We start from the raw sequence: 53824 nt of genomic DNA, 5'->3' as shown, positions 1-53824 counted from the left end.
TAAGTATTCTACAATTTATGAACTGTGAACAACGCCTCAATATCGAGACATGCTTCCAGTTCTTCGGCCAGCTCATCCAGCGCGGCTTCTACTCCAGCGCGATAATTGGTCAGCCCCCCATCCACACCCAGCGCGCGCAAGAAGCGCTGGCGAAAACGATCCGCACCGAAAACACCGTGAAGATAGGTTCCCATGATGCGGCCATTTGGCGAAACAGCCCCATCGTCATGATCGCCGATCTGCGCGAAAGGCCGCGCCATATCCGGCCCGACGGTGCGCCCGATATGGATTTCATAGCCTTCCAGCGGGGCATCGTGCAGCAGCGACACCGCCTGCACATTGCGAACCACCTTTTCCGGCTCCATCAGCGTCTCGATATCGAGAAGGCCAAGCCCCTCGATATCGCGCACATGGCCTTCGATGCCCGCCGGATCACTGATCCGCCGCCCAAGCATCTGGAATCCGCCGCAAATACCAAGCACATGGCCGCCCCGCTTCACATGGGCGGACAATTCGCGGTCCCAACCGTTGTCACGCAGCGCCAGCAGATCGGCAATCGTGGATTTCGTGCCGGGCAGCACGACCAGCCCCGCATCCGCAGGCAGGCTGGAACCGGGCGGCACCATCACCACCTCGACCGCGGGCTCTGCCTTCAGCGGATCGAGATCATCAAAATTGGCGATACGCGGCAGCATGGGCACGGCCACCACAAGCGCCCTTTTGTCCCCGCGCACCGCGCGCTCCAGAACGACGGAATCCTCCGCTGGCAGGCGCGACACGGCCTTCAGCCACGGCACCACACCGAAAGACCGCCAGCCGGTAAAGCGCGTGATTACCTCCAGGCCGTCATCGAAAAGGGCAATATCGCCGCGAAACTTGTTGATGAGAAAGCCCTGCACCATGGCGCGGTCTTCCTGCGGCAAAATCGTGTGGGTGCCGACCAGCGAGGCAATCACCCCGCCCCGGTCGATATCGCCGACCAGGACCACCGGCACCTCGGCGCGGGTGGCAAAGCCCATATTGGCTATATCGCCCGCGCGAAGATTGATTTCAGCCGGCGACCCGGCGCCTTCCACCAGCACCAGATCAGCGCCTTCACCGACCCTGGCAAAGGACTCCATCACCGCCGCCATGAGCTGCGGCTTCAATTGCTGATAATAACGCCCGCGCGCCTCGCCCCGCACCCGTCCCTGCACGATAAGCTGGCTGCCCATATCCGTCTGGGGTTTGAGCAGAACCGGGTTCATATGCACCGAGGACGGCACGCCGCAGGCAAGCGCCTGAAGCCATTGCGCGCGGCCGATCTCGCCGCCATCATCGCTGACGGCGGCATTGTTCGACATATTCTGCGGCTTGAACGGGCGCACTTTCAGGCCGCGATTGCGCGCAACACGGCAAAGCCCGGCGACAAGAACACTCTTGCCGACATCCGAGCCGGTTCCCTGAAACATGATCGCGCGAGCCATGGGAGCCTGCCTAGAGCATTTCCAGCAAAGTGCGAAGCGGTTTTGCGTGAGGCAAATGCGACGAAACAAATAGCTGGAGCGGTTAGAGCGATTTCGTTTTAACCGGAACCGCTCTAACCGAAGTTGACACCGCTGGCAATGCGCAGCCGAACCGCCACCTTCTATGCAAAAATGCGCATCGGTTTATTGCAAATGTGCGCAACATTATTCCAATGGAGCGTTGGCAGCATCCCGCTCTTATGCTCTAGTCGGAACATGAAAGCGGTGCTCATAGGGAGGAAACCATGGATACTGCCGATCAGAACCAGTTTGAACTGAACGAAGAGCAATGCGCCATTCAGGAGATGGCGCAGGCTTTCGCCGCCGACCGGATCGCGCCGCAAGCGCTGCAATGGGACCGCGACAAGCATTTCCCCGTCGACATCCTGCGCGAGACGGGGCCGCTCGGCATGGGCGGCATCTATGTGCGTGACGATGTGGGCGGATCAGGCCTGAAACGGCTCGATGCGGTGCTTATTTTTGAGGCGCTTGCCGCCGCTTGCCCGACATTTTCGGCCTTTCTGTCGATCCATAACATGGCCGCATGGATGATCGACAGTTTCGGCAATGAGGACCAGCGCCAGCGCTTCCTGCCGCAGCTGACCTCCATGGAATGGCTGGCGAGCTATTGCCTCACGGAGCCGGGTTCAGGTTCCGACGCAGCCGCGCTCAAGACCCGCGCCGTGCGCGACGGCGATCATTATATCGTCAACGGCGCAAAGCAGTTCATCTCGGGCGCAGGCTCCACCGATCTCTATGTCGCCATGGTGCGTACCGGCGAGGACGGTCCCAAAGGCATTTCCACGCTTGTTGTGCCTAAAGATGCACCGGGCCTGTCTTTCGGCGCCAATGAATTCAAAATGGGCTGGAACGCCCAGCCGACCCGGACCGTCATTTTTGACAATTGCCGCGTGCCGGTGGAGAACCGGCTCGGCGATGAAGGCGCAGGCTTCAGGATCGCCATGGCGGGGCTCGACGGCGGGCGTCTCAATATCGCCGCCTGCTCGCTTGGCGGCGCGCAAGCCGCCACAACCAAGGCGCTGGACTATTGCGCCGAGCGCAAGGCATTCGGACAAACGATCGATCGTTTTCAGGCCTTGCAGTTCCGCCTCGCCGACATGGAAACGGAACTGGCCGCCTCGCGCATGCTTCTTTATACGGCAGCGAGCAAGCTAGACCGCAAGACCCACGACGCCGGCAAATGGTCGGCCATGGCGAAACGCTTCGTGACCGATACGGGCTTCAACATCGCCAACGATGCCCTCCAGCTTCTGGGCGGCTATGGTTATCTTCACGATTATGGCGTGGAGAAACTGGTGCGCGATCTGCGCGTCCATCAAATTCTTGAAGGCACCAACGAAATCATGCGCGTCATCATCGCCCGTCACATGATCGGCCGTTGAAGCGCAAACTATCAGCAAGGGAGGTTTTGTCATGGCCACAATCGCATTTATCGGCCTGGGCAATATGGGAGGCCCGATGGCCGCCAATCTGGTCAAGGCCGGCCATCGGGTGCTGGGCTTCGACCTGCTGCCGCAGCATCTTGAAGAAGCACGGGCCAACGGCCTCGAAATCGCGGCAAGCGCTGCGGAGGCCGTTTCCGATGTGGATGCGGTGATAACCATGCTGCCCGCTGGCAAGCATGTTATCTCGGTTTATGAAGACATTGCGCCCAAGGCCCGCAAGGGCACGCTTTTTATCGATTGCTCGACAATCGACGTCGATTCGGCCCGCAAGGCGCATGAACTGGCGGCGGCGCACGGGCATCTCTCCATTGATGCGCCGGTTTCCGGCGGCACCGGCGGCGCGGCGGCGGGCACACTGACCTTCATGGCAGGCGGCGGCGACGACGCTTTCAAGCGCGGCGAACCTATTCTTCAGCCCATGGCCGGCAAGATCGTCCATTGCGGCGGCGATGGCGCCGGGCAGGCGGCAAAGATCTGCAACAACATGATCCTCGGCATTTCGATGATCGGCGTCAGCGAAGCATTCGTTCTGGCGGAAAAGCTGGGCCTTTCCCATCAGGCCCTGTTCGACGTGGCTTCCACCTCCTCCGGCCAGTGCTGGTCGCTCACCACCTATTGCCCGGTTCCCGGTCCCGTTCCGACCTCACCCGCAAATCGCGGCTACAAGCCGGGCTTTGCCGCGGCACTCATGCTGAAAGACCTGAAACTGTCGCAGGAAGCGGCCAAAAGTGCGGGCGCGGATACGCCGCTTGGCGCCCATGCGCAGGAACTTTACAGCCTTTTCGACAATGAGGGCCATGGCGGCGAAGATTTTTCAGCCATCATCAATTACCTGCGCTCGAAATCCGGCAGCAGGTAAAGAATTGCCAACGCAAAAAACTTGCATTGTTTAGATTTGCTTAAGTCTCTGATAACCGTACGGTAACGATGTTGGGCTAGAAAGGAGCACGAGACGGGTTGCACCGCTCTCGGCTCCGGATCTGGTACTGCGTACCGGAGCACAGTATATCCCGCCAGTGTATCGTTCGGCGGAGATGCCATGCGTAACTGGCAAAACCGTGCACCTTCGGCAGCGCGGTTTTTGCCATTTTCAGCCGGCAAAGAGTGCCTATACTGGGTACATTGTCCCTTGATCCCACCGAATTGCACGATTACACGCCTTTGTTACAAAGCTTTTTGTGCTGTCCGATTGAAATCCGGACATAATCCTGTGAAATGCACGTTGCTTTAATGGAGCCTGCACAGGCGAATTTTATTCAGGGCAAGGCATTTGACTGCACAACGACCAGCCACTGCTGTTTCCACTGCCGACGGCAAGCTTTTCGGCCTGCCTTTGGCCGTCATTTTCGTACTGTGCTATTTTGCCTTCCAGGCTGTCCTCGTCGCCATGGTTTCCAATGGCGCGGGCCTCGACGATGCCGAGCAGCTGGCCAATATCGGCTATCTGGATTGGGGCTATGGCGGCTCCCAGCCGCCGCTTTATACATGGATCACCAATCTGGCGGCATCCGTGCTGGGCACATCGATGCTCACACTCCAGATCGTAAAATTCAGCATGCTTGCGAGCCTGTTCCTGAGTGTTTACGGCGCCATGAGACTGCTCGGCTTTTCGCGGATCGTCGCCTCGGCCGGCATGCTCGGCCTGTTTCTCATTCCGCAAATCGGATGGGAATCGCAGCGCGCCCTGACGCATTCGGTCGCCGGCACAGCCGGTTGCGGCTGGGCATTTCTGGCGTTCGCCTGGCATATGCGCAAGCGCAGCCCCGTTTCCGCCGCCGCACTCGGCATGGCAATGGCTGCCGCCATCCTCGGCAAGTTCAATGCCTCGTTCTTCCTCATCATGCTGATCGTGACGGGTCTTCTTATTCCCGAATACCGCCGGATACTGCTCTCAAAACTGAGCCTCGTCACGATCCTGGCATTTGGCATCTGCTTTGGACCGACAGCGCTTTGGATGTTCGCGCATAAATCAAGTGTGCTGGCGCGCGCGAACAAGTTTGAAATCGGGGCTTCCGGCAATATTTTCTTCGACCGGCTGATGGGCGTCGAAAGCCTGATAGAAGCCGCATTTCTGTTTTCCATCCTCGCGCTTGCAATAGCGGGCATCATCGCGTTCATTCACTGGAAAAAGCGAACCACACCCTCCACCCCGCTGACCGATGGCGAAAAATTCCTGAGCCTCCTGATTCTGGTCGGTCTGGGGATTGTGTTCGTCGGCGTCACCGCCACCGGCGCCAATAATGTGAAGGATCGATGGCTCCAGCCTGTCCTGTTTCTCACTCCGGCGCTTATGGCCAGCCTTATGGCCCGTTATCGGGCGGGAAACCGGGCCCTGACAGACTATGCCGTCATAAGCGCTGTTGTCGCGCTCATCGTGCCACCGGTGCTCAGCTATTACCTGATTTATGGGTCCAGCTCTCCGCCCTTCGGCCAGCTCGACTATCGGCATTTTTACGAGGAAGTGCAGGCCAAAGGCCCGTTCAAGACGATCCTGACCGACAATGCTCAGATACCCGGCAATTTCCGATTGTTCGATTCGTCACTGCACGTGATCCATCCCGAGACGCCGGATGCCAAGGCACATCTCACGCCGCCCGTGCTTGTCATGTGGTTCGGCGGCGCCGAACCCAATGACCGCATCGCTGCCATGCTGCGCGATGCGAATATCACCGTGCCTCACGATGGCATCACCACGACCGACATCGAATACAAAACCTGGCCAGACAGGCACATGACCGTCAGCTATTTTCTGGTGCCATAAGGAAAGGCCCGGAAAAACCGGGCCGCCTGCGCTCTTATGCCAAGGCGCCAAGATGCTCACGCTATCCACGCCCTGAAAATGCTCAATCGCCGCACGGGCTTATACCCAAGTATCGATGAGCAAGCTTATCGATACCTGGTATTATTCCACCGTATCCTGAATCGCATGAGCGGTGCTCTTCACATCGCGGCCCACGCCGCGAACGGTGTTCGCGCAGGACGCAAGCGTGAATGCGCAGAGCACGATAGCAACAGGGACAAGTCGGGTCAGCTTCATGACAGTCTCTCCAATGGGATGCGCGAATCTGTCCTTTCGAAGGAACAGGCGCAAAAGCACTTCCAGCAAAACTGCGAAGCGGTTTTGCGTTGAAAAATGCGACAATGAATTAAGGCGGTTCCCGCGCTTCTCATAAAGCAGGCACCATTCCAGAATTCCGGGTTTGTTCAAACCAGTTATGCCTCCCGCCCCATGCGAAGCCCCTGCCCGGCATCTGGCGGTGAAGCCGATTCACTCGGCTGTCACGAAAGAAATTTAGCGCAGTCTTTTTCACTGGCAAGAGAATGCGCCAGTTAAGACCCCAATAAACTGTGGGCTATTATTGATATATGCCACCCAAAAGTGGAAGCCGCTTTCACGGGGAAATCAGTTCGCCGGGCTGTTTTCCGATCCCGCTGCGATGGGAGGAAGACATGCATGAAAACAAAACTCAAAGCATGTCGTATGAATAGGGTAATTTAGCAGGAGCGGAACGTCTCAAAGCGACCGGAACGGCGATAGGCTTCGAAAACACTGCGCAGGTGGTCGGCGACGACCTGAATGTGCGGTCCGGCTTCCGGCTTGACAACCATGCCAAGCTGATAGCGGCCCAGGGCGGGCAGGCCATGCTCCGGCCCCAGAGCAACAATCCCATCGCTCAAAAGCGTCTTGCCGAATGGCGCTATCGCAAGATCGGCCATGATCGCCGCCCGCTGGCCGGTGGAATGCGAACTCATATAGGCGATGCGATAAGCTCGGCCGCTGCTTTCCAATGCTTCCAGCGCGCTGCCGCGCCAGGCACAGCCCTCTTCCCAGATGGAAAGCGGCAGAGGGTCCCGGCGATAGGCCGTACCGCACTTGGCCCCGGCCCAGACAAGCTCCTCATCCAGCAGAACCTCCACGTCGCCCTTGTTCAATATCGCATGGGACATGTTGATCAGCGTCACGTCCAGCCGACGCTCATCGAGCCGCTTGCGCAGGTTGCTGCTCTGATCGATCACCACATCGACCGTCACGCCCGGATGACTTTCAGCAAAACGCTTCAATACGAGCGGCAGCACACATTCGCCGATATCGTCGGGGGATCCCAAGCGGACGACGCCCGTGACTGTCGGGGCAACGAATTTCGATACCGCCTCCCGATTGAGCGCCAGAAGACGCCGCGCATATCCGAGCAATATCTCGCCGTCGCTGGTCAGCGTGACCGAGCGCGCATCCCGGTCGAAAACCGCAACACCAAGCTGTTCTTCCAGTTTCTTGATCTGCATCGACACAGCCGACGGCGTGCGGAAGACCGCATTCGCCGCCGACGAAAAGCTTCCCGTATCGGCAATCGCCACAAATGTGCGCAGCACATCAATATCGAGCATGGGAAGGGGATGGTGAACGGGCGCTGTCATGACGGACTCCGTTTTCGTGCAGAATGTTCAAATTTTCTGATCTTAAGGCTTTCTATATTTCGTTTGATTGAACGTCAAGCGGAATGCACAGTGACGACACCAACAAGCTGCAACGAGCGCAGCAACCGAACCTTCTGATCGAGGAAAAGAAAATGACTGTTCAATGCCAATCCGCCCCCAATGGCCGGACGACAGTTCTTCGCTTTGCGTCGACGTCTTCCGTTGCAAACCTGTCGTCATGGCTTCCGGAGCTTTATTCCAAAGTGCAAAGGCAGGTTGAAAACTGGTCTTATGAGCGGCGCGTGAGGCGCAGCCGCCGCGTGCTGGAATCGCTGCCGGAACACATCTTGCACGACATCGGTTGGCCCAATGTCGATGATCGGCTGCCGAGCCTGAAGAACGCCGCGGAATTCAACCGGAGAAACTGAAACCGGATTGAGGGCGATCATGCGATCCGCCCTCAATTTTCCGACATGGAAATACCTTTTCGCGGCAGGCATTTAGCCGCACTTTGCAACCTACCCGTTCTGTGTCTCAATAGAACACTGTCTTGTTTGCGCCATCGCCCTCCCCCTGTGAAACCGGGCCGGCGCAACAGGATCGCCGGTCTGAAAGCGACCGGAAAAACCGGGCCCAGAATAACCCGGTGTCATGACGGAGACACAAGGCTTCAGCTGCGTCGGGAACCGCAGCCGGAGCTTTCGAGAATGGGAACGGTCGGGCTATGATCCAGGCTTCATCGGTTAAGCGGTCTATTGTCTTTTTTCTTGTTCCAAACTTTTCGATGATTGCGTTTGCAACGGCCATCGAGCCATTGCGCATCGCAAATCGGATGCTGGGCTATGACGCCTATCAGTGGCGCCTGACATCGGTTGACGGCAAGCCGGTAACGGCCTCCAACGGCGTGGAATGCGCGGTCAATGCTTCATTGGAAGATGAGCGCCGCTTTCTCCAGCGCGAACAGCGGCCTTCCATGGTTTTCGTCTGTTCGGGCGTCTATGTCGAAGAGTTCCGCAACAAATCCGTCTTCGCCTGGCTGCGCGAGGAATATAATCGCGGCGTGGCGGTGGGCGGGCTCTGCACCGGCGCGCATATTCTGGCCGCCGCCGGGCTTCTGTCCGGCCGGCGCTGCGCCATCCATTGGGAAAACCTGCCGGGCTTTGCGGAAGCATTTCCAAAGGCTGAGGTCTATGCCGACCTGTTCGAGGTCGACAGCAATCTCTACACCTGTGCGGGCGGCACGGCTTCTCTCGACATGATGCTGAAACTCATCGGCGATGATTTCGACGCCAATCTGGTCAACAAGATCTGCGAGCAGGCCCTGACGGATCGCGTGCGCAGCCCGCAGGATCGCCAGCGCCTGCCGCTGCGCGCGCGCCTCGGCATACAGAATTCGAAAGTGCTCACCATCATCGAGATGATGGAAGCCAATCTGTCAGAGCCGCAGGCGCTCATCAATGTGGCGCATACGATCGGCCTTTCGCGCCGTCAGGTGGAGCGTCTTTTCCGCCAGGAAATGGGCCGGTCTCCCGCCCGTTACTATCTGGAAATCCGGCTCGACCGGGCGCGCCATCTCCTGCTGCAATCATCCATGCCGGTTGTGGAAGTGGCTGTTGCCTGCGGCTTCGTCTCGGCATCGCATTTTTCCAAATGCTATCGCGAGCTTTACGGACGTTCGCCGCAACAGGAGCGCGCCGAGCGCAAAATGCTCATCGCCGCTTAAGGGTAAATCGGGAAAGGATGGAATTACGCCTCCAACGGTGCAATCTCACCCGCCCCACTTTCAAAAGAAAATCAAAACCATACTGGCTTTTCCGGAATCAGTTTCACAGGCCAGGCCATCTGCCGGGACCGGATCGATGGCCATGTCGCGAACAGGACAGCCCACATTCAGCCCGCGCAGGTTTTAAGAAGCTGCGATGCAGTCGTCCGGCGCTGCGAATATGTCGTATAGAGGCAAATGTCGCGACCGGCCAACGATTATGGTTTTGGAAAATACCAATCAGGATCGCATAAAATGGCAGAGTTTCCCAAGAAGGCGAAAGTTGTGATTGTCGGGCTTGGCGGTATCGTCGGCGCCTCTGTCGCACATCATCTGATCGAGCGCGGCTGGGACGATATTGTCGGCATCGACAAGTCCGGCATCCCGACCGATATCGGCTCCACCGCCCATGCTTCCGATTTCTGCTATGCGACGAGCCACGATTTTCTATCGTGCTGGACAACGCTCTATTCCATCGATTTCTATGAAAAGATGGGGCATTACGCCCGCGTCGGCGGTATCGAGGTAGCCCGCATCGGTGACGATGCCCGCATGGACGAGATCAAGCGCAAGGTCGCCTCGGGCAAGGCTTTCGGCACCCGCGCGCGCCTGATGGAACCGGCGGAGATCAAGGAAAAATTCCCGCTCATCGAAGAAGGCATGGTTCAGGGCGGACTGTGGGACCCGGATGCCGGTCTCGTCATCCCGCGCTCGCAGACTGTCGCGGGCAAGCTGATCGACCAGGCGGAAGCCGCGGGCAAGCTCCAGAGCTTCGCCAACACACCGGCCCAGTCGCTGATTGTCGAAAATGGCCGCATCAAGGGCGTCGTCACCCATCGCGGCACAATCGAAGCCGATTATGTCATCATCTGCGCCGGGCTTTGGGGCCGTCTGATCGCCGAAATGGTCGGCGAAGACCTGCCCGTGATGCCGATCGACCATCCGCTGACCTTCTTTGGCCCCTATAATGAGTTTGAGGGAACGGGCAAGGAAATCGGCTGGCCGCTCCTGCGCGACCAGGGCAATTCCGCCTATATGCGCGATACCGGCGACCCGAAGACCGCGGAAGGCGGCCAGATCGAATGGGGCTATTACGAGGAAACCAATCCTCGCCTCTGTCACCCGCGCGATCTTCTGGAAAAGCATGAAGCACGCCTTTCGCCCTCACAGCGCGACCTCGAAATGGAGCAGATTCTGGAACCGCTCGAACGCGCCATCGAGCTGACGCCCATTCTCGGCGAGCTTGGCTATAATGAAAGCCACTCCTTCAACGGTTTCCTGCAAGTGACAACCGATGGCGGCCCGTCGATGGGCGAAAGCCAGAAGGTGCGCGGCCTCTGGTATGCGGTGGCCATATGGGTGAAGGACGGCCCCGGCATGGGCAAGCTCATCGCCGACTGGATGACCGACGGGCGCACATCCATCGATCACCACGCCATCGATTATTCCCGTTTCTACCCGCACCAGATGACCGAGCAGTTCATCTGGGATCGCTGCACGGAAACGGCGATGAAGGTCTATAATCCGGCGGTCCACCCGCGCGAACCCTTCTCCAAGGGGCGCAATATTCGCCGCTCGCCCTTCTATGAGCGCGAAGTGGAACTGGGCGGCTATTTCATGGAGCTTGGCGGCTGGGAACGCGCCCATGGCTATGCCGCCAACGAGCATCTTCTGGAAAAATACGGCGACCGCGTTCCGGTGCGTGAAAACGAATGGGACAACCGCCATTTCTGGCGCGTCTCGAACGCCGAACATCTCGAACTGACCGAAAATTGCGGCATCATCAATCTCTCGCACTTTGCGATGTATGACATCGAAGGCCCGGACCATGTCGCGCTGATGGAATGGCTGTGTGCAGCCAGGATTGGCGGCGACGCCAATATCGGCAAGGGCATCTATACGCACTTCCTCGACGACGAAGGCATGGTGCGCGCCGATTTCACGGCCATCCGCATGGCCGACCGCATTCGGATGATTAACGGCGCCGATGCCGGCCCGCGCGATTTCCATTACATGCGCCGCGTGGCCGAGGATAAGGGCTTTGACGTCACCATCACCGATGTGACGGAAAAATATGTCACCATCGGCATCTGGGGGCCGAACGCCCGCGAAAACCTCAAGAAAGTGGTCGAGAACCCGGAGAGCCTCGATCCGGAAAACTTCCCCTTCGCAGCCATCAAGCCGATCAAAATCGCGGGCAAGGGTGTCACCGCTTTCCGCATTTCCTATGTCGGCGAACAGGGCTGGGAACTGCATATGCGCTATGAGGACGGGCTCGCCGTGTGGGATGCCTTGCGTTCGACCGGGGTAATTGCCGTCGGCGTCGAGACTTATGCCAATACCCGCCGCCTGGAAAAGAGCCTGCGCCTTCAAAATGCCGATCTGCTGACGGAGTACAACCTTCTCGAAGCCGATCTGGCCCGCCCGAAAGTGAAGGAAGCGGATTTCCGCGGCAAGGCCAGGCATCTGGAATACAAGGCCCGCGAACACCAGCCGGCCATGCTGTGCACGCTCGTCATGACCGACAATGTCGATAAGAGCGGCGTGGCGCGCTATCCGGTCGGCATCATGCCAGTACTGGACCCTGAAACCGGCGAAACGCTTGTGGATGAACTCGGTCGCCGCTCCTTCACCACTTCGGTCGCCTATGGCCCGACCATCGGCAGGAACATTGCGCTCGCTTATCTGCCATGGGTCTATTGCCAGGAAGGCCGCAAGCTGAATGTCGAATATTTCGGAGAAACCTATCCGGTCGAAGTGCTCTCAATCGGCTACAAGCCGCTCTACGACCCGGAGAACCTGAAGCCTCGAAGCTAAAACCGCACACCTTCTCAACAAAAGCCGAGACAATGCCTCGGCTTTTTCATCAGGAAACGGAAAGGCTATTTCAACGTAGCCTTGCCGCCGCTGATCGTGACCGTCTCATCGCCGGTCAATGCTTCACGATCACCATTGGGAAAGGTCACGAAACAGCCTGAGGCGCAGAAATCGACCGTTTCACCCGGCGCAATAATCATTTCGCGCCTGGAGGCGCCTTCCGTCACCACGATCGTCTGGGGGCCGCTATCATTGTTGGAAATCTGGGCCGCATAAGCACCACCAGCCGAGGCTGCAAAACCCATTACAGCGCCGAGTACAAGCCTGCCCAGGCTGTTGACCTGATTTCTGTTCATACCGTCTCGACCTTTCCATCGCTCCCGCCGCGACATGTCTAATGCCGCATGGGCCCTATTGCCCTCTGTCAGCCTTTTATAAGCGGGCAAAACTGAACTGCAACTGAACGAAATGTCATCAGGCCTGCTCGTCTGCATCCTTGTCCGCATCCGGCTTTTCCGCGCCCCGCTTTTTCTTGCCGCCGGCGGATGAAAGCTCTTTCCCCTTCTGCATCAGATCGGAAAGCTTTTCGATTTCGGGCACGCTCAGCACCAGATCCGTCGTCGACGACGACAGGTGCAAACCTTCTTCATGGAAGCGCTCGACGATCTGGAATCGCAGTTCATTCTTGATGCCGCCCGTCGATGTGATGTCGGCCACATGGGCATAGACATCAAAAACCATCAGTGAATCATTCATGCTCTGGAATGCGACGAACGGCTCGGGATTCTTCAGGATCGACGGATGACCGCGAACGATGTCGAGCAGCAATGCATGGACCCGGCGCGGGTCTTCCGTATAGGAGGCCTGCACATTGATATCGATGCGTCCGAGCTTATTGCGATGGGTCCAGTTGCCGACATTGCCGTTGATGAGCGTCGAGTTCGGCACGATGATCGACTGTTTCTGGAAGGTTTCCACTTCCGTTGCACGAACGCTGATCTTCTTGACGATGCCGCTGACCGTGCCCGCTTCCACCCAGTCACCGACCTTGAACGGGCGTTCGGCAAGCAGAATAAGGCCGGAAACAAAATTCTGGACGATGTTCTGGAGGCCAAAACCGATACCGAGAGACAGACCGCCGGCGATGAGGGCAAGGTTCGACATATTGAACCCGGCTGCCGATATGCCCACCAGAGCGGCGAGGCAAAGCCCCACATAGCCTATGACCGTGCGGATCGAATTGCGCACCCCGGAATCGACGCGTCCGCGCGCCATGACGCTATTGTCGAGCCAGTTCTGGAACCAGCGCGTCAAAAGATAGCCGATCACGAACAGCAGCACACCGGTCAAAAGCCCCATGAGCGAGATCGAAATATTGCCGATCTGGAACCCGGTCATCAGCTGATAGAATGTGCTTTTCAGTTCAGCCCACTGGAAGCCGAGCTGCATCAGCACAAGCGGAATGCCGATCAGGGCCACCACGAGATTGATGAGAATCCCGGCCACAAGTCCAAGCTGGTCGAGTGTCGCCTCATCGAAATGAAACCGCTCCCGCATTGCCTTGCCGATCTTGCTGGACGCGAAAGCCTGCTCTTCCGAAATCGCGCGCCCCGTCAGGAAGCCCATATACATGGTGACGAGAAAAGCACCCGTCACCACGATCTGCTGCGAGATGAAACGCGCCATGCCGATATAGCCGGAAAGCGCGATCAGAACGGGAAAAAGCCCCAGCACGATCAGGAATATCCTGAACGCGCGCGGCCAGGATCGGACAGCGCCATTCCTTTCGCGCTCGACGGGCCTCAGGAATGCAATCGCCAGGATGAGAATACCGACCATCACCGTGGCCAGCAGGCTTTTCGCCATCGTCAGCGACAAGGGCGACGAGAGTATCCGGTTGACCGTTCCGAAGAAGGAATCGAGACCGCTCGTCAGCGCCGTTCCCGTTATCAGCCAGCCCAGCACCCGCCCCGGACGCGGCGCAACCGGCATCAGGCGCCATTGCGGCATATCCGAGCTGATACAGGCGGACGCCAGCCTGTGAATGAAGAAAACAAGCCCCAGAACGATGAAGAGCGACTGGAGAAGATCTGCGATATCCGTTCTTAAAACATTGAAATAGTTCAGAAAAAAGTAAGTCGTGGCCAGAAAGACGCCAACAGCCGCAGAGGGTATCACCGTCGACCAGAACGCCACCGAAAGGCGGCTTAGATAGGAGGGGGCTTCAACGGTCGGATCACGTTGATAAAGGGTTCCAAGAATACGCCTTGCACCCAGCTGGATGACCAGCGCGGCCACAAACGCAAAGAAGGCGGCAGCGAGAAACGAATTGAGCTTGAAGGTGATGACGAAGCGCCACCATGACTGGACAATGCGCCAGAGCGAAACCATCTGGTTGCTGGCGGCGGAAGCGACCTCCGAGCCGAGTGTCGTGTCGAGGTTCACGCGCTGGGAAAGCGTGCGCGCAAAGAGGTCGCGGCGCATATCGCCGATTTTCGCCGACATCTGGTTGACGGAAAGCGAGGTGTCTTCCGTCTCGCCGACGATGGCGTTGATTTCCGCCTTTTCGGCGGTCAGCCGCGCCCGTTCCTCGCTGACGATTGCCGGTTCCGGCGGCTGATCGCTGGCGGGCGCAGGCCCCAGTTGCTCCAGGCGCGTGTTGATTTCGCCAAGACGCGGGCGAAATGCAACGCCTGCCTCCAGAAGCTTCTTCGACAGGGCATCCAGCTGGAGCTTGAGATTGGCCAGGGATTCATCGCTCGATGCGGCCTTCGGGAGCTGATCGCTGATCCGTTTGGTCTGCTGCTTCAGATCGTTGATGACCGGCTTTTGCTGTTGAACGACCCCTGAGACGAGTGCAGGCGCCTCCTGCTGGTCGGTTGCGGCAGGCGGCGGGTTCTGGGCGGGCTGGGACTGTGCGGCAGGCGGCTGCGATGGCTTGTTGTCCTGCGCAAAGGCGTGCGCAATGCCGCCCGCCGTCAGGGCGCCGATGAGAAAAGAAAATGCAAGAACACGAAGCGTTGGTGAATATGCCAATTCAATTCTGCCGTTCAACAAGACATGGTTTCAACATAAAGCGCCCTAAAACGGTTGCAAGGCATAGGCGCTTACAAGATTTCACAAGGCGCGGAAAGCGGATCAATAACGTATATGACGTGCCTTGATGCCAGTATTTCCTTGTTCGTGCGAACACAAATGATTAATGAGGATTCGCAGTGAGTGTGAAAAGCTGGCTCAACTCCACGGATAGACTCTAGAGAAAGTCTCGGCGATTTGATGAAGGGCATGAAAAACACGGAACAGCACAAGCAGCATGGGTTCATGCTGCTCCTTGCGTGCGTTCTGTCGTTTACGGCTTTTCTGTTTGCCGTGGATTTTTCGATGCTCGACGACGATGCGGTTCGCGGTCAGTCCGGCGGCATCGTGGCAAGGCAGGCCGAGGGCAGTCCCGCGACGCCTGTTCGCCAGCAGTCCGCTCCGTCGCCCCAGCCCATGCGGGCGATCCTGATCGAAGCCATGGCGGCCAAGATCAAGGCCGCTTATCCCGACGGCTCCGGCGCGGCATTCCCCGCAGCAGCGGCGACTGTTCTTCTTCCGGAGGCAGGTCCGGCTGCAACAGCGCAGGAACTCCGGCGCCTCGCAGTTTTGCAGGGACATTCTGGCTCTGCCCGTGCGCCGCCGAAAAGCGCATAATAAGCCATTCTTGAAGATTGGCCCCTACCAATCTCGACGCCATTAAAACAATGCCCGCACCGCCACCCGATGAGTGGCAATTGGGGCGCACCAACCGGAACCTTGATCCATGCGTACTTCGAAATGGGTGGTCGTGCTGTATAGCCTGATCGTTGCGATCGGCGTTATCATCGCCTTGCCCAACTTCTTCACCCAAAAACAACTCGACGCGATGCCGTCCTGGTTCCCCAAGCGCCAGGTCACGCTCGGCCTCGACCTGCGCGGCGGCTCCTATCTCGTGCTTGAGGTCGATGCAGCCAGCCTGAAGAAGGATCGCCTGCGGAGCCTGCTTGACGATGCCCGCAGCAAGCTGCGCACTGAGCGCATCCAGCCGCAGTCGATCCGGGCCGTGGGCGACGCCGTTGTCGTCACCATCCCTGATGCCGACCAGCGCGCCAAGGCCGAAACGGCCCTTCGCACCCTGATTTCGCAGGTCAACACCAGCGGTTTCGGCACGGCGATCAACGACATCGACGTCACATCGAACGACAACCAGATACGCCTGACCTTGACCGAGGCCGGCTTCAAATATCGTCTCGATGCGGCTCTCCAGCAGAGCCTTGAAATCATCCGCCAGCGTGTCGACCAGGTCGGCGTCGCCGAACCCTCCATCCAGCGCGTGGGTTCCGACCGCATCGTGGTTCAGCTTCCCGGCCTCCAGGACCCGGCGCAGCTTCGCCAGCTTCTCGGAAGCACGGCGAAAATGAGCTTCCATATGGTCGCGGACGCCAATCCGAACGATCCGCCGCCGCCCGGCGTCACCATCATGCCGGATTCCAAGGACCCGAACATCAAATACCCGATCGAGGATCAGGTCGCCCTGTCCGGCGAGCGCCTCACCGATGCGCGTGCAGGTTTCGACCAGCGCACCAATGAGCCGATCGTGTCCTTCCGTTTCGATAGTCTCGGCGCACGCCAGTTCGCCGATATCACGACCAAGAATGTCAACCGGCCCTTTGCAATCGTACTCGACGGCAAGGTGCTGAGCGCCCCGGTCATCCGTGAACCGATCACCGGCGGCTCGGGCCAGATTTCCGGCAGTTTCACGGTGCAGGACACGGTCGTCCTCTCGGCACTCCTGCGCGCGGGCGCCCTGCCCGCTCCGCTGACCGTCATCGAGGAACGCACCGTCGGCCCGGATCTCGGCGGCGACGCCATCAAGATGGGCCTGATAACCGGCATTGTCGGCTTCGTGCTCGTCGCGGTCTTCATCCAGCTCCTTTATGGCGTCTGGGGTACGATTGCCAATGTGGCGCTGCTGCTCCACACGCTGCTCACCTTCTCGGCCCTCAGCCTTATCGGCGCAACGCTGACATTGCCCGGCATCGCCGGCATCATTCTGGGCATCGGCATCGCGGTTGATGCCAATATTCTCATCAACGAACGTATCCGCGAAGAAACGCGGCGCGGCCTCGGAGCCATGGCCGCGCTGGACAAGGGCTTCCACAGCGCCTTCTCCACCATTGTGGATGCGAATGTCACATCGCTGATCTCGACCCTGCTGCTGTTCACCTTCGGCACGGGCCCGGTTCGCGGCTTTGCGATCACCATGATGCTCGGCATCGCGATCTCCATGTTCACGGACGTCACGCTCGTTCGCATGGCCATGGCCTGGTACGTTCGCAAGCGTAAGCTGAAAGTGCTCGTCATCGAGCCGTTCCTGAAATTCGTTCCCGAAAAGACGAATATCAGCTTCATGAACGCCCGCTTTGTCGGCATTGGCGTCTCGATCGTGCTGTCGATCCTGTCGATTGGCCTGTTCTTCAAGCCGGGGCTGAATTACGGCATCGACTTCAAGGGCGGCATTCAGGCCGAGATCGTGACGTCACAACCGGCCAATCTGGCGCAATTGCGCGAAAAGCTCGGTGCGCTCGGCCTCGGTGAAGTCGCGCTTCAGTCTGCCGGCAGCCCGAACGATGTCCTGATCCGCATTCAGCGGCAGGAAGGGGGCGAGGAAGCGCAGACGGTTGCCGTCAACAAGATGCGCGAAGCCGTGACCGAACTCGACCCCGGCGTGAAGATCGAGCGTACGGAAGTCGTCGGCCCGAAAGTCTCCGGTGAACTGGCGCGCTCCGGCTTCATCGCCGTCATCCTGTCGGCGCTGGGCATGCTCATCTATCTGTGGTGGCGTTTCGAATGGTTCTTTGCGATGGGCGCGATCATCACGCTCGTCCTCGATACCACGAAGATGGTCGGCTTCTTCGCGCTGTTCCAGCTCGATTTCAACCTGACGGCCATTGCAGCGCTTCTGACCGCCATCGGCTACTCGGTCAACGACAAGGTCGTGGTTTATGACCGCATGCGTGAAAACATGCGTCTTTATAAATCGAAGCCGCTGCGCGAAATCGTCGACATGAGCATCAATCAGGTGCTTGTGCGCTGTGTTTATACATCGATGACAACTTTCCTGTGTATGCTTCCGATGGCCGTCTGGGGCGGCAGCGCGGTTCATAATTTTGCCGTGCCGATGCTGTTCGGTATCGTCATCGCAACATCGTCGTCGATCTTCATCGCCGCACCTATCCTGCTTCTGCTGGGCAACTGGTGGCAGCACCGCAAGGAAGCGCATCAGGCGATCGAAGACAGCGCCGCAGCGCAGAAATAACCCGCTCGCCGGGCACGGCTCAGGCCTTGCCCGGCTCCCACATACACAATCGAGAAACCAGAGGGGGAACGCACCTGATGCCCCATGACACGCCTTTGATAGCGACGATCGTTATCGGGTTATGCCTGGCCTTCATCTTCGGTGCGATAGCCACCCGTCTGAAAATTTCTCCCCTCGTCGGCTATCTTCTCGCCGGTGTCATTGCCGGCCCTCACACGCCGGGCTTCGTGGCCGACCAGGATCTTATTCTCCAGCTTGCCGAAATTGGCGTCATCCTGCTGATGTTCGGCGTGGGCCTGCATTTTTCCCTGAAGGATCTTCTTTCCGTCAAGGCCATCGCGGTTCCCGGCGCGCTTGCACAGATCGCAGCCGCCGCAGCCCTTGGCACCGGCCTTGGCCTCGCCCTTGGCTGGGATGTGCAGGCGGGCCTCGTTTTCGGCCTTGCTCTTTCGACGGCCAGTACGGTCGTGCTTCTGCGCGCCATGCAGGAGCGCCGCCTGATCGATACAGAGCGCGGGCGCATCGCCGTCGGCTGGCTGATCGTCGAGGACCTTGCAATGGTCATGGCGCTGGTGCTGCTTCCGGCAGTCGCCAGCGTTACAGGCCGCGCAGAAGGGTCGGCGGCGAGCGATCCCATCGTTTCATGGCTTGGCCTGGGAATTGGCGGCATCATCCTTCTCACCATTGCCAAGGTTGTCCTGTTCGTCGCGCTGATGCTGATCGTCGGCCGCAAGGTCATACCGTGGCTTCTCAATGTCGTGGCCCAGACCGGGTCGCGTGAATTGTTTCGTCTGGGCGTGCTGGCCATCGCGCTGGGCGTGGCTTTCGGTGCGGCGCATCTGTTTGGCGTTTCCTTCGCGCTGGGGGCATTCTTCGCCGGCATGGTGATGAGCGAATCCGAACTCAGCCATCGGGCCGCGGAAGAATCCCTTCCGCTGCGCGATGCTTTCGCGGTTCTGTTCTTCATCTCCGTCGGCATGCTGTTCGACCCGATGAGCCTGCTTCGCGATCCGCTGCCGCTACTTGGAACACTTGCCATCATCCTGATCGGCAAATCGGTCGCCGCGTTCTTCATCGTCCGCGCTTTCCGCCGCCCGGTCAGCACGGCACTCACCATTTCGGCAAGCCTTGCGCAAATCGGTGAATTCTCGTTCATTCTCGCGGGGCTGGGCGTCAGCCTCAACCTTCTGCCACCAGCGGGGCGCGACCTCATTCTCGCCGGCGCAATCCTCTCGATCTTCCTGAACCCGGTCATGTTTCTTGCCGCCGAACGCATGCGGCCATGGATCGAAAGGAAAAGCAAAGGCGAGACGGCAATCGGTGAAAGCGCCGGGACAGAACCCAGCATTGCCGATCCCGAGCCATTGCCGCAGACTTTGCTGACCGGACATACGATCCTCGTTGGCTACGGCCAGATCGGGGCCCGGATCGCCGCGGGATTGCAGGCTGAAACCACGCCTTTTCTGGTCATTGAAGATTCGCCGAAAATCAGCGCATCGCTCAAGGAAAAAGGCATCGAAGCCATTGCAGGCAACGGATCGGATGCCGACATATTACAGGCGGCCAATCCGGCGGCGGCAAGAAATCTGGTCATCGCCATACCCAATGCCTTCGAGGCCGGACGGGTCACTGCATTGGCCAGGGCCGCCAATCCGGAAATCAGCATTATCGTACGGGCCTGTTCGAAGGCAGAAGCACACTATCTGCACGATCTCGGTGCAGATTTCGTCGTCCTGGGAGAAGAAGAAATCGCCGCCGCCATGGCGAAGGCGATCGGAACCGGGATCAAAACAAAAAACGTGGAAACCCAATCTCCGACCGATACAACGGAGACGATGTCGCAAGACGGTTCGACCGATATCGAGGGCAAAAAGGGGGATGATATGAAGCATGAAGGCATGGTGGCCGGTTGATGAAAACGAAGGATTACATCTGGCCGGTCATAGGCATTTGCGCAGTCGGTGTTTCAGCCTGGCTCCTCTATCGCGAACTGCGCAGCATTTCGCTCGATGACGTTCTGGACAGTCTTTATGCCATCCGCGCCCATCATTGGGTGCTGGCGACAGCATCGGCGCTTCTGGCCTACAGTTCGCTTGCGGGCTATGACCGCATCGCGCTCCTGCACCTCAAGCGCAAGATTTCCTGGCTCTTCATCGCGCTGTGTTCCTTCACCACCTACGCCCTATCGCACAATATCGGCGCCTCCGTCGTCTCAGGCGCCGTGGTGCGCTACCGGGCTTATTCCTCGCAAGGCATGCCGGGCAGCGAAATCGCCGTTCTCATCGCCTTTTGTTCTTTCACATTCATTCTCGGCGTCATCATAACATCCAGCATCGTGCTCCTGCTGGAGCCGCATATTCTCATGCGCTTCAACGAGGAACTGACACCGACCGTCTCTATTGTCATCGCGCTTTTGATGCTGGCGTTCGTGCTGCTTTATGTCTTCGGGAGCTGGCTGCATTTGCGTCCGCTTCAGATCGGCAAATTCCGGCTTGAATATCCTCGCCTGTCGGTCGTCGCGCAGCAATTGATCGTCGCGCCGCTGGAACTGATCGGTGCTGCGGGCATCATCTATTTTGCCTTGCCGGAGGCCGGCAATCCCGGCTTCCTCATCATTCTCGGCATTTTCCTGGTCTCATTCTCGGCAGCCCTCATCTCGCATGCTCCCGGCGGTCTTGGCGTTCTGGAACTGGTTTTCCTGACCGGCTTGCCGGATATGGATCAGGCTGACGTGCTGGCTGCGCTGATCGTCTTCCGGCTGCTCTATCTCCTCATCCCCTTCGCGATGTCGCTCGTGGTGGTGCTCGTGTTCGAGAAATCGCAGTTTCTTCTGCGCTGGAACGAAAAACAGCAGAAATGACCAGCCATGCAGGACGGAGTATAATTTTCATTTAATCGCCCGAAATTGAATTGTTTTTCCTTAAAATGACGGCTTTTGCCGCCTATCTTGGAACCAGTTTCGCAAGAGCGGTTCCGGTTTAAACGGAATCGTCGGAACCGCTCTATCTATTTGTTTTCACGCATTATCCGACGCAAAACCGCTTCGCACTTTTGCTGGAAATGCTCTAGGAATGCAAATCGCGAAACGAAGTGCCCTCCCAAGGCTTTAATCCAAGAGGAAAAACACATGCCTGCGACATTGATCATCCCCGGCTACAAGGGATCGGAAGCAGGCCACTGGCAGCGCCAATGGTTGCATGACGATCCGTCAGCATTGCTCGTCGAACAGGACGACTGGCACTTTCCGGTGCTATCCGACTGGATGCACGCGCTGGAAGCCAAACTCGCCGAAAATCCGGGCGCGGTACTGGTCGCCCACAGCCTCGGCTGTGTGCTCGTCGCACATCTGGCCAGCCGCCCATCGGCCGCCCATGTGGCAGGCGCTCTTCTCGTGGCGCCGGCCGACGCCGAAACCATGGCCCGCAGGGACAGCCGGTTCAAGAGCTTTGCTCCGCTGCCCCGCCATGAATTGGGTTTTCCCTCCATCGTCGTGGCAAGCCGCAACGATGAATATATGAGCTTCGCCAAGGCGGAAGCACTTTCCCATGTGTGGGGATCGGGTTTCGTCGATCTCGGCCATGCCGGGCACATCAACGTGGCAAGCGGGTTCAACCGCTGGCCGGAGGGGATAATCCTGGCATCCTCCCTCCACAGGGAACCGGTAAACAACATGCTATCCCAGGCAGCGTGACCGCAAGCCGTCCATTCCTCGAATGGGCGGCTTCTTTTTCAAGCCCCCTGCCTGCGCTCGAGCAGAACCTTCAAAACCAGTGTCAGAAGCGCGATCAGCGCCAGTGTAGATGCGGCTGCGAAAGCACCGGCGACATTATAGTCGTTGAACAGCAGTTCCACCTGAAGCGGCAGCGTATTGGTCTTGCCGCGAATTGCGCCCGAAACGACCGACGTGGCCCCAAACTCCCCCATGACGCGCGCATTGCAAAGCACGGCGCCATAGAGCAGTGCCCATTTGATATTGGGCAGGGTGACATAGAAAAAGGTCTGCCAGGCATTGGCGCCAAGCGTCAGGGCCGCCTCCTCCTCATCGCTCCCCTGCACTTCCATCAGCGGGATCAGTTCACGCGCCACGAAGGGTGAGGTCACGAAAAGGCTGACAAGAAAAATGGCCGGAACCGTGAACATGATCTTGATGTCATAGCTTTCCAGCAATGGTCCCAGCAGGCCTTGCGATCCGTAGAGAAAGAGATAGGTCACGCCCGCCACGATGGGCGAAACGGAAAAAGGTATTTCCACGAAGGTGATAAGAAGCCTGCGGCCCGGAAAGCGGAATTTCGTCACCAGCCACGCCACACAGACACCGAAAGCCATGTTGATCGGCACAACGACGATCGCGGTCAGCACAGTCAGCCGCACCGCATGAAGCGTGTCCGGCTTCACTATCTCGCTGAAGAAGACATCGATCCCCTTGCTGAACGCATAGGAGAAAATGACGGCCAGGGGCGCGCCGATGCAGATCAACGACAATCCGGCGGCAAGCCCGATCAACAGATTGCGCAGCGGGCCGGAATTTCGCGCCTGCACGCCTGCGCTAACGTTCTGCATAACGAAGCTGCCTTGCCTGAATGATATTGGTCAAGAGAAGCATGACGAAAGCCGTAACCAGCATCACGAATGCAAGTGCGGCCGCGGCCGGATAGTCATATTCATCGAGCCGGATGAAGACCAGCAGCGACGTCACTTCGGTTTCAAAGGGAAGATTGCCCGATATAAAGACAATCGAGCCAAATTCGCCAAGGCTGCGCGCGAAGGAAAGCGATGCACCGGCAAGGAACGCCGGAAAAATGGTCGGCCAGATGATATGCGCGAATATCTGCCAGGAACTGGCTCCAAGGCTGCGGGCGGCTTCTTCCACATCGGCGCTCATATCTTCCAGCACCGGCTGAACCGTGCGAATGACGAACGGGATGCTGGTGAAGAACATCGCGATCATGATGCCGAGCGGTGCATAGGCAACCTTTATCCCGATCGGTTCCAAAAACCGCCCGAACCAGCCATTCTGGGCAAAGAGCGTGACGAGCGCCAGGCCCGCAATGGCGGTCGGCAGCGCAAAGGGAAGATCGACGGCAGCATCGATCAGTCGTTTGCCGGGAAACGCATATCGGGTCAGGACCCAGGCCAGCAGAAGGCCGAACAAGCCGTTGAACACGGTTGCAACCGCGGCAGCGCTCAAGGTGATTCGATAGGTCGCCAGCGCCCGGTCTGACGTCACAATGCTCCAGAAATCGGCCCAGCCGAGGCTTGCCGTCTTCAGGATCATGGCCAGAAGCGGAAGGGCGACGATGACTGTGAGATAAAGCAAGGTGCAGCCGAGGGTCAGCCCAAACCCCGGCAGCACCGAATTCCGTTTCATGCTGAGAAGCGCCACTGGATTTTTCCAAAAAGCAGGCGATCCCGTCAAGGATCGCCAGTTGCCCCCGTTTATTTGCCGGTGAAGATCTGGTCGAGCACTCCGCCTTCGGCGAAATGTTCCTTCTGGACCTTCGCCCAGCCGCCGAAAGCGTCTTCAACCGTCACAAGACGCACATCCGGATAGATATCCTTGTGCTTTGCGATAACGTCCTTGTCATGCACGCGGTTGAAGTTCTGGGCCAGGATTTCCTGGCCTTCCGGCGAATAGAGATAATCGAGATAGGCTTCGGCAATCTTGCGCGATCCGCGCTTGTCGACCACCTTGTCCACGACCGTGACCGGAAATTCCGCCAGCAGGCTGACTTCCGGCACGACGACATCATATTTGTCGGGTCCGAGAACTTTTTCGGTGCCGCGTGTTTCAGCCTCGAATGTCACCAGAACATCGCCAATGCCGCGCTCGGCAAAAGTCGTCGTTGCGCCACGGCCGCCCGTATCGAAAACGGGAACATTCTTGAAAATCTTGCCGATGAATTCATGCACCTTTGCCTGATCACCCTTGAACGCTTCATTCGCATAAGCTGTCGCGGCCAGGTAGGTATAGCGCGCATTGCCCGAGGTCTTCGGATTCGGGAAGATCACCTTCACGTCGTCACGCGCCAGATCGTCCCAATTCTGGATGTTCTTCGGATTGCCCTCGCGAACGAGGAAGGCCGGAAAAGAGTAATAGGGCGATGAGTTGTTCGGCAGCCGCTTCTGCCAGTCGGCCGGGATCAGATTGCCCTTGTCGTGCAGGACCTGCACGTCAACCACCTGATTGAAGGTGACCACATCCGCTTCAAGACCTTCCAGAATCGAACGCGCCTGCTTAGACGAGCCTGCGTGGGATTGATTGACCGTCAGATCCTCCCCCGTCTTCGTCTTCCAGTCGGCAATGAAGGCCTTGTTGATCTGCTCGTAGAGTTCCCGCGCGATATCATAGGAAACATTGAGGATTTCCTTCGGCTCCTGCGCCTGAACCGGTGCGGCGCCAAGACCGAGAGCCACCGCCGCATATAGAATAATTTTTCTCATTAGACCCATCCCCACCACGCCATTTGCGAAAAGCGCGCTAATCTGGATTGATTTCGGAAAACAAATCTAACGGGAGTAGAAACAAAATCAATCTAAATCATTGATTTAAATATATAAACTACTTTTTGTGGCGATAGTGGAACCTGCGCCCAACCCAAACGGAAGCATGAGAATATAATTCTCATGTGCAGCCCAACCATGAAAAGAAATACAAAAGGCAGGAGACTGCCGCCTCCTGCCTTCAAACCTTTTTGCCTGTCCGGATTTACCAGAAACCGCGATGCTGCCAGCACCAGAGAAAATTATGCTCGCCACGCTCCAGCCGATTGCGGCGGCGGGCGGCAATCTCTTCCGCATTCAACTTCATCTCGCGCCAAGGCTGCTCCAGAAAGGCCGGAATACGCAAAAACCCAGCTTTCATTCTCGCTGCGAGCAGTTGAACGGTTCGCTTCATGCCAAGCCTCCTCATGCCTTACGCTCAAATATTGTCGCGCTTTCGCCGCAACAATGAACGACAGGTTAATTTTGAAGGCTTCGGCGCTTTTGTCAATAACCTACTTATTTTATCGGAGTTAACGGTATGAAATAATTTGCGAGCCTATCAGCCCGACCCGCAAATTCATTCCGGTTAAACCTCGTAATCGGCTGAGGGCGCGATACGCACCTTTCCGACGTGACGGCCATTCATCGTTTCGATCTTGAACTCCAGACCATCGGCGATGAAGCATTCCCCGCCCAGCGGCAAATGCCCCAGATGCCAGAGAACATAGCCTGCAAGGGTCGTATAGCGATCACCGTCATCCACCAGATCGCGCTCCAGAAGGCCGCTCAACCGGCGGATATCGGTAAAGCCATCCACAAGATAACCACCCTGCCCGTCCGACTGCGCAACAGCCGCCTCCTCGTCCTCATCCGGGAATTCGCCGGCAATGGCTTCCAGAACATCGGTCGGCGTCACAACCCCTTCGAAGGAACCGTGTTCGTCCACCACCACGGCAATCTGAACCGGTGAATTGCGCAACTGCTCCATGACACGCAACACATTTGCATTTTCATGCACGACAAGCGGCGGCTTTACGGTCTTGTCCCAGTCGATTGATTTTTTATCGGCGATATCGAGCAGCAGATCCCTGACAAGCGCCACACCGACGAATTCATCCACCTGACGGCGTGCAACGATGACGCGCGAATGCGACAGTTCGCGAATGGCCGCATGGAGCTCCGCTTCGTCCTCATCGAGGTCAAGCCACTCGATCTCGTTGCGCGGAGACATGATGGAACGCACAGGTCGATCGGCCAGATCGAGAACGCCGCGGATCATCTCTTTTTCTTCCGGCAGGAAGACGTCACTCGCCGCCGTCTGCTGGGCAATCACGTCAACCGTATCGGAAAGCGGGTTTTCGCCACGGCCACCGCCAAGCAGGCGCAGAACGGCGCCGGCCGTGCGCTCCCGCAAATCGTTGGTCGTGACCAATTTTTCGCGATTGTGTCGCGACGTCTGGTTGGCCGCTTCGATCAACACCGAGAAGCCGATCGCCGCATAGAGATAACCCTTCGGAATATGAAAACCGAACCCCTCTACGACAAGACTGAAGCCGATCATCATCAGGAAACCGAGACAGAGGATGACGACGGTGGGATGCTTGTTGACAAAATCCATCAGCGGCTTCGAAGCAAGCATCATCACGCCGATGGCGATCACGACAGCGATCATCATGACCGGCAGATGCTGAACCATGCCGACCGCCGTGATGACGCTATCAAGCGAGAACACGGCATCCAGAACGACAATCTGGACAATGACCTGCCAGAACACGGCATGCACGACCCTGGAGCTTTTGGGCCCGTGATCCCCTTCCAGCCGCTCATGAAGTTCCATGGTGCCCTTGGCAAGAAGAAACAGACCACCGATCAGCATGATGATGTCCCGCCCCGAGAAGGACATGCCCATCAACGCGATCAATGGCTCGCGAAGCGTAACGATCCATGAAATCGAGGCGAGCAGCACCAGACGCATTAGAAGGGCCAGGGCAAGGCCGACCAGCCGCGCGCGATTGCGTTGATGCGGGGGCAGTTTGTCGGCCAGAATGGCGATGAAGACGAGATTGTCGATACCGAGAACGATCTCCAGCACCACCAATGTCACCAAACCTATCCAGGCATTGGGGTCGGCAATCCAGTCCATGGACCAGTCCATGATATGTCGGCTCCTTTAAAGATCAGCAGAAACGGGAATTGGAAATTGCATCGCAAACGATTTGTGACCGGGCCGCGTTTTGCGGTCCAGTCTCGAAATGGCGAAGCTTATCGGGAATTGTTCAACATGCGATAAGCCCGAACACCCCTCCGGGGCACTCGGACTTCGGGAAGACGAATCGTCAGAACTGTCGTCGGGCATAAAGCGCGATGAACCTTATGTAAGATGTCTGCGAGGCGTATGCCTCAACAAAACCGATTGTCATATGGAACATATGATCCTGTTATTAAGCAGACTGACGCCAGCCGCACAAGAGGCCGATCATTCCGCTGGCGAAACCTGAACGCGGCGCTTGCGTTCCCGCCGCGGACGGGATTTGAAAAAGCGCACGCCGATGACCGTCACGATGATGGTGACAACCGTGATTCCGACGGCAAACCAGAACATATGGTCGCCGTCCATCTTGGCGAAGAGGCCCGCGCCACGCCCGGCCAGCCATCCCGGAAGAAACATGACGGGCGCCCAGACCAGCGCCGAGAGCACGTTGGCGGTCTGGAAGCGTGTCTGATCCATGGACATCATACCGGCGACCATCGGAACCGTGCAGCGTATAGGACCGAAGAAGCGTCCCAGAAACACCGCCGAAAAGCCATAGCGACGGAACAGCAGGCGCGCGCGCGCCACGCCGCTGCGATGCTTGTTGAGCGGCCATTTGTGGATGATATTGCGGCCCAGCCACCATCCCAGGAAATAGGAGATGATATCGCCGATCACAGCGCCGATGATTGCGCCGATGATGACGGGAATGGGTTCGATGATTCCCGCGCCCACAAGGCCGCCAATGGCGATCATGATCGGGGTGGCCGGAATGAACATCCCAATAATGGCGAGAGATTCGCCAAAGGCGATAGCGCCCACGATAGGCCCAGCCCATGCCCGATGATCGGAAATAAACTGTCCGAGATCGCCTATTATGCTTTCCATTCCGTCCTCAAATGTCGCGAACCGGATTTTGAAACGATGAGTCGCTTCTGTTTTCTTCGGCAAGGGCAACCCGGTGCATAAAGCGCCTTGCTCACTGTTTGTGCTCCGCGTCGCAGCCCTGTGCACAAGCGACGACAGCTACTTTTCGATCAAGTCTTTTATATGCCGAAGCTTCTCAGACAAGCATCAATAATTGATGACATGGCTGCGACATTTGCAGCGTATCTTCCGTTCCCGAACGAATCCTCCCCGCCGGACGACTTGAACCGGCATTGCCGAATATGGAGCCGCCCGGTCCCGCTTACAACGCCGGAACAGTGAAAAATGAATCAAATCAGGAATTTTTAGTTCCTGATTCTCCGGAGCACCGTGAATGGATGCAACCAGAATGGGTGCGCACAGAGAAAGACACCGGTAACGGGCAAAGATGAAATTCCAAAACACCCGCATTTCCGGGCTTTTTGCGCAAGCTGTCATTTTTTTCAGAAATTTTGCAGTTGGAGGCTGGACAGGTGGGAAAGAGGCCGTTATAGAACCGCTCACTTCACCGGGGCCGCTGCCTCGGCAAAGCGAGTGGGTGATTAGCTCAGTTGGTAGAGCAGCTGACTCTTAATCAGCGGGTCGTAGGTTCGATCCCTACATCACCCACCATTTTCTCTTCTGAAAACAAACGCTTCCGCTGATTACCGATCGAGACCGATCGGACGAAACCTGTCCCATCTCATTGAACATACACTTCAGCGCCGCCTGCCCTTCGCGTGCTTTTGAGAACGCCCTGGCCTCCTCCCGCCATTTCCCTCCCAATACATTACCGATAATTAATTGGCCTATTCATATGCGGTTCATCTAAAAAGATAGACATTACTCACACGCCAATTATCGGCGCCCCTGTAAAAGAGTAATGGAGTCAAATAGCCATGAAGTCCAATACCGCATTTATCGCTGTAATTGCAACATCCTTGCTTGCCGCACCCGCATTGGCACAAGACAATAGCAATGCAAATACTGATAAACAGGCAGCAGAAACGACTGTTGCACCGAGCAAGGACGTAAAGGGCAAGCGCGGCCCCATCGATCTTCAGAAATTTTCACGGATGGATGACCTCAAGGCCGCTGACACCAACGGCGATGGCGTTCTTTCTCGTGACGAAATCGAGGCGCTTGCACAAAAGCGCATTGTAAGCCGCGCTGCGGATCGCATGGAGCGTCGTCTGGATATCAATGGCGACGGCAAGATCACGCTTGCGGAAATCGAGAACCAGCGCAAGAAGGAATTCGCCGCGCTGGACCGAAATGAGGATGGCAAGATCGATCGCAGCGAAATGCGCGCTGCAAAGATGCAGCATCACGCCCGGGGTTCTCATCACAAGGGCCACCACAAGGGCGGCGAGCACAAAGGTCCGATGAAGAGGCAGGCAGAAAAGCCACAGCAATAGTCCCAAACAAAAACCCGGGCTCACTGCCCGGGTTTAAACATTGAGGTCAATGGCGCCATTCAGGAGCGGATAACGCCTTTCTTGAAAATGATATTGCCATAGAGCCGTTTCTCACCGGTACGGATGATCGCAAAAGCGTCGCGCGCACGGTGATAGAAAGCAAACCTTTCAATCGGATCGACGGAAATCTTCCGTCCTTCCGCCTTCTCGATGACCGCTTCAAACTCCTTGAAAATCGCGGGCGTTTCATTGGGCGCCTGCATCACAGCGGCAGGCTTGTCGACAAAATCGTCCAAAGGCAGCAGCGACAGAACGGCTTCAGCCATATCCGTTGCAGTGATTCCCGGAAAATCGAGCACATGCACCCCGGAGGATTGCGCCGGATAATTGGCATCGACGATCACCAGATCGTCACCATGCCCCATATCTGCGAGAACCTCCAGCAGCGAGCCTGTCAGCAATGGATTGATACTCTTCAACATAAGCAGCCTGTTCCCATCAAAGTCCGGTCACGTCACACTAAACAACTCCCAACTGCCCCCGCAAGATGCAAATTTCACTCCCATCCCAATGAAAAACGCCGACCAAAGGCCGGCGTTCACAAACATCGATGGATAGCCGATTATTCCGTCCTGGCTTCGATATCGACTTTATCGAGCAGAGTAACCGGATTCTGGGATGCCGCTAACACGTCAAGGGCGCCAAGACCTTTTTCGGCTTTCGATTTGACCGTCAGCTCGAAGATGTTCGGCTTTGCGAGGAAGGTGGAAAACGCCGTCACAACGTTCTGCAACTGCGGTTGCTCATCATTCAACCCTTGCAGGAAGGCCGTCGCGAGCGAAGACACCACATCACGTACATCTTCCTCTGTCATATCATTCTCTTCGGCATAGAGTTGCATCCCTTTGGCGATGATGCCGTAATCCTGAATCTTCAGATTCACTTGCCGAGCCTTGAGCCCGAGCAAAGCGACTTGCATCATCACCTTATCGCCTGAGAAGAATTCCTTGGTCAGACCGCCCATCAAACCCGACATGGATATGGCGGCCATATCCTTTCCGCTGATCGAGATATCCTTGATGGTCAGGTTCTGGCTGGCTTCATCCCAGCTTGCCTCAAAGTTGGAAGACATTGTGAGACGATCATAGCCACGTCGCTGAAGCCGTTGGTAGAATTCGTAACTGTCGTCCTTTGGTAACTTAACCGACAAATCTTCGTAAGCGACGCGCACATCGGTCGGAATGCCATTGTAAGGCTTGTTGAGAGCGACCTCATAGCTCTTCATGGTAAACTGCATGCGCTCCGGCAGCGAAGGAACCGCCGATTCTTCGGCTATTGCCTGATCCGGATCGTCCGCGTTTTCCTCAACTGCGTTCACGTCTTCGGATTCGTCATACGGCAGGTCGACATCGACCCCCACGACCTGAAGCGTGCCGAATTCCGGAAGCATGGTCGTGAAAGGGAAGTTTTCAACTTCCTCTTCCCTCAGTGCCGCAAATTTTTTCAGTGCTTCAACGGAAGTTGCCCAGGAAAAGCCCTTCAAGGATGCTTCTTCCATTTTCATGTAGTCCTGGCCTTCGGAGATCGCCAAACCCTTGATGGTCGCATCCATCTTCTGATGGTCGAAAGCAACCGCAATGCGTTCGATGCCACCCTTGCCCTTCGTTGCGTCGGCAGGCTCGATCTTCATGCCGAGCATTTCAACATCACCCTTGCCGATGGTGTCGAACAGGGAACTTATCTGGAGAATGAGCTTGCGCGTTTCTTCCGGTGAAAGCTCGTCAGCATTCTCGAAGGACTGAAGCTTCTCCATGGTTTCGGTGAACGGCACGGCGGGCATACGCGCCGTGAAACCGTTGCTGCGAATTTCATCATAGCTGAAGCTCGCATCCTTCGTCTTCATGACGATATTCTTTGCGGAAAACGGACCATAAACCGGCTTTGCTTCCTTGTCGTCCGGGCCTGCCTTTTCGGTATAGAGACGGGCGAGAAAGACACCATCAATGTCTTTGCCTTCTGCCGCGCCCATAGTGCCTGTCATCTTGTCAGTGACTTTTTCGCCATCCTCGCCCGGCAGCTGGATCGTGAAGTCGAAAGCCGTGCCGCCGACCGTATAATGAGCAACCTTACCAAGATTGATGCCTTCCAGCGCAACGTCCTTGTAGACAACGTTCTGTTCGTTATTCGCCACAGCCTGGATGAGCCTGATTTCCGGTGCGGTCACGCGCTTTGCCGAGAACCGGCCAACACGTTCCGGCAGCGTCAGACCGCTATTGCCGAATGTATCCTTCAGCATGGCGCTATCGAAATTAGCGTCTTCAATCGCCACGCTTGGAATGGAAATCTTGTAGTTTCCGATCTCCGTATCGATGCCCGATGCATTCAGCATGCCGGTAAGGAACAGAAACTTGGGACGACCATCGACCGCAGCGATACGAACATTGGCACCATCCTTCAACGGCAAGGTAACATCGCGCAGGTGAATGCGCCCAAGAAAATCGGCTTCGACCGAAGACGCCGCGCCGCCACGCTTTTCAAGCTGCGCGGTAATGGTCTTCTCAAGCGTGATCTTGTACCCGGCCAAACCGGCGGCAGCGATGGCAATCACCGCAACAGCTGCCCACAGCGCCTTGCGCCCACCCTTGCGGGTTCCGTTCTTTGCCTGCTCCACGATGCTGGTCCTTTCAGCGCAAATTAAAACGGTGTCTGTAAAAGCCATTGCCTGAGACGAATTCGCAGACGAAAAGGAGGCTTCGACATCGCGTAAATACGGCTAAAACAACGGCTTGAAACACATAGCCTGAATCGGTCAGGCAGACAGATGCTCTAGCTACCTGAAATTGCAAGCGCAAGCAGGGTCGCAAAAATTTCTCACTATATTTTATGGTTTTCTCAAGCGATACTCGAACAAGGAAACGCTCATAGCAATCGCGTTCCCGTTGAAATATCTACCGGGCCATTTCAGCTTTCAAACCGGTTACTCTCCCTCCCAATCAGACACAGAGTTACTGTCATCCGCTCAAAGCGGCTGATCGGGATGGGGAGACGAACCGTAAGCGCCCCAGATGGATTGATCGAAGTTCACGATGGCGCCAGTCATCAGGCCGGATTCCTCCGAAGCCAGAAACGCTATCGCGCGGGCAACTTCGGCCGGATCGATCAGCCTGCCGAAAGGCTGGCTCTTCGCTGCTTCATCAAGCCAGTTCTCCGACGCATTATGAAACGCCCGCTGGATACGGTCTTCGCCATCCGATGCCATCCAGCCGATATTCAGGCTATTGACGCGGATGCGGTTACGCAGCACCGAATAGGCTACGTTACGGGTCAGTGTGTCCAGCGCCCCCTTGGACGCACAGTAAGCTGCGATGAAAGGCTGCCCGCCCATGGATGACATCGACGAAATGTTGACGATCGTTCCCTCAACCTTATCGCGCCGGAACAGCTTTATCGCTTCCTGAATAAGGAAGAATGGCGCCCGCATGTTGACCGCAAACAGACAGTCGAACAGTTCCGGGCTCGTGTCCAGAATGGTGCCGCGATCCGTCAGACCGGCAGCGTTTACAAGCACATCAAGCCGTCCAAACACATGGTCGGCTTCGGCCACGATCTTGCGGCAGTCTTCCACCCTTTCAAGATCGGCCTGCACGAAGACGGCTTTGGCGCCAAGACTTGCCAGTTGATCGACCTGCGCTCGTCCTTTTTCAACCGAGCGCCCGCATATGACGAGACCTTTTGCGCCTCTTTCCGCAAACAGTTTCGCCGTTGCCGCTCCAAGCCCCTGGGTGCTTCCGGTGATGACTGCAACTTTGCCGCTGAATTGCCCACTCATTCCAAACTCCGAAATCCTAGAGCATTTTCGAGCCAAAAGCGCGAAGCGGCTTTGCGCCGGATAATGCGTGAAAACAGATAGATAAAGCGGCCCCGACAATTCCGTTTAAGCCGGAACCGCTGCCCGTCAAACCCTGCCGCCCAGTTCCGCGGTCAGATCGGCGAGTTCCTGCCCGCCCGCCATGAGGCTTTGCAACTCATCCATATCCACGTCGCTTTTTGTGCGCGTTCCCAGCGTCACACCGCGGTTGAGAACCGTGAACTTGTCACCGACCGCATGGGCATGACGGACATTGTGCGTAATGAAGATGACACCCAGCCCGCGTGCGCGCACCAGATTGATGTATTTGAGAACCATCGCGGTTTGCCGCACACCAAGCGCTGAGGTCGGCTCATCGAGGATCAGCACCTTTGCGCCGAAATAGACGGCGCGGGCAATCGCCACACATTGGCGCTCACCGCCGGAAAGCGTTCCCACGGCCTGTTGCGGATCGCGGACATCGATCCCGATCTTGCGCATTTCCTCGCGCGTTACTTCTTCGGCCTGCTGCGTGTCGAACCAGCGGAACGGGCCGACACCTTTCGTCGGTTCGCGTCCGAGGAAGAAATTGCGCATAACAGACATCAGCGGGATCATCGCAAGGTCCTGATAGACCGTGGCAATGCCATGATCGAGCGCATCGCGCGGGCTGTTGAAAGTGACGGGTTTTCCCTCGACCAGAAACTCCCCGCTGGTCGGCTTGTGAACCCCGGACAGCGTCTTGATCAAGGTCGATTTACCGGCGCCATTGTCGCCAAGCAGGCAATGCACCTGTCCCGGTTCGACGCTCAGCGAAACGCCGTTCAGCGCAATGACCGGACCGAAATGTTTGACGAGATTGCGGACTTCGATGATGGGGGTCGTCATGGCAAATCTCCCTCTCAGCGCTCGCCAGTCGCGCGCTTGCGAATGAAGTTGTTGAAGAGCACCGCGATCAGAAGCATTCCACCGAGGAAGACCAGATACCAGTCCTGATCGATCTGGGTATAGGTGAGCCCAATCAGCACCATGCCGAAGATGATCGCACCGAAAAACGCGCCGATGGCCGAACCATAGCCGCCGGTCAGCAGACAGCCGCCGATGACCGCAGCGATGATCGCCTCGAACTCCTTCTGGAAACCACGGCGCGCATCGGTTGAACCGGCATCGAGAACGGTGAGGATAGCCACCAATGCCGCAGCCATTGCCGTACACATGAAAAGCGTGGTCTTGACGCGACGCACGGGAACGCCGGAATTGCGCGCCGCCAGAGCGTCGCCGCCGGCTGCGAAAATCCAGTTGCCGAAGCGCGTGCGCACCAGAACATAGGTTGCGATGAGTGCAAGGGCGATGAACCACAGAACTTCCACCGGCACGCCTTTGACCGAAGGCTCACCGTTGGGAAACTTGGCAATCAGATCGTTCTCCGCCATCCAGACGAACAGTCCCTGAAACGCATCGCCGGAAAAAAGCCCGGCAAGATAACTGCCCGCAACGGCTTCCTTGACGCCGCGCAACTGGGTGGCGCCGCCTGTTGCCCATTTCAGCCCGACCAGCGACAGGCCGCGCAGAATGAACAGGAATGCGAGCGTTACGATAAAGGATGGCAAACCGGTCCGGATGACAATCTGCGCATTCACCACGCCCACGAATGCCGCAAACAGCAAAGTGACGATAATGGCAACGCCAAGCGGCACCTGCCACACGACCAGGGCCGCGGCAAAGATCAGGCCCGCAAAAGCCACCATTGAGCCGATGGAAAGATCGAATTCACCGCCGATCATGAGAAGTGCTGCGGCGACTGCCAGAATCCCCAGCTGCGAGGCAGGCGCCATGAAATTCATGATGCCCGCAGCCGTGAACATCGCCGGGTTGGCGACTGAAACAAAAAAGATTGTAATGAGGATCAGGCCGGACACTGCGCCCAGTTCCGGTCTGCTCAGGAGCCGCTGCAATGGGCTCGCCGACTGCAATCGCTCATCTTTCGATGGCGCCGCCGTGCTGGCCTTTGGATGGGGAAGTGGCTCACTCATGATCTTCTCCTGATGCATTCTGGGTATGGAAACCCGTTCCCGCCCATTTTCATGGGCGGGTTCGATAGTGGATGGTCGAGATGATGCTTACCGAATGCCCTTGGCCGAAAGTTCCACGACCTGCTTGGCCTTATCCTTGGTGATAAGATTCGGACCCGATGGAACGTTGCCGCCCGGCATCAGGCCGTATTTCGCATTGAGCGCCAGAAACGATACCGGCAGATAGCCCTGCAAGAATTGCTGCTGGTCGATGGCGAAATCCGCCTGCCCCTTTTCAACCGCCTCAAGGAAGCCTGCCGACATATCGAACGTCGCCACGTGAATTCCGCTGCGGCCGCTTTCCGCAGCAGCTTTCACCGCAGGTTCACCCGCCAATGTCGCATTGAGCGTCAGGATCGTGTCGACGGTGGCATCGGATGCCAGGGCAGCACGAACCTTGGCTTCGTTTTCAGCAGGGTCGGCTGATGTCGGCAGAACCGTCACATCACCGAAACCTTCCTTGAAGCCTGCGCAACGCTGATCGAGCGAGACATTGCCGACTTCCTGATTGACGCAAATGCCTTTCTTGCCGCCCGCTTTCTTCAGGGCTTCACCGGCAACCTTGCCGGCATCGAACTCATCCTGACCGACATGCAGCAAGGCGCCAAGCTTCTTCGAAGCATCGGAGCCGGAATTCATGGAAATCACCGGAATACCGGCTGCGACAGCCCGCTGGATCGACGGTCCGAGCGCATCGGCATCCGGAATGGAAACTACAATGCCCTGCGGCTTCTGGTTGATCGCAGCGTCGATAAGCTGCGCCATCTGCACCATGTCGAAGGTTTCCGGCGCGCGATAGTCAACCTTCACGCCCGTATCCTTGGCCGCTTCGGCAACGCCATTCTTCACGACAGACCAGAACGGGTCCGATGCCTGACCGTGACTGACGACCACGATATTAATATCCGCCGCATGGGCTGCGAAAGATGCCGCCAGCAACGCCACCCCGGCTACGGCCGATTTCAATAGAGATTGCATGTTCACTCCTCCCTTGTCCGGCACTCCCCGCCGGCTTGCGTTAACGCTCTTATCTCTCATCCGCGGCATCACGGCGCGCCTCCAAGCGTTTTCCCGTGGCCACATGCAGAGGGCTATTCATCTCAATAGAATGAAACATTCATAACAAATTCTCGTGGAATTATAATTCCATTTCTGGTAGCCCATGTCAATCGCATAAGCTGCCGATGATACGCTTATTTCCCAAAGGCGTCGCGCAGCGCCAACGTTTCGACCATCGTTTCTGGAGGAATGGCAATGGCTGACAAGGCTAAGCCGGTGGTAGCAGGCCTGATCGGGTCCGGTTTCATGGGCAAGACGCACGCGCTTGCGCTGGCAAACGTCAACCGCGTTTTCGACCTGCCAATGGATGTGCAGCTTCACACATTGGCCGATGTGAACGCTGAAACAGCGGCAAGAGCCGCAAGACGATTGGGATTTGCAAATGCTAGCGGCGATTGGCGGGCATTGATCTCAAACCCGGATATCAATCTCATCGACATCACAACGCCAAATCGCTTGCACAGGGAAATGGCGCTTGCCGCCATCGAAGCGGGCAAACATGTCTATTGTGAAAAGCCGCTCGCACCCACCGCCGCCGAATGCCTTGAAATGACGCTTGCGGCGGAAAGGAAAGGCATTCAGACAGCCGTTGGTTTCAACTATCTCAAAAACCCGATGATAAAACTGGCCAGGGAGATCATCGACAGCGGTGAACTGGGCGAGATTCGCAATTTTCGCGGCATTCATGCAGAAGACTTCATGGCCGATGCAGATATTCCATGGACCTGGCGCCTTGATCCGGCAGGCGGTGGCGGCGCGCTCGCCGATATCGGCAGTCATATCATCGCCGCTGCACGCTATCTCGTTGGGCCGATAGAGGCGGTCATGGGGAACGCCATCACCGTCATCAGCGAGCGCCCGGACAGTTTGAACCCTTCGCGGATGAAACCCGTCGAGGTGGACGATGTCAGCCACGCCTTCATACGTTTCGAAAACGGGGCAACCGGCACACTGGAGGCGAGCTGGATCGCCAGTGGCCGCAAGATGCAGCACGACTTTGAGATTTCGGGATCGAAGGGGTCGCTGTTCTTTTCGCAGGAACGTTTCAACGAACTCGACCTGTTTCTTTTTTCCGACAAAAAAGGCCAACAGGGCTTCCGCAAGATCTTCGCAGGCCCGGAACACGAACCCTATGGCGCATTTTGCGTGGCGGGCGGCCACCAGATCGGCTTCAATGATCTCAAGACGATCGAAGTCCGCGACTTCCTGCTTGCCATTGCCGGACAGAAATCCGAACACGCCGATTTCCGCGAAGGATATGAAGTCCAGAAGACCGTGGAAACGATCTACGCCTCTTCCCGCGACCGTCAGTGGAAAAATATCTAGCCTATACGTGAGGTCGGATGGACGATGAACGCACCATCCACCGTCATGATTTTCGCTCGAATACCATAGACGTCGTGCAGAAGTTCCGGTGTGAGCACCTTCATCGGTGCTCCGTCCGCAACGACATGTCCCTTGTCGAGCAGGATGAGCCGTGTGCAATGCTGTGCCGCAAGGCTCAGCTCATGTAATGACGCAATGACCGTCCTCCCCTCCTTTGCTAGCTCGGCAAAGCTTTCCATCAGTCCAAGCTGATGCGAAGGGTCCAAGCCGGCGACCGGCTCATCGGCAAGTATTACGGGCGTATCCTGCGCCAAAACACGCGCAATCAATACACGCGCACGCTCGCCACCGGAAAGCTCCATCGCCGACCTTTTCCGAAATCGCGCAACGTCCATACGCTGCATCGCGGCTTCGATAAGCGCCTCATCTTGCGCATTCAGGCTCGCAAAAACCGGCTTCAATGCGGATCGGCCCAACGAAACAAGCATTTCCACCGACACCGGCCATGCCACATCACGCTCCTGCGGCAGGTAAGCAAGCTTTTGCGCTTTTGTCGCAGCGCTCATCTGGCGCACGTCATCGCCATCAAGCGAAATTTCGCCCCGCGAAGCCACAAGCCCCAGAATAGCGCGCAACAATGTCGTCTTGCCGGCACCGTTCGGGCCGATCAGGCCAATGAGTTCGCCGCCATGAGCTTCGAAACCAGCATTGTTGAGCGCCGCCTTGCCGCCAAGCGTAACGGAAAGATTTTGTGCCGAAAGCGATGTCATATGAGCTGCCTCCGGTATTTGAACACCAGCCAAAGAAAGAATGGTGCACCGATGATTGCCGTCAGGACACCCAGTTTCAATTCCCGTCCCGGCATGATGATGCGCACCAATATGTCAGCCGCCAGCAACAGTGCAGCCCCGCCGAAACCGCTGGCAACCAGCAATCGCGACGGGCGCGCCCCGACCAGCGGACGCAGGAGATGGGGGACGACCAGCCCAACAAAGCCAATTGCACCGGCAACAGCGGTGGAAGCGCCCACACAGGCCGCTGTGCCCAGCACCGCAAAAAGCTGCACGCGCGCCAGATTGACGCCCATGGTGGCGGCGGCATCCGCACCCAATGTCAAACTGTCGAGCGACCGCCCGAGCGCCAGAAGCATCGCCCAGCCAATCAGGATAAACGGTGCGGCAAGAGCCACATGGGTCATTGATCTGTCGGCCAGCGATCCCAGCATCCAGAAAACGATTTCCATCGCCGCAAACGGGTTGGGCGACAGGTTGAGCGCCAGCGCCGTCAACGCACCGGCAAGACTCGTCACAGCGACACCAGCCAGAATGACGGCAAGCGTACCGGCATTGCGCCCTGCCAGAAGCTTGACGAGGAACACTGATAGGAAGGCTCCGGCCAATGCGAGCAGCGGCAAAGCCAGCGGAAACAGAAGCGACAGACCGCTATAAATAGCAATGACGGCGCCAAGCGACGCGGATGCGCTCACCCCCAGCAGTCCGGGTTCCGCAAGCGGATTGCGCAGATAGCCCTGCAAGGCAGCGCCCGATAAACCAAGCGAGGCCCCTATAAGAAGCGCAAGCAGTGCCCGCGGCAGACGGATTTCGCGCATGACCAGCACAATCATGTCGCTGTCATCGCCGAAAAGCGCCTTCAGGCTGTCGGCAATGCTGATCGCAGCAGGCCCCGTCAGCAGCGAAACAATGAAAAGTACGGCAACGAGCAGACCGAGTCCGGCCAGCAGAAGATAGAAGCGGTTCCGTTCAGTCACGCGCCGCCTCCGCAAGTTCTGCCACGGCTTCAACACTGAACGGGCCGCCGCAGACTGTCAGATTATCCGCTATCGTGACTGCCCTCGCCTGCTTTTCAAGCGCGCGCAATGCCGGATGTTCGAAATTCTCGAAAGCCAGTGCAGGCGCACGATCTCTTGAACTGCGCACCAGAATATCCGGCTTTTCGAGTACCAGTTTTTCCAATGGCAGCGGAGCGGAACCGCTGATGCCCGCCTTGTCGGCAAGATTATCAAGCCCGGCAAGACGCACAGCCTCATCGACCAGCGTTCCCTGGCCGGATGTATAGCTGTTGGCATAATAAAGCGCGACCGTCTTGCGGCGGGCTGGAGGTTGAATTGCCGCCAGGGCGGCTTTCATCCGATCGATTTCGCTGTTCGCTTCCGCCTGTCGCCCGAGCAACGCACCCATGCGGCGCAGATGATCTTCTATATCCGTGAACGAACGGGCGGGCGCAAACTCTTCCACCCGAACACCCAGCCTGCGCAACAGTCCGACTGTTGCCCTCGACGAAAATGTTCCCGCCAGCACCAGATCAGGCTTCATCAGAAAAACTTCCTCTGCCTGCGCGTGGTTGACCGGCAGCTCGCCGGCTTTCGCTGCCATGGCCGACAAGTCCGGGTCCTGCGACAGATAGGAAACCGACTTTAGCTGTTCCTCGCCGGCCAGCAGCATTGCCAGCTGATCGGTGCATACATTGATGGAAACGACGCGCTGGGGGATATCCGCCGCCTCTGCCGAATTTCGACCAAGCAGGGCCAACCCCGCCGCGAGGCAGAAGCTGGTGATCCATTGTGCGGATGCCCTTTTCATTCTCTCTTCAGCCTCAGAAATTCCGCGTCAATCCGATATTGATGGTGCGTCCCGGCGCAATATAGCCGGAGCTGGTCTGATAATCCTTGTCAAAGATATTCTCGACCGAGAACTTCAGCTGCGATTGGCTGTCGATGGAATAGAGCGCGACGAAATCAGCCGTCACATAGGCACCCAGCTTCTTGCTGTTTGCAGCATCGGCATAGCGGGCGCCGCCATAGATCAATCTTGCGGTCAGGTCGAGCTTTTCAATCGGCGTGAAATTGACCTCGGCGGCGGCCTTGAAACGTTCCCGATAAGGAAGGTCCTTATCCGTGTCCTCATCGATCGGCTGCTTGAGATCGACCGAGCCCTTGACGCCCCATCGATCATCGAAACGATGCGCCAGTGTGGCCTCGAAACCGGTAACTTTCGCACTGGCGATATTATAAGGCAGATAGGACGGCGCCGTGCTCATGATCGCATCGCGCAGCCATGTTTGATAGAATGCCATATCGAGACTTGTCGAAGCCGTGGCCTGCCAGTTCAACCCGACTTCATAGGAATGGGACTTTTCCGGCCGCAGATCGGGATTGGCGAAACCGGGATAATAAAGCTCGTTGAAAGTCGGGGCCCGGAAACCCGTGGCATAGGATGACCGCAAAACCAGATCCGGCAGAACCTCATAGCTCGTACCGAGATTGTAGGTCACGACATCGCCGAACTGACTGTTGTGGTCGTAACGCAGTCCGCCATCGAAGCGCAGCGCCTCGTATTCCAGCGAGTACTGGCCGAATAAGGCAGCCAGATCGCGACTGGTTTCATCATAGGCAATGGTGGTGTTGATCGCCTCGCGATAGGCTTCCACACCCGCAGTCACGGTATGATTGATACTGCCTGTGTCAAAACTCTTTTCAGTCGAGGCAAAGACACCATAACGTCTGGTTTCAAACCGGTCAGTGCCGCTCACCCCCTTGCGAAAGTTGCGGCTATTGTCGATGCCGGTGTTGAACTCCAGCGTGGACGACCAGTCGGCGGTATGATCGATGCGCGTCCCCACCCTGCCCGCAAATGCCGTGCTGTCTGCCTGGTTCGGGGATGGTGGCTTGGCATCATATTGGTTGCGCCCCCGGCTGAAGAGACCGTCGGCATAGATTTTACCCCAGTCGAAATCCTTCGACAGGGCAAAGTTGAACGATCCTTGCAGAAATCCATCGCTATCCGGCTCATGGCCATAAGCATCGAGCGTCGTGAAATCATAACCTTGCGTGCCTGTGATCGCCGCACCAAGAGCATAGTCTATGCCGTCACTGCTTCGCCCCTGAACAGACCCGGACACATACCCGCCCCAGGGATGGCTGACGCCGGTAGAAAGACTGCCGCACCAGGAACGTTCGCCACAGGCGCCGCCCTGCCTGGTGATGATGTTGATCACGCCTCCCATGGCATCGGCACCATATTGCGCGGAATGGGCGCCCTTTGCGATCTCGATGCGGTCGATGGAGCTCAAGGGAATATTCGCAAGCGCGGTAGAACCGGATGTGGCCGAAGCCGTGCGCACGCCATTGATCAGCACGACCGTCTGCTTGGACGACATGCCGCGCATATAAATATCCGAGGATGAGCCCTGCCCGCCATTCGTCTTGATGGAGATGCCGCTATAGGATTTCAGCAGGGACTGTAGATCGGAAGCGGCCGAACGCTCGATATCCGCTGAATCGATGACCGTCACGGACGATGTCGAGCGCTGGAGCGAAGACGCGCGGCGCAATGGCGTGACCACGATTGTGTCGAGAACCACACCGCCATCCGGCAGATTTTGTGCCGATGCCGTGGATGGCAGCGCAAGAATACCGGCGGATGCCAGCAGAACTGATGATTTCCAAAGATGCATTTTTCCTCAACCCGCCGACCCGGAGATCCGGCTTTTCCTCTCACCGCAGGTTGAAGCATGAGTGGCGCAGAACGCCCTTCTTCCCGACGGCAACATTTCAACAATGTCACCGCCACGGACAGCCGCGCCTGGACACACCCCGTATCCATGCATGGGTGACAGGATACGGCAGGTCTCCTGACTTCCGGGTCGTCGCCTTCCCTCCGCCTTCCCGATTGCACGCTTGCTTTCAGTGGCTTTGACCGCTTGCGCGGCTGTGGAGGATAGCTCTCCGGTTACAGTTGCGGGGGCAGTCGCGGCATCAGCCGGAATGGCTTCACCGTGTTCCCTTTTCATCCGCCTGAACAGCGGAACCGTCTCCTGGGAATTGCGATAGCAACATGGTTAAGGATTCGCAACTCCACCAAAGTGCAATCGGGCACGGAAAACTGAATCACATTGGCAAGGAATGGACTGAGCCGCCTGATTTCAAACAATTTTCCTATCGCAGAAAGGCACGAAAACGCTGGAGCGCAAAGTAGAACAGCACAGAGCCGATGACGATGAGGGCCAGAAATTGCGGCCAGACGACACCCAGCCCCGCTCCGCGAAACAGGATCGATTGTGCCAATATGACAAAATGCGTATTGGGCGCGGCCAGCATGATTGTCTGGATGATCTCGGGCATGCTTTCGCGGGGCGTCGTCCCTCCTGAAAGCACCTGCAACGGCAAAAGCACCAACATCAGCAACATACCGAACTGCGGCATGGAACCAGCCGCCGTTGCCAGAAAAATGCCAAGGCTGGTCGTCGCAAAAAGCTGGAGCGCAGCGCCGACGAGAAACAGCGATATCGACCCGTAGATCGGCACGGCAAGCAGGCCCTGCACCACAAAGACCAGCGCAAAAGCCGAAGCAACCAGCACGACAAGCCCCATGGACCAAATCTTGCTGACCATGATTTCAACCGGCGTCACCGGCATCACCAAGAGATGCTCGATGGTTCCGTGTTCGCGTTCACGAATGAGCGCAGCGCCCGTCAGGATGATCGACAGCATTGTCACCGACGAAATCACATTGTTGATCGCGCCGAACCATCCCTTGTCCAAATCCTGATTGAACCGCGCCCGGAGATTGAGTTCCACCGGCGCTTGCGCACTGCCGCGATAGCGATTGAGAAATTCGTTCACTTCACTCGACACAATCGACTGCACATAACCGCCGCCGGTGAAGGCCTGGCTCATCCGGGTCGCATCGACATTGAGCTGGATCGTCGGTGAACGGCCCGCCAGAAGATCGCGCTGGAAATTGGGGGGGATGTTCAGAGCAAACGTATCCAGCCCCTCATCCATCCGGGCGTCCATTTCATGGGATGAAATCAGCTTCGGGGGCACGAAATATGGCGGATAAAACGCCGTCGTGATCCGGCTAGAAACCGGCGACTGATCTTCATCGACGATTGCTATTGCCGCATTGTTGAGGGTTTCGGGCATCGCCTTGGACGCCGTATAGATCGCAAGCGTAAACGCATAGACGATCAGGATCAGCAGCATCGGATCGCGTGCAAGGCCACGCAATTCCTTCACGCCAAGCTGGACTATGTTGGATATCCGCATCTCAGCTCGCCTGTTTCTTGAGGAGAACGATGGCCAGCGCCATCAGTACCGGCACCGCGATCAATAAAGGCAGGAACGAGCCTGCGAGATCGGCAAAGCCAAGCGCCTTGGAGAAAACTCCACGCGAGATGGTCACAAAATAGGTCGTTGGATAGATTTTGCCGATGAATGCGCCAGCGCCTTGCAGCGATGACACAGGGTCGATCATGCCCGAATACTGCACAGCCGGAATGAGTGTCAGAAGTGCTGTTCCGAAGATCGCCGCGATCTGGCTGTTCATGAAAGTGGACAGAACCAGTCCCATGCCGGTCGCGATCGTGACATAGAGCAGTGCCGCCAGCGCATAAGTCGGGAAGCTTCCCGTAAACGGCACCCGGAAGACAAACACCGCAAAGGCTGTCAGCATCAGGAAATTGAGAAACGCCAATCCGATGTAAGGCAATTGCTTGCCGAACAGAAACTCGAATTTCGTCACCGGCGTCACGTAAAAATTGATGATCGATCCCAGTTCCTTTTCCCGAACCACGCTCAGCACCGCCAGCATTGCGGGGATCATGAGAAGCAGCAGCGGAATGACCGCCGGAACCATGGCCACAAGGCTCTGCACGTCCGGGTTATACCGGTAGCGTATCTCCAGATTGAAACTGCCGGCATTCGCCGCACTGCCATAAAGCTCACGCGCTTTCTGCGCCAGCCAGCCGGCATGCATGCCCTGGACATAGCCCTTGACCGTCTCGGCCCGCGTCGGCATCGCGCCGTCGATCCAGGCCGCGACTTCCACCGGGCGCCCACGCATGACATCGGCGGCGAAATTCGGCGGTATCTCGATAGCCAGACTGATCTCGCCATCGCGCATTCGCCGATCCAGATCGTCATAGTCGGTCAGGGGAGCCTGTTCGGAAAAATAGCGCGAACCGGCGATCTGCTGCGTATAATCGCGGCTGATCGTCGTGTCGTTGCGGTCGAGCACGGCAAATTTCAGATTCTCGACATCCAGATTGATCCCGTAGCCGATGACGAACATCAGGATGACGCTGCCCAGGATCGCCAGCGTGGCGCGGATCGGATCGCGTTTCAGTTCCAGAGCTTCGCGCCGCGTATAAGCCAGCATCCGGCGCAAATCCGGCAACCAGCCTGAAGCCTTCCTTGAGCGTGTTTCGCTCGCATCTGGCACTTTTTCCGGGCTGACCGCAGGCGATTGCGCAGGCTTTTCGGCCGCGCCGATCGCGTCCTCAAGATAAGCAACGAAGGCTTCTTCCAGGGTTTCCGCATGGCGGCTTTCCGTAATCGCCTTCGGCGTATCGCTTATCAGCACCTTGCCGGCATGCATCAGTGAAATACGGTCGCAAAGCTCGGCTTCGTTCATGAAATGGGTAGAGACGAAGATCGTCACATTATCCTTGCGCGACAGGTCTGCAAGGATTTGCCAGAACGCATCGCGAGCAACCGGGTCGACGCCCGAGGTCGGCTCATCGAGAATGAGAATGTCAGGCGAATGGATCAGCGCCACGGCCAGGGACAGGCGCTGGCGGATACCGAGCGGCAAAGCATCCGGCAGGGAATCCATGACTTCGGCAAGGTCGAAACGCCCGGTCAGCTCCTTGATACGGCGTTCGGTCAGGTCCGGTGCCATATCGAACAATTTCGCATGGAGTTCCAGGTTCTGGCGAACGGTCAATTCCGAATAGAGCGAAAATGCCTGCGACATATAACCGACATGGCGTCGTATATCGATATCCTTGGGGTCAACCTCGCGCCCGAACAGCCGCGCCGTTCCATCGCTGGCAGGCAGCAACCCGGTCAGAACTTTCATGGTCGTGGTCTTGCCGCACCCATTGGAGCCCAGAAAACCGAAGATTTCGCCACGCGGGATTCGAAAGCTCACATTATCGACCGCCGTGAAGTCGCCGAAACGCACGGTGACATGTTCCGCCTCAATTGCGATTTCGGCATCGGCCCCGAAATCCCGATGCGGAATCTCGATATCCTGATGGCCTCTCCGCAAGTCTTCCGGCAGGAGCGCGATAAAGGCAGCATCGAGATTTGGCGTGTTGGTTCGTTGCAGCAATTCCCGCGGGGTGCCCGTCGCCAGTATCTGCCCGTCATTCATGGCGACCAGCCAGTCGAAACGTTCGGCCTCTTCCATATAGGCCGTGGCGACGATGACGCTCATGCCGGGACGGTCCGTGCGGATATCGTCGATCAGTTCCCAGAACTGACGTCGGGACAATGGATCAACGCCGGTTGTCGGCTCGTCGAGAATGAGCAGATCAGGATCGTGGATCAGCGAGCAGCAGAGGCTCGTCTTCTGCTTCATGCCGCCCGACAGCTTGCCAGCCGGACGATCCGCGAAAGCGGACATGCCCGTGCGCCCCAGAAGATCGGCAATGCGGCGCTCGCGCTCCTTTCGATTATGCCCGAACAATCGCCCGAAAAAATCGATATTCTCGAACACCGAAAGCGTGGGGTAGAGGTTCTTTCCAAGTCCCTGCGGCATATAGGCAATGCGCGGATAAGCGGACTGAAGGTGACGCTTGTCAGAAATATCCCCGCCAAGAACTTCGATATGGCCCTGCTGCATCGCCCGCGCCCCGGCGATCAATGATAACAGGCTCGATTTTCCCACCCCGTCAGGCCCGATCAGGCCGACCATGCAGCCGGCGGGAATGTCAAGGTTCACCGAACGCAGGGCCCGCGTTTTCCCATAGGACAGCCCCACATCTTGCGCCCGGACGACAAAGCTGCCGTCATTGGCGCCAGCCTTGACCGGACCAGCATTCATTTCACGGTTTCCGCGAGATTCTTCGGCCATTCGGCATTGGGGTCGAGCTTGACATAGGCCATGCCCGGCAAGCCCGTTTTCACCTGCTGTATATATTTTTGGAGCAGTTCTTGCGGGATCTTCGCCTTCACGCGGAACATCAGCTTCTGGCGCTCTTCCTCCGTCTCAACGGTCTTCGGCGTAAACTGGGCCACATCGGCGACGAAGCTGATCTTTGCCGGAATGACATATTGCGGCGCGGCATCGAGAACGATCCGGGCATCGGCCCCCATGGCGACCCTCCCGGCCTGAGCCGTCGGCAGGAAGAAGGTCATATAGACGTCGCTGACATCGACAAGATTGAGCACCCGCCCACCTGCCGAAAGCACCTCACCCGGCTGGGCAACGCGGTACTGGACACGCCCCGGCTTCGGCGCTCTCAAGGTGGCGTCGTTGATGTCGGCTTCAATCGTTGCAATCGCCGCCCTAGCAGCCTCGACGGATGCCTCGGCATCCACGACCTGCGCCTTGGCGGCCCCAATAGCCGCCTCGGTGGCTGCAAGCTGTGCCTTGGCCGCGCCGACAGCCGCTTCCGCGCCCTGTGCGGTCGCGCGGTCATCGTCCAGGACTTGTTGGGAAACCGTGCGTGATTGCGTCAATTGTTGCGAGCGGGCCAGACGCCGCTGGGCGGCATCCAGTTGCGCTTCACGCTGCGCCACGGTCGCTTCAGCGGCCGTGTGCTCGGCCTCGCGCTGCGTGACAAGGCTGTGCGCCGTCTCGATACCGATCTCGGCCCGGCGCAACTGCGCTTGTGCCTGTTTGCGCTGGCTTTCCAGCTGATCCGTATCCATGCGTGCGAGAATGTCGTCTTTCCGCACAAAATCCCCCTCATCCGCGAGAATTTCGCGAATGCGCCCCGGACTTTTCGTCGAAATGTCGATTTCAACCGCCTCGATACGCCCGTTGCCCCTGGCAATATCATCCGGCAATCCATCGCCGTTCAGCGTTTTCCAGGCATAATATCCGCCTGCGGCAAGGACGACAATCGCTCCAGCCAGTATCCATTGCTTGCGGTTGAAAGCCATCATGAAACATCCTCATTGCCATCGTCGTCACAACACCGTCTTCAAACGAAGCATCGGCGAGCGGTCGCTGCCTGCAAGGATTTTCAACGTCCCCACCGCCCCGCCTCCGGCATCAGCCGAAACCTTCTTGGGAAAATATGGAACGACCTTTTCATTTAGCAACCGGTGAAGTGGGGGCGCGATCGAAAACCGCAAACTCCCGGTTAAGCCTGCTCTAATCGCAGCCGCGGCCAACTGCCTTGATTATGATCAAGAACCGCTAAAATGCTCTCATTCTTATGATATTGGACGCGGGTGCTGATTTGATGAAACAGAGGGGAGCAACGTCGACAGCACCCGCTGGCTGTCGATGGGCGACGTTACGGAAAGATCGCGCTCATGCGCTCGACAGATTGATTTTGCCGGGGTGCCTTTCGAGTAGGGCCTCGGCACCCCGGGTCACTGGCTCTGGTGGAAACCGGCAACGATGGTTAGTTAGCACTCACTCAAACGAAGCTCTTTGATTTCAATCAAACAGGTCGAAATAATCGACTATAATTTGACAATCCTTCACCGCTGTGGGCGGCACCGCCCCCAATTGGCGGCTAGATAGTCGGCAATTTTCTTCAGTTTCGGCTCGCGGAGGAAAGCCTCGCGAAAGAGGATACTCCCCTTCACTTCCGACACGACTTGATTCAGTTCCAGCTGATGCCTGATCTCCGTCAGCCCCCCATCTTCGCCCCATTGCGGTTCCTGAGAGGTTGGCTGGCCAGCCTTGTAAAGCGCCATGCCGACATAAAGATCGACCGGCGTTTCGCGTACGGTTTCGGCCCACCATTTCACAATCGTTCCATAAGGCACAATCTTGCGCTCCAGCGGCCAGTAGACCTGCGGAGCGATATAATCGATGATGCCATCCTTCACCCAGCGCCTGGTATCGGCGAAATCGTTGTCGTAATTGGTTGCTCCGGCAAGCGTATCCGACCCCAGCGGATCATCCTTTTTGTTGCGCCATACCCCGCCAGGGCTGATGCCGAAACGGATATTCGGCTTGATCTTCTTGATCCTGCCGAACACTTCCTGCACCAGCGTATAGGTGTTGTAGCGCCGCCAGTCGCCCTTGCTCTTGAAACTTGTACCGTAGCGGGCAAATGTCCGGCTGTCGTCGAGTTGCGAATCCGGTGTCTGGTAATAAAAATAATCGTCGAACTGGATGCCATCGACATCGTATTTCTGAACCACTTCACCGACGACATTTCCCACCCACTCACGCACAGCCGGAATGCCGGGATCCAGCACATAGCGCTTCGCAGCGATGCCGATCCACTCAGGATGGAGCTTGTAGACGCTGGACGGAGAATCGGGCGATGAGTTTTCCAGCGCTTGCCGTGTTTGCGGATCAATATTCATGGAAACCCGATAGGGATTGATCCAGGCGTGAATCTCGATGCCCCGCTTGTGCGCTTCCGCAATCAGGAACTTCAGGGGATCAAAGCCCGGATTCTTGCCCAGCGTCCCGGTCAGATAGGACGACCACGGCAAAAGGGACGATTGATAAAATGCATCGGCAGTGGGCGAAACCTGAAAAATAAGACCGTTGATGCCCAGCATCTTCGCCCGGTCCAATATGGCGAGCAATTCACCCTTCTGCGTCGTTATCCGTTTTGCATCATCGGCAATTTCCGTCGATTGCCTCGATGGCCAGTCGAGATTGATAACCGTGGAAACCCACGCCGCGTGAAAAGAATTACAGTCCAAAACCATAGAATATGTCCTTTCAGCATAGAAAAATATCAATCAAAAACATGGTTCCCGTGCGCTGGTCGCCTTCCACGACAGCGCATCCCGAAAAATACGAAGCGTTTTTCGGAGAAGGGAAACGGAGGAATCGGTTCGCGCTCCCGCAGCACGGAGTTCAGGTTGATGGAAAAATTTGACGATTATATGTATAAGTTCAAGCGCATTTGAGCGCCAGCATTTGATCGACGAAACGGACGGAAGGCGGCATGTACAAGAATATTCTCGTAACGACCGATGGATCGGAATTTGCAGAGCGCGGCCTCGTCCATGCGTTCAAACTGGCGCATGCGGTGGGAGCGAAGGTAACGGTCCTGACCGTCACCGCCCCTTATTCCGTATCGGGGCTTCCCGGCGGCTGGACCGATAGCCCGGCTTTCATTGAGCGTTTCGAGCAGGAATGGAACGAATATGCCGACAAGGCCCTCGCCCGTGCCCGCGCGCTGGCCGCAGAATCGGCAGTGGATGTTCACACGCTGCATGTGGTTGCGCCGCACCCGGCAACATCCATCATCGAAACGTCGAAGGAATTGCGCAACGACCTCATCGTCATGGCTTCCCATGGACGCCGCGGCCTTAAGGGAATGCTTCTCGGCAGCCAGGCCCATGAAGTGCTGACCCGCAGCGGCATCCCTGTTCTGGTCGTGAAATAAGAGCGGCAGGGCCTGAGAATAGCGGGGCTTCCTCGCCTTCAGCCGGCCTCGTGGCCCGTCGCATTTTCTACATCGATACGGAAGAAGACGGGCTCAAGTTTGCGTTCCTGTCCGCCCTTTGTAATCGTTCTTATATAGGCTGGTTCCCACCAGGTCGGCTCCGAAGCCATCAGCTCTACGATCGCATTTTTCTCGTCTTCCCGCTCGATTTCCCGATAGCGGCCATTCACGACAACAGTACGCCATCTGGTCCGGGATTCAATGTGATCGAAAAGAATGCAAACCGCATCGTTCTTTCGCAAAGCCTCGGTCTTCTGGCCGTCCGTTGTAAAAGAATAGAGCGACCCGCCGCTGAACCGGAAACTGAGCGGCACGATAAACGGGCGATCGTCGAAAACATAAGCCAGCCGCCCCAGTTGGGTGTGCTGAATCATGGTCCGGATATCGTATTGCGACATTTCCTTTATCATCATGGCGCTTCTCCGCTGTTCGTTTGTCCGTGACGAATAAACATAGGGCGGCGTTGCAGCCTTGACTGCAATCAAACGGCAAAGATTGCTGCTTTATCAGACAAACAGATGCCCTTCGGCAATCTTGACCGCAGTGCCTCCGATCCGGGCGCCTGTGAGTTGCTGTTTGGCAATGTCCAGTTCAAGACGGATCCGCGAAGCGCGCCCCATTTCCATACCCTGCTCGATCCACCATTGCGAACTGCCGTCGACAGGCTTGTCGTTCTTCTGGATCATGCCTGCAAAGGCAGCGGCAGCCGAACCCGTGGCCGGATCTTCATAGACATTTGCCCCCGTCACGAACATGCGGGCATGGAAATTACTGTCGAACAGAATTGTTTCGCGACAATAAACATAGATGGGTAGAGGTCGGCCTGCGACATGCGGCAGGCTTTCATTCACATAGACAGGGTCGATGGACACTTTTGCTGCGGCAATCAGGTTGTGAACCGGCACGAGCAGATAAGGCGTGCCCGCGCTCCACACGGCAGGCACATGGTTCTCGAAGCCGATTTCATGCGTACCAAGACCGATGGCGGCAGCCGCCTCCTCCTTCTCGACCTTGACATCCAGCCGTTCCGGCAGCCGCGGCAGATCGAACTCGGCAAAGGCGCTAGCCTCGCCAAGGATCACACCACAGCGCACTGTGCCGACGTTTTCTTCCAGAGCCACGAGCCTGTCGGTGTCATTACCCGTTTTGCGCCGCCGGGCCAGCGACACAGCCGCCCCCACTGTCGGATGCCCGGCGAACGGCAGTTCGTAATCGGGCGTGAAAATACGCAACGCCGCTTCATGCGCGGGATTGCTCGGCGGAAAAATGAACACGGTTTCGGAAAGATTGAACTCGCGTGCGATAGCCTGCATGCGCGTATCGCTCAAGCCCTCGCTATCATGAACGACAGCCAGCGGATTTCCAGCCAGAGGCTTATCGGCGAATACGTCGAAAACCTCATAGAATCTGCCAGAAACGGCGGCTTCACTCATCGCTCATTCTCCCAACGACATGGTCACAAGATCGACGGCAAAGTCGACTTCATTCCACTGCCTCAGCTTCACATTATTGCGAGCATAGCCAATTTCGCGCCGCTGTCATCTGTAAGACCGACGCAGTTCAGAGATTGTTGAAATGCCAGTCGGCGAACGCCCTCACATAAGACGGCGTAGCATCCCCCATCCTACCCGCCGAATTCACCGGTATGATCTCGGAAAGTTCCGGTTCTTCCGCCGCGGAGAGGTGTTGTTCAATCCGCGATACCAGCTCCCTTGAAGACACATCGAAATAATAACGGCGAAAAAGGGCGATACTGCGATTACCCGTTACGAGATGGATTTGCTGTTCTGCCCGCGCATCATGTAGATCGAGACCGGTTTCCTCCAGCACCTCGCGTCGGCGATTGGCGTCATAATCGACATATCCATCGACAATATCGTTGTCGTCGATCGAGCCTGCCGGGAAATAGACCCTTCCCGCTCCCGCATTGTGTGCACTCATACGCCCGGCGATCAAATGTCCTTCATGCGAGACAATCACACCAACGCCAAAGACATGCCAGGGCCGCTCTTGCGAGCCATCCCGGCGCCAGTGCATCAGCGTGGCAAAGCTGGTGCGCTGGAAACCGGCCCGAAACAGGCCATCCGTCAATTCGGCTTGTGGCGCCAGATAAAACTCGCCATCGAACAATGTGGGATTCGCGGTCCGCTCGCGTGACCAGTTCAGCGCAATCGCTTCGCTATTCTGCTCGGCATAGGACAATGGACCGGGCAGCACCCGGACGTGGGCGCCGTCAATGACGTAGACCGTGTTTTCCCGGACCTGTTCCATCACTCACACCATATTCAATGTCATCGCGACCGGACAGTGATCGCTTGCTTTGGGACGATCCCATCCGGTGCGCGGGTAACGATCGACCTGCTGGTCGGGCGGAAAGATCGTCCGCCAGGGTTGCCCGCGCCGGATGATGTTGGGTATCGCCTTCTCATTCTTCTTCGCCAATGAAGGCGAAGCCATGATGTAATCCAGCTGGCAAAGATGGCGCTCCTGTGGCCCGCGCGTGTGATAAAGTGTCCAGCGATCCATAACCGGGCGCCGTTCCACCAGATTAACCGCAAATCCATCCCCCAGAAGCACGTCGAGCGCGCTTTCCTCTTCAACCACCGGCGCGAACTGATAGCCATTCCATTCGTCGCCACCGATGACGATCCGCTCACGATAATCATTGAAATCGCCGCAAATCAGCCAGCGCCGATCGGCAACATTGGATGGTCCGAACTTATCCTCGATGATGCGGCGTATGGCGCGTGTTTCGGCGCGCCGCACCGGCAGGGATGCTGTCCGCCCATCGAACCCGTTGCGCGCGCCCGTCATGGATTTCAGATGGGTCACGAAAAGCGACAAGGGTTTTCCGGCAATGCGGATATCCACATTCAGGCAGTCCCGCTTGAAAATGCGGTCATGAGGCTCAAGCCCCAGCTCGGCGAGAACCGGCTCATACAGCCCAAAATCATTATAGGTTACATAGGCATAGCTTGTGACATCCTCGACTTCGATGGGTTGCCCGTCCCGTGTCGTGTCGCGCATCATGACGGCCACGTCGATGCCGCGGCTGTCATTCCCGTCTATGAGATATTTATGCCGGAAGCCCTGGCCGATCATCTTGAAAAGATAGCCATACTCGAAGGCATTGAGGGCCGCGAGATTATCCACCTCCTGCAGGCAGAGAATATCGGCCCGCGTCTCGGCTATGGCGAGCGCCGTCATCTGCCGCGTATCATCCGTATGTGCAACGGCGCGCGCCTGCTCAAGAAGGCGGTATTGCGCCTCATCGTTGATTTCGAACAATTGCAGGGTGCGATCCTGATGCAATTCATTGCGAAAGCCGGAAAAATCAAACCGGCGCATCAGATTTTCGACATTGAAAGTGGCTATGGTAAACATCTCTTTGCAATTTCTCCGCTTGGCGGGCGATTGGCAAGAGGATGAACTCTAAAACCAATAAATTTCTGCTGAAGCGATGACTTGAGCAAAAAATATACCCATATACCGGGAAAATAGAGAGTGAAGCGAGCCGAGACGATGGGAAAAATTCTGCGCCTGACGCTACTGACCGGGCTGTTCGTTGCAGCCATTGCAAGCGCGGCTTCAGCAGTCGAACTGCGCAACAGCCAATATCTTCCCTCGCTGAAGCCGAGCGGGCCGCTGATTATCGGCGGTCAGGCCGGCGCCAACCGCACAGATCCGAGCGCCCGTAACTGCTACGGCTCGACGTTGTGCCGGGAAAGCGGAACCTATATCACCGAACACGGCGTCT

The 53824-nt window shown here is 57.3% G+C and carries 44 protein-coding genes, 1 tRNA gene and 1 riboswitch (1 of these 46 only partly in view); of the genes, 16 read left to right on the top strand and 29 right to left on the bottom strand.

The window, feature by feature from the left end; genetic code table 11:
• Positions 1-8 precede the first annotated feature (8 nt).
• Positions 9-1466 (bottom strand): cobyric acid synthase, encoded by a 1458-nt coding sequence (locus AVM02_RS03250; protein WP_411505590.1) that lies wholly within the window; start codon positions 1464-1466, stop codon positions 9-11.
• Between the two features lie 284 nt (positions 1467-1750).
• On the opposite strand from AVM02_RS03250, the gene AVM02_RS03245 reads away from it, so the two are divergent.
• The 3 genes from AVM02_RS03245 to AVM02_RS03235 all read left to right on the top strand — a co-directional run bounded on the left by AVM02_RS03245 (position 1751) and on the right by AVM02_RS03235 (position 5732).
• On the top strand, positions 1751-2908 hold the full coding sequence (locus tag AVM02_RS03245) for an isobutyryl-CoA dehydrogenase (protein ID WP_411505589.1): 1158 nt from the start codon (positions 1751-1753) through the stop codon (positions 2906-2908).
• 31 nt (positions 2909-2939) lie between these two features.
• Entirely contained in the window at positions 2940-3830 is an 891-nt protein-coding gene (mmsB, locus tag AVM02_RS03240; protein WP_411505588.1) for a 3-hydroxyisobutyrate dehydrogenase, read from the top strand.
• A 411-nt stretch (positions 3831-4241) separates the two neighbouring features.
• The gene (locus AVM02_RS03235) at positions 4242-5732 is read left to right on the top strand and encodes an ArnT family glycosyltransferase (RefSeq protein ID WP_411505587.1); all 1491 of its coding nucleotides are present in this window, start codon (positions 4242-4244) and stop codon (positions 5730-5732) included.
• A gap of 141 nt (positions 5733-5873) precedes the next feature.
• Here the strand turns inward: AVM02_RS03235 and AVM02_RS03230 are convergent, their stop codons facing one another.
• Together AVM02_RS03230 and AVM02_RS03225 are read right to left on the bottom strand one after the other, a co-directional pair.
• Positions 5874-6008, bottom strand: coding sequence for an entericidin EcnAB (locus tag AVM02_RS03230; protein ID WP_411505586.1), 135 nt, complete (start codon positions 6006-6008; stop codon positions 5874-5876).
• A 458-nt stretch (positions 6009-6466) separates the two neighbouring features.
• Entirely contained in the window at positions 6467-7387 is a 921-nt protein-coding gene (locus tag AVM02_RS03225) for a LysR family transcriptional regulator (protein ID WP_411505585.1), read from the bottom strand.
• Positions 7388-7539: 152 nt separating this feature from the next.
• Between AVM02_RS03225 and AVM02_RS03220 the strand changes: the two genes are divergently transcribed.
• The 3 genes from AVM02_RS03220 (at position 7540) to AVM02_RS03210 (ending at position 11966) form a co-directional block, all read left to right on the top strand.
• On the top strand, positions 7540-7815 hold the full coding sequence (locus tag AVM02_RS03220; RefSeq protein WP_411505584.1) for a DUF1127 domain-containing protein: 276 nt from the start codon (positions 7540-7542) through the stop codon (positions 7813-7815).
• A 296-nt stretch (positions 7816-8111) separates the two neighbouring features.
• Complete coding sequence (locus tag AVM02_RS03215) at positions 8112-9110, top strand: GlxA family transcriptional regulator (protein ID WP_411505583.1); 999 nt, start codon at positions 8112-8114, stop codon at positions 9108-9110.
• 294 nt (positions 9111-9404) lie between these two features.
• A complete protein-coding gene (locus AVM02_RS03210; protein ID WP_411505582.1) occupies positions 9405-11966 on the top strand; it encodes a GcvT family protein in 2562 nt (853 codons plus the stop codon).
• Between the two features lie 65 nt (positions 11967-12031).
• Here AVM02_RS03210 and AVM02_RS03205 read toward each other — a convergent pair whose 3' ends face one another.
• Both AVM02_RS03205 and AVM02_RS03200 read right to left on the bottom strand, forming a co-directional pair.
• Positions 12032-12322, bottom strand: coding sequence for a hypothetical protein (locus tag AVM02_RS03205; RefSeq protein WP_411505581.1), 291 nt, complete (start codon positions 12320-12322; stop codon positions 12032-12034).
• Positions 12323-12440: 118 nt separating this feature from the next.
• Positions 12441-15002 (bottom strand): mechanosensitive ion channel domain-containing protein, encoded by a 2562-nt coding sequence (locus tag AVM02_RS03200; protein WP_411505580.1) that lies wholly within the window; start codon positions 15000-15002, stop codon positions 12441-12443.
• 240 nt (positions 15003-15242) lie between these two features.
• On the opposite strand from AVM02_RS03200, the gene AVM02_RS03195 reads away from it, so the two are divergent.
• The 5 genes from AVM02_RS03195 (at position 15243) to AVM02_RS03175 (ending at position 21994) form a co-directional block, all read left to right on the top strand.
• Positions 15243-15659: a hypothetical protein gene (locus tag AVM02_RS03195; RefSeq protein WP_411505579.1), complete on the top strand. Its 417-nt coding sequence runs from the start codon at positions 15243-15245 to the stop codon at positions 15657-15659.
• 109 nt (positions 15660-15768) lie between these two features.
• Positions 15769-18303 (top strand): protein translocase subunit SecD, encoded by a 2535-nt coding sequence (gene secD, locus AVM02_RS03190; protein ID WP_411505578.1) that lies wholly within the window; start codon positions 15769-15771, stop codon positions 18301-18303.
• A gap of 77 nt (positions 18304-18380) precedes the next feature.
• A complete protein-coding gene (ybaL, locus tag AVM02_RS03185; RefSeq protein ID WP_411505577.1) occupies positions 18381-20216 on the top strand; it encodes a YbaL family putative K(+) efflux transporter in 1836 nt (611 codons plus the stop codon).
• Positions 20216-21163: a lysylphosphatidylglycerol synthase domain-containing protein gene (locus AVM02_RS03180; protein WP_411505576.1), complete on the top strand. Its 948-nt coding sequence runs from the start codon at positions 20216-20218 to the stop codon at positions 21161-21163. The genes ybaL and AVM02_RS03180 overlap by 1 nt, the downstream gene beginning before the upstream one ends.
• A 267-nt stretch (positions 21164-21430) precedes the next feature.
• Positions 21431-21994, top strand: a complete 564-nt coding sequence (locus AVM02_RS03175; RefSeq protein WP_411505575.1) for an alpha/beta hydrolase — start codon at positions 21431-21433, stop codon at positions 21992-21994.
• Between the two features lie 38 nt (positions 21995-22032).
• On the opposite strand, the gene cysW is transcribed toward AVM02_RS03175, so the two are convergent.
• The 6 genes from cysW to AVM02_RS03145 form a co-directional block, all read right to left on the bottom strand.
• Positions 22033-22863 (bottom strand): sulfate ABC transporter permease subunit CysW, encoded by an 831-nt coding sequence (gene cysW / locus AVM02_RS03170; RefSeq protein WP_411505574.1) that lies wholly within the window; start codon positions 22861-22863, stop codon positions 22033-22035.
• Positions 22850-23671: a sulfate ABC transporter permease subunit CysT gene (cysT, locus tag AVM02_RS03165; protein WP_411505573.1), complete on the bottom strand. Its 822-nt coding sequence runs from the start codon at positions 23669-23671 to the stop codon at positions 22850-22852. Before cysT ends, cysW begins: the two co-directional genes overlap by 14 nt.
• Positions 23672-23739: 68 nt before the next feature.
• On the bottom strand, positions 23740-24744 hold the full coding sequence (locus AVM02_RS03160) for a sulfate ABC transporter substrate-binding protein (RefSeq protein WP_411505572.1): 1005 nt from the start codon (positions 24742-24744) through the stop codon (positions 23740-23742).
• Between the two features lie 265 nt (positions 24745-25009).
• Positions 25010-25198 carry a hypothetical protein gene (locus tag AVM02_RS03155; protein ID WP_411505571.1) on the bottom strand — a complete coding sequence of 63 codons (189 nt, stop codon included), beginning with the start codon at positions 25196-25198 and terminating at the stop codon, positions 25010-25012.
• Positions 25199-25372: 174 nt separating this feature from the next.
• Entirely contained in the window at positions 25373-26941 is a 1569-nt protein-coding gene (locus tag AVM02_RS03150) for a TerC family protein (protein WP_411505570.1), read from the bottom strand.
• Between the two features lie 321 nt (positions 26942-27262).
• On the bottom strand, positions 27263-27925 hold the full coding sequence (locus AVM02_RS03145) for a DedA family protein (RefSeq protein WP_411505569.1): 663 nt from the start codon (positions 27923-27925) through the stop codon (positions 27263-27265).
• A 575-nt stretch (positions 27926-28500) separates the two neighbouring features.
• Here AVM02_RS03145 and AVM02_RS03140 point away from each other — a divergent pair.
• Both AVM02_RS03140 and AVM02_RS03135 read left to right on the top strand, forming a co-directional pair.
• Positions 28501-28576, top strand: a tRNA-Lys gene (locus AVM02_RS03140).
• A 266-nt stretch (positions 28577-28842) separates the two neighbouring features.
• Entirely contained in the window at positions 28843-29361 is a 519-nt protein-coding gene (locus tag AVM02_RS03135) for an EF-hand domain-containing protein (protein ID WP_411505568.1), read from the top strand.
• Positions 29362-29420: 59 nt separating this feature from the next.
• On the opposite strand, the gene AVM02_RS03130 is transcribed toward AVM02_RS03135, so the two are convergent.
• From AVM02_RS03130 to AVM02_RS03105, 6 genes are all read right to left on the bottom strand, one after another.
• Positions 29421-29843 carry an RbsD/FucU family protein gene (locus AVM02_RS03130; protein ID WP_411505567.1) on the bottom strand — a complete coding sequence of 141 codons (423 nt, stop codon included), beginning with the start codon at positions 29841-29843 and terminating at the stop codon, positions 29421-29423.
• Positions 29844-29983: 140 nt separating this feature from the next.
• Entirely contained in the window at positions 29984-32032 is a 2049-nt protein-coding gene (locus AVM02_RS03125) for a hypothetical protein (RefSeq protein ID WP_411505566.1), read from the bottom strand.
• A 348-nt stretch (positions 32033-32380) separates the two neighbouring features.
• Complete coding sequence (locus tag AVM02_RS03120) at positions 32381-33190, bottom strand: SDR family oxidoreductase (RefSeq protein ID WP_411505565.1); 810 nt, start codon at positions 33188-33190, stop codon at positions 32381-32383.
• 126 nt (positions 33191-33316) lie between these two features.
• On the bottom strand, positions 33317-34096 hold the full coding sequence (locus tag AVM02_RS03115; protein WP_411505564.1) for an ATP-binding cassette domain-containing protein: 780 nt from the start codon (positions 34094-34096) through the stop codon (positions 33317-33319).
• Between the two features lie 14 nt (positions 34097-34110).
• Complete coding sequence (locus AVM02_RS03110) at positions 34111-35241, bottom strand: ABC transporter permease (RefSeq protein WP_411505563.1); 1131 nt, start codon at positions 35239-35241, stop codon at positions 34111-34113.
• Positions 35242-35328: 87 nt separating this feature from the next.
• Entirely contained in the window at positions 35329-36258 is a 930-nt protein-coding gene (locus AVM02_RS03105; RefSeq protein ID WP_411505562.1) for a sugar ABC transporter substrate-binding protein, read from the bottom strand.
• A 276-nt stretch (positions 36259-36534) separates the two neighbouring features.
• Here AVM02_RS03105 and AVM02_RS03100 point away from each other — a divergent pair, with 276 nt between their 5' ends.
• Complete coding sequence (locus tag AVM02_RS03100) at positions 36535-37665, top strand: Gfo/Idh/MocA family protein (protein WP_411505561.1); 1131 nt, start codon at positions 36535-36537, stop codon at positions 37663-37665.
• Here the strand turns inward: AVM02_RS03100 and AVM02_RS03095 are convergent.
• The 8 genes from AVM02_RS03095 to AVM02_RS03060 form a co-directional block, all read right to left on the bottom strand.
• Positions 37662-38435: an ABC transporter ATP-binding protein gene (locus AVM02_RS03095; RefSeq protein ID WP_411505560.1), complete on the bottom strand. Its 774-nt coding sequence runs from the start codon at positions 38433-38435 to the stop codon at positions 37662-37664. The genes AVM02_RS03100 and AVM02_RS03095 overlap by 4 nt on opposite strands.
• Positions 38432-39433, bottom strand: coding sequence for a FecCD family ABC transporter permease (locus tag AVM02_RS03090; protein ID WP_411505559.1), 1002 nt, complete (start codon positions 39431-39433; stop codon positions 38432-38434). Before AVM02_RS03090 ends, AVM02_RS03095 begins: the two co-directional genes overlap by 4 nt.
• Positions 39426-40265 (bottom strand): ABC transporter substrate-binding protein, encoded by an 840-nt coding sequence (locus AVM02_RS03085; RefSeq protein ID WP_411505558.1) that lies wholly within the window; start codon positions 40263-40265, stop codon positions 39426-39428. Before AVM02_RS03085 ends, AVM02_RS03090 begins: the two co-directional genes overlap by 8 nt.
• Before the next feature lie 13 nt (positions 40266-40278).
• On the bottom strand, positions 40279-42138 hold the full coding sequence (locus AVM02_RS03080; protein ID WP_411505557.1) for a TonB-dependent receptor domain-containing protein: 1860 nt from the start codon (positions 42136-42138) through the stop codon (positions 40279-40281).
• Between the two features lie 149 nt (positions 42139-42287).
• Positions 42288-42511, bottom strand: a riboswitch (cobalamin riboswitch).
• 108 nt (positions 42512-42619) lie between these two features.
• Entirely contained in the window at positions 42620-43732 is a 1113-nt protein-coding gene (locus AVM02_RS03075; RefSeq protein ID WP_411505556.1) for an ABC transporter permease, read from the bottom strand.
• Position 43733: 1 nt separating this feature from the next.
• Positions 43734-46514, bottom strand: a complete 2781-nt coding sequence (gene rbbA / locus AVM02_RS03070) for a ribosome-associated ATPase/putative transporter RbbA (RefSeq protein ID WP_411505555.1) — start codon at positions 46512-46514, stop codon at positions 43734-43736.
• A complete protein-coding gene (locus tag AVM02_RS03065; RefSeq protein WP_411505595.1) occupies positions 46511-47578 on the bottom strand; it encodes an HlyD family secretion protein in 1068 nt (355 codons plus the stop codon). Before AVM02_RS03065 ends, rbbA begins: the two co-directional genes overlap by 4 nt.
• A gap of 549 nt (positions 47579-48127) precedes the next feature.
• Positions 48128-49321 (bottom strand): glycoside hydrolase family 10 protein, encoded by a 1194-nt coding sequence (locus AVM02_RS03060; RefSeq protein ID WP_411505554.1) that lies wholly within the window; start codon positions 49319-49321, stop codon positions 48128-48130.
• 242 nt (positions 49322-49563) lie between these two features.
• Between AVM02_RS03060 and AVM02_RS03055 the strand changes: the two genes are divergently transcribed.
• Positions 49564-50007 carry a universal stress protein gene (locus AVM02_RS03055; protein ID WP_411505553.1) on the top strand — a complete coding sequence of 148 codons (444 nt, stop codon included), beginning with the start codon at positions 49564-49566 and terminating at the stop codon, positions 50005-50007.
• A 38-nt stretch (positions 50008-50045) separates the two neighbouring features.
• Here AVM02_RS03055 and AVM02_RS03050 read toward each other — a convergent pair whose 3' ends face one another.
• The 4 genes from AVM02_RS03050 to AVM02_RS03035 all read right to left on the bottom strand — a co-directional run bounded on the left by AVM02_RS03050 (position 50046) and on the right by AVM02_RS03035 (position 53451).
• Positions 50046-50480 carry a pyridoxamine 5'-phosphate oxidase family protein gene (locus tag AVM02_RS03050; RefSeq protein ID WP_411505552.1) on the bottom strand — a complete coding sequence of 145 codons (435 nt, stop codon included), beginning with the start codon at positions 50478-50480 and terminating at the stop codon, positions 50046-50048.
• Positions 50481-50573: 93 nt separating this feature from the next.
• Positions 50574-51500 carry a PhzF family phenazine biosynthesis protein gene (locus AVM02_RS03045; RefSeq protein WP_411505551.1) on the bottom strand — a complete coding sequence of 309 codons (927 nt, stop codon included), beginning with the start codon at positions 51498-51500 and terminating at the stop codon, positions 50574-50576.
• 127 nt (positions 51501-51627) lie between these two features.
• Complete coding sequence (locus AVM02_RS03040) at positions 51628-52338, bottom strand: NUDIX hydrolase (protein ID WP_411505550.1); 711 nt, start codon at positions 52336-52338, stop codon at positions 51628-51630.
• Positions 52339-52341: 3 nt separating this feature from the next.
• Complete coding sequence (locus AVM02_RS03035) at positions 52342-53451, bottom strand: endonuclease/exonuclease/phosphatase family protein (RefSeq protein ID WP_411505549.1); 1110 nt, start codon at positions 53449-53451, stop codon at positions 52342-52344.
• A gap of 138 nt (positions 53452-53589) precedes the next feature.
• On the opposite strand from AVM02_RS03035, the gene AVM02_RS03030 reads away from it, so the two are divergent.
• Positions 53590-53824 carry the 5' portion of a BA14K family protein gene (locus AVM02_RS03030; RefSeq protein WP_411505594.1) on the top strand. It continues 185 nt past the right edge of the window, so only the first 235 of its 420 coding nucleotides appear in the window; it begins with the start codon at positions 53590-53592; its stop codon lies off the right edge, out of view.

Origin of the sequence: Brucella anthropi (assembly GCF_046630315.1) — a bacterium.
GTDB classification, from domain to species: Bacteria; Pseudomonadota; Alphaproteobacteria; order Rhizobiales; family Rhizobiaceae; genus Brucella; species Brucella anthropi_A.
This window is presented reverse-complemented; position numbering and strand designations above follow the sequence as displayed.

What these genes read in the sequence shown, in the direction of transcription:
- AVM02_RS03035 (WP_411505549.1), bottom strand. Translation starts at nt 53,451, where the DNA reads ATGTTTACCATAGCCACTTTCAATGTCGAAAATCTGATGCGCCGGTTT.
- cysW (WP_411505574.1), bottom strand. Translation starts at nt 22,863, where the DNA reads ATGCAGAACGTTAGCGCAGGCGTGCAGGCGCGAAATTCCGGCCCGCTG.
- AVM02_RS03225 (WP_411505585.1), bottom strand. Translation starts at nt 7,387, where the DNA reads ATGACAGCGCCCGTTCACCATCCCCTTCCCATGCTCGATATTGATGTG.
- AVM02_RS03100 (WP_411505561.1), top strand. Translation starts at nt 36,535, where the DNA reads ATGGCTGACAAGGCTAAGCCGGTGGTAGCAGGCCTGATCGGGTCCGGT.
- AVM02_RS03075 (WP_411505556.1), bottom strand. Translation starts at nt 43,732, where the DNA reads ATGCGGATATCCAACATAGTCCAGCTTGGCGTGAAGGAATTGCGTGGC.
- AVM02_RS03155 (WP_411505571.1), bottom strand. Translation starts at nt 25,198, where the DNA reads ATGAAGCGAACCGTTCAACTGCTCGCAGCGAGAATGAAAGCTGGGTTT.
- AVM02_RS03230 (WP_411505586.1), bottom strand. Translation starts at nt 6,008, where the DNA reads ATGAAGCTGACCCGACTTGTCCCTGTTGCTATCGTGCTCTGCGCATTC.
- AVM02_RS03160 (WP_411505572.1), bottom strand. Translation starts at nt 24,744, where the DNA reads ATGAGAAAAATTATTCTATATGCGGCGGTGGCTCTCGGTCTTGGCGCC.
- AVM02_RS03080 (WP_411505557.1), bottom strand. Translation starts at nt 42,138, where the DNA reads ATGCATCTTTGGAAATCATCAGTTCTGCTGGCATCCGCCGGTATTCTT.
- AVM02_RS03220 (WP_411505584.1), top strand. Translation starts at nt 7,540, where the DNA reads ATGACTGTTCAATGCCAATCCGCCCCCAATGGCCGGACGACAGTTCTT.
- AVM02_RS03085 (WP_411505558.1), bottom strand. Translation starts at nt 40,265, where the DNA reads ATGAAAAGGGCATCCGCACAATGGATCACCAGCTTCTGCCTCGCGGCG.
- rbbA (WP_411505555.1), bottom strand. Translation starts at nt 46,514, where the DNA reads ATGAATGCTGGTCCGGTCAAGGCTGGCGCCAATGACGGCAGCTTTGTC.
- AVM02_RS03245 (WP_411505589.1), top strand. Translation starts at nt 1,751, where the DNA reads ATGGATACTGCCGATCAGAACCAGTTTGAACTGAACGAAGAGCAATGC.
- AVM02_RS03175 (WP_411505575.1), top strand. Translation starts at nt 21,431, where the DNA reads ATGCCTGCGACATTGATCATCCCCGGCTACAAGGGATCGGAAGCAGGC.
- AVM02_RS03060 (WP_411505554.1), bottom strand. Translation starts at nt 49,321, where the DNA reads ATGGTTTTGGACTGTAATTCTTTTCACGCGGCGTGGGTTTCCACGGTT.
- AVM02_RS03045 (WP_411505551.1), bottom strand. Translation starts at nt 51,500, where the DNA reads ATGAGTGAAGCCGCCGTTTCTGGCAGATTCTATGAGGTTTTCGACGTA.
- AVM02_RS03065 (WP_411505595.1), bottom strand. Translation starts at nt 47,578, where the DNA reads ATGGCTTTCAACCGCAAGCAATGGATACTGGCTGGAGCGATTGTCGTC.
- AVM02_RS03180 (WP_411505576.1), top strand. Translation starts at nt 20,216, where the DNA reads ATGAAAACGAAGGATTACATCTGGCCGGTCATAGGCATTTGCGCAGTC.
- secD (WP_411505578.1), top strand. Translation starts at nt 15,769, where the DNA reads ATGCGTACTTCGAAATGGGTGGTCGTGCTGTATAGCCTGATCGTTGCG.
- AVM02_RS03210 (WP_411505582.1), top strand. Translation starts at nt 9,405, where the DNA reads ATGGCAGAGTTTCCCAAGAAGGCGAAAGTTGTGATTGTCGGGCTTGGC.
- AVM02_RS03055 (WP_411505553.1), top strand. Translation starts at nt 49,564, where the DNA reads ATGTACAAGAATATTCTCGTAACGACCGATGGATCGGAATTTGCAGAG.
- AVM02_RS03105 (WP_411505562.1), bottom strand. Translation starts at nt 36,258, where the DNA reads ATGCAATCTCTATTGAAATCGGCCGTAGCCGGGGTGGCGTTGCTGGCG.
- AVM02_RS03135 (WP_411505568.1), top strand. Translation starts at nt 28,843, where the DNA reads ATGAAGTCCAATACCGCATTTATCGCTGTAATTGCAACATCCTTGCTT.
- AVM02_RS03215 (WP_411505583.1), top strand. Translation starts at nt 8,112, where the DNA reads ATGATCCAGGCTTCATCGGTTAAGCGGTCTATTGTCTTTTTTCTTGTT.
- AVM02_RS03115 (WP_411505564.1), bottom strand. Translation starts at nt 34,096, where the DNA reads ATGACGACCCCCATCATCGAAGTCCGCAATCTCGTCAAACATTTCGGT.
- AVM02_RS03040 (WP_411505550.1), bottom strand. Translation starts at nt 52,338, where the DNA reads ATGGAACAGGTCCGGGAAAACACGGTCTACGTCATTGACGGCGCCCAC.
- AVM02_RS03150 (WP_411505570.1), bottom strand. Translation starts at nt 26,941, where the DNA reads ATGGACTGGTCCATGGACTGGATTGCCGACCCCAATGCCTGGATAGGT.
- AVM02_RS03195 (WP_411505579.1), top strand. Translation starts at nt 15,243, where the DNA reads ATGAAGGGCATGAAAAACACGGAACAGCACAAGCAGCATGGGTTCATG.
- AVM02_RS03205 (WP_411505581.1), bottom strand. Translation starts at nt 12,322, where the DNA reads ATGAACAGAAATCAGGTCAACAGCCTGGGCAGGCTTGTACTCGGCGCT.
- AVM02_RS03095 (WP_411505560.1), bottom strand. Translation starts at nt 38,435, where the DNA reads ATGACATCGCTTTCGGCACAAAATCTTTCCGTTACGCTTGGCGGCAAG.
- AVM02_RS03120 (WP_411505565.1), bottom strand. Translation starts at nt 33,190, where the DNA reads ATGAGTGGGCAATTCAGCGGCAAAGTTGCAGTCATCACCGGAAGCACC.
- AVM02_RS03145 (WP_411505569.1), bottom strand. Translation starts at nt 27,925, where the DNA reads ATGGAAAGCATAATAGGCGATCTCGGACAGTTTATTTCCGATCATCGG.
- ybaL (WP_411505577.1), top strand. Translation starts at nt 18,381, where the DNA reads ATGCCCCATGACACGCCTTTGATAGCGACGATCGTTATCGGGTTATGC.
- AVM02_RS03050 (WP_411505552.1), bottom strand. Translation starts at nt 50,480, where the DNA reads ATGATGATAAAGGAAATGTCGCAATACGATATCCGGACCATGATTCAG.
- AVM02_RS03110 (WP_411505563.1), bottom strand. Translation starts at nt 35,241, where the DNA reads ATGAGTGAGCCACTTCCCCATCCAAAGGCCAGCACGGCGGCGCCATCG.
- mmsB (WP_411505588.1), top strand. Translation starts at nt 2,940, where the DNA reads ATGGCCACAATCGCATTTATCGGCCTGGGCAATATGGGAGGCCCGATG.
- cysT (WP_411505573.1), bottom strand. Translation starts at nt 23,671, where the DNA reads ATGAAACGGAATTCGGTGCTGCCGGGGTTTGGGCTGACCCTCGGCTGC.
- AVM02_RS03130 (WP_411505567.1), bottom strand. Translation starts at nt 29,843, where the DNA reads ATGTTGAAGAGTATCAATCCATTGCTGACAGGCTCGCTGCTGGAGGTT.
- AVM02_RS03250 (WP_411505590.1), bottom strand. Translation starts at nt 1,466, where the DNA reads ATGGCTCGCGCGATCATGTTTCAGGGAACCGGCTCGGATGTCGGCAAG.